General features: G+C 41.2%; 50 protein-coding genes (1 of these 50 running past the window's edge). 17 read left to right on the top strand and 33 right to left on the bottom strand.

Annotated elements, in window-relative coordinates; genetic code table 11:
• Positions 1–100 precede the first annotated feature (100 nt).
• The 5 genes from OQX61_RS06880 to OQX61_RS06860 all read right to left on the bottom strand — a co-directional run bounded on the left by OQX61_RS06880 (position 101) and on the right by OQX61_RS06860 (position 9,022).
• The gene (locus OQX61_RS06880; RefSeq protein ID WP_265840903.1) at positions 101–1,558 is read right to left on the bottom strand and encodes an aminoacyl-histidine dipeptidase; all 1,458 of its coding nucleotides are present in this window, start codon (positions 1,556–1,558) and stop codon (positions 101–103) included.
• Positions 1,559–1,709: 151 nt separating this feature from the next.
• Complete coding sequence (locus tag OQX61_RS06875) at positions 1,710–3,593, bottom strand: RagB/SusD family nutrient uptake outer membrane protein (protein ID WP_265840902.1); 1,884 nt, start codon at positions 3,591–3,593, stop codon at positions 1,710–1,712.
• A 27-nt stretch (positions 3,594–3,620) separates the two neighbouring features.
• Complete coding sequence (locus OQX61_RS06870) at positions 3,621–7,133, bottom strand: TonB-dependent receptor (protein ID WP_265840901.1); 3,513 nt, start codon at positions 7,131–7,133, stop codon at positions 3,621–3,623.
• 105 nt (positions 7,134–7,238) lie between these two features.
• On the bottom strand, positions 7,239–8,360 hold the full coding sequence (locus OQX61_RS06865) for a FecR domain-containing protein (RefSeq protein WP_265840900.1): 1,122 nt from the start codon (positions 8,358–8,360) through the stop codon (positions 7,239–7,241).
• A 95-nt stretch (positions 8,361–8,455) separates the two neighbouring features.
• Entirely contained in the window at positions 8,456–9,022 is a 567-nt protein-coding gene (locus tag OQX61_RS06860; RefSeq protein WP_265840899.1) for an RNA polymerase sigma-70 factor, read from the bottom strand.
• Between the two features lie 149 nt (positions 9,023–9,171).
• Here OQX61_RS06860 and OQX61_RS06855 point away from each other — a divergent pair, with 149 nt between their 5' ends.
• The gene (locus OQX61_RS06855; protein WP_265840898.1) at positions 9,172–9,828 is read left to right on the top strand and encodes a hypothetical protein; all 657 of its coding nucleotides are present in this window, start codon (positions 9,172–9,174) and stop codon (positions 9,826–9,828) included.
• A 165-nt stretch (positions 9,829–9,993) separates the two neighbouring features.
• On the top strand, positions 9,994–10,650 hold the full coding sequence (locus OQX61_RS06850) for a hypothetical protein (protein ID WP_265840897.1): 657 nt from the start codon (positions 9,994–9,996) through the stop codon (positions 10,648–10,650).
• Here OQX61_RS06850 and OQX61_RS06845 read toward each other — a convergent pair.
• Entirely contained in the window at positions 10,615–11,928 is a 1,314-nt protein-coding gene (locus OQX61_RS06845; protein WP_265840896.1) for a gluconate:H+ symporter, read from the bottom strand. The genes OQX61_RS06850 and OQX61_RS06845 overlap by 36 nt on opposite strands.
• A 13-nt stretch (positions 11,929–11,941) precedes the next feature.
• Positions 11,942–14,239 (bottom strand): family 20 glycosylhydrolase, encoded by a 2,298-nt coding sequence (locus OQX61_RS06840; protein WP_265840895.1) that lies wholly within the window; start codon positions 14,237–14,239, stop codon positions 11,942–11,944.
• 230 nt (positions 14,240–14,469) lie between these two features.
• Between OQX61_RS06840 and OQX61_RS06835 the strand changes: the two genes are divergently transcribed.
• Both OQX61_RS06835 and OQX61_RS06830 read left to right on the top strand, forming a co-directional pair.
• The gene (locus OQX61_RS06835) at positions 14,470–17,067 is read left to right on the top strand and encodes a family 20 glycosylhydrolase (RefSeq protein ID WP_265840894.1); all 2,598 of its coding nucleotides are present in this window, start codon (positions 14,470–14,472) and stop codon (positions 17,065–17,067) included.
• Between the two features lie 59 nt (positions 17,068–17,126).
• Complete coding sequence (locus tag OQX61_RS06830; RefSeq protein ID WP_265840893.1) at positions 17,127–17,903, top strand: DeoR/GlpR family DNA-binding transcription regulator; 777 nt, start codon at positions 17,127–17,129, stop codon at positions 17,901–17,903.
• On the opposite strand, the gene OQX61_RS06825 is transcribed toward OQX61_RS06830, so the two are convergent.
• The 4 genes from OQX61_RS06825 to OQX61_RS06810 form a co-directional block, all read right to left on the bottom strand.
• Positions 17,904–19,052, bottom strand: a complete 1,149-nt coding sequence (locus tag OQX61_RS06825; RefSeq protein ID WP_265840892.1) for a D-TA family PLP-dependent enzyme — start codon at positions 19,050–19,052, stop codon at positions 17,904–17,906.
• Between the two features lie 77 nt (positions 19,053–19,129).
• Positions 19,130–20,098 carry a sugar kinase gene (locus OQX61_RS06820; protein ID WP_265840891.1) on the bottom strand — a complete coding sequence of 323 codons (969 nt, stop codon included), beginning with the start codon at positions 20,096–20,098 and terminating at the stop codon, positions 19,130–19,132.
• 15 nt (positions 20,099–20,113) lie between these two features.
• Positions 20,114–20,581: a RidA family protein gene (locus tag OQX61_RS06815; RefSeq protein ID WP_265840890.1), complete on the bottom strand. Its 468-nt coding sequence runs from the start codon at positions 20,579–20,581 to the stop codon at positions 20,114–20,116.
• A gap of 213 nt (positions 20,582–20,794) precedes the next feature.
• Positions 20,795–21,616 carry a universal stress protein gene (locus tag OQX61_RS06810; protein ID WP_265840889.1) on the bottom strand — a complete coding sequence of 274 codons (822 nt, stop codon included), beginning with the start codon at positions 21,614–21,616 and terminating at the stop codon, positions 20,795–20,797.
• A gap of 172 nt (positions 21,617–21,788) precedes the next feature.
• On the opposite strand from OQX61_RS06810, the gene OQX61_RS06805 reads away from it, so the two are divergent.
• The 4 genes from OQX61_RS06805 (at position 21,789) to OQX61_RS06790 (ending at position 24,701) form a co-directional block, all read left to right on the top strand.
• The gene (locus tag OQX61_RS06805) at positions 21,789–22,478 is read left to right on the top strand and encodes an HAD family hydrolase (RefSeq protein ID WP_265840888.1); all 690 of its coding nucleotides are present in this window, start codon (positions 21,789–21,791) and stop codon (positions 22,476–22,478) included.
• A 27-nt stretch (positions 22,479–22,505) separates the two neighbouring features.
• The gene (locus tag OQX61_RS06800) at positions 22,506–23,132 is read left to right on the top strand and encodes a chloramphenicol acetyltransferase (protein WP_265840887.1); all 627 of its coding nucleotides are present in this window, start codon (positions 22,506–22,508) and stop codon (positions 23,130–23,132) included.
• 4 nt (positions 23,133–23,136) lie between these two features.
• Positions 23,137–23,706, top strand: a complete 570-nt coding sequence (locus tag OQX61_RS06795) for a Crp/Fnr family transcriptional regulator (RefSeq protein WP_265840886.1) — start codon at positions 23,137–23,139, stop codon at positions 23,704–23,706.
• Positions 23,707–23,777: 71 nt separating this feature from the next.
• A complete protein-coding gene (locus OQX61_RS06790) occupies positions 23,778–24,701 on the top strand; it encodes a DMT family transporter (RefSeq protein WP_265840884.1) in 924 nt (307 codons plus the stop codon).
• Between the two features lie 16 nt (positions 24,702–24,717).
• On the opposite strand, the gene OQX61_RS06785 is transcribed toward OQX61_RS06790, so the two are convergent.
• On the bottom strand, positions 24,718–25,482 hold the full coding sequence (locus OQX61_RS06785; RefSeq protein ID WP_265840883.1) for a DUF1269 domain-containing protein: 765 nt from the start codon (positions 25,480–25,482) through the stop codon (positions 24,718–24,720).
• A 181-nt stretch (positions 25,483–25,663) separates the two neighbouring features.
• Between OQX61_RS06785 and OQX61_RS06780 the strand changes: the two genes are divergently transcribed.
• Both OQX61_RS06780 and OQX61_RS06775 read left to right on the top strand, forming a co-directional pair.
• The gene (locus OQX61_RS06780) at positions 25,664–25,819 is read left to right on the top strand and encodes a hypothetical protein (protein WP_265840881.1); all 156 of its coding nucleotides are present in this window, start codon (positions 25,664–25,666) and stop codon (positions 25,817–25,819) included.
• Between the two features lie 114 nt (positions 25,820–25,933).
• Positions 25,934–26,131 (top strand): DUF5808 domain-containing protein, encoded by a 198-nt coding sequence (locus OQX61_RS06775; protein WP_265840880.1) that lies wholly within the window; start codon positions 25,934–25,936, stop codon positions 26,129–26,131.
• 44 nt (positions 26,132–26,175) lie between these two features.
• Here the strand turns inward: OQX61_RS06775 and OQX61_RS06770 are convergent, their stop codons facing one another.
• Positions 26,176–26,757, bottom strand: coding sequence for an XRE family transcriptional regulator (locus OQX61_RS06770; RefSeq protein WP_265840879.1), 582 nt, complete (start codon positions 26,755–26,757; stop codon positions 26,176–26,178).
• Positions 26,758–26,815: 58 nt separating this feature from the next.
• A complete protein-coding gene (locus OQX61_RS06765) occupies positions 26,816–28,279 on the bottom strand; it encodes an amino acid permease (protein WP_265840878.1) in 1,464 nt (487 codons plus the stop codon).
• Positions 28,280–28,686: 407 nt separating this feature from the next.
• On the opposite strand from OQX61_RS06765, the gene OQX61_RS06760 reads away from it, so the two are divergent.
• The 3 genes from OQX61_RS06760 (at position 28,687) to OQX61_RS06750 (ending at position 33,522) form a co-directional block, all read left to right on the top strand.
• A complete protein-coding gene (locus OQX61_RS06760; protein WP_265840877.1) occupies positions 28,687–30,987 on the top strand; it encodes a sodium-translocating pyrophosphatase in 2,301 nt (766 codons plus the stop codon).
• A 130-nt stretch (positions 30,988–31,117) separates the two neighbouring features.
• Positions 31,118–32,818 carry an amino acid permease gene (locus OQX61_RS06755; RefSeq protein WP_265840876.1) on the top strand — a complete coding sequence of 567 codons (1,701 nt, stop codon included), beginning with the start codon at positions 31,118–31,120 and terminating at the stop codon, positions 32,816–32,818.
• 137 nt (positions 32,819–32,955) lie between these two features.
• Positions 32,956–33,522, top strand: a complete 567-nt coding sequence (locus OQX61_RS06750; RefSeq protein WP_265840875.1) for a MarC family protein — start codon at positions 32,956–32,958, stop codon at positions 33,520–33,522.
• A gap of 97 nt (positions 33,523–33,619) precedes the next feature.
• Here OQX61_RS06750 and OQX61_RS06745 read toward each other — a convergent pair whose 3' ends face one another.
• Genes OQX61_RS06745 through OQX61_RS06725 form a run of 5 tightly spaced genes read right to left on the bottom strand, consistent with a single transcriptional unit; the run spans position 33,620 to position 39,682 of the window.
• Positions 33,620–34,792, bottom strand: a complete 1,173-nt coding sequence (locus tag OQX61_RS06745) for an RsmB/NOP family class I SAM-dependent RNA methyltransferase (protein WP_265840874.1) — start codon at positions 34,790–34,792, stop codon at positions 33,620–33,622.
• Positions 34,789–36,018 (bottom strand): amino acid ABC transporter substrate-binding protein, encoded by a 1,230-nt coding sequence (locus OQX61_RS06740; RefSeq protein ID WP_265840873.1) that lies wholly within the window; start codon positions 36,016–36,018, stop codon positions 34,789–34,791. The genes OQX61_RS06745 and OQX61_RS06740 overlap by 4 nt, the downstream gene beginning before the upstream one ends.
• Positions 35,975–37,507: a glutamine-hydrolyzing GMP synthase gene (guaA, locus tag OQX61_RS06735; protein ID WP_265840872.1), complete on the bottom strand. Its 1,533-nt coding sequence runs from the start codon at positions 37,505–37,507 to the stop codon at positions 35,975–35,977. The genes OQX61_RS06740 and guaA overlap by 44 nt, the downstream gene beginning before the upstream one ends.
• A gap of 43 nt (positions 37,508–37,550) precedes the next feature.
• Positions 37,551–38,015 (bottom strand): dCMP deaminase family protein, encoded by a 465-nt coding sequence (locus OQX61_RS06730; protein WP_265840871.1) that lies wholly within the window; start codon positions 38,013–38,015, stop codon positions 37,551–37,553.
• A gap of 59 nt (positions 38,016–38,074) precedes the next feature.
• Entirely contained in the window at positions 38,075–39,682 is a 1,608-nt protein-coding gene (locus OQX61_RS06725) for an MFS transporter (RefSeq protein WP_265840870.1), read from the bottom strand.
• Between the two features lie 199 nt (positions 39,683–39,881).
• Here OQX61_RS06725 and OQX61_RS06720 point away from each other — a divergent pair, with 199 nt between their 5' ends.
• Complete coding sequence (locus tag OQX61_RS06720; protein ID WP_265840869.1) at positions 39,882–40,508, top strand: LysE family transporter; 627 nt, start codon at positions 39,882–39,884, stop codon at positions 40,506–40,508.
• A 58-nt stretch (positions 40,509–40,566) separates the two neighbouring features.
• On the opposite strand, the gene OQX61_RS06715 is transcribed toward OQX61_RS06720, so the two are convergent.
• The 14 genes from OQX61_RS06715 to ubiE form a co-directional block, all read right to left on the bottom strand.
• Entirely contained in the window at positions 40,567–42,468 is a 1,902-nt protein-coding gene (locus tag OQX61_RS06715) for a class II glutamine amidotransferase (protein ID WP_265840868.1), read from the bottom strand.
• 157 nt (positions 42,469–42,625) lie between these two features.
• Complete coding sequence (murI, locus tag OQX61_RS06710) at positions 42,626–43,456, bottom strand: glutamate racemase (RefSeq protein WP_265840867.1); 831 nt, start codon at positions 43,454–43,456, stop codon at positions 42,626–42,628.
• A gap of 64 nt (positions 43,457–43,520) precedes the next feature.
• Positions 43,521–44,075 (bottom strand): OmpH family outer membrane protein, encoded by a 555-nt coding sequence (locus OQX61_RS06705; protein WP_265840866.1) that lies wholly within the window; start codon positions 44,073–44,075, stop codon positions 43,521–43,523.
• A 51-nt stretch (positions 44,076–44,126) separates the two neighbouring features.
• Entirely contained in the window at positions 44,127–44,657 is a 531-nt protein-coding gene (locus OQX61_RS06700) for an OmpH family outer membrane protein (protein WP_265840865.1), read from the bottom strand.
• 25 nt (positions 44,658–44,682) lie between these two features.
• Positions 44,683–47,187 carry an outer membrane protein assembly factor BamA gene (bamA, locus tag OQX61_RS06695; RefSeq protein WP_265840964.1) on the bottom strand — a complete coding sequence of 835 codons (2,505 nt, stop codon included), beginning with the start codon at positions 47,185–47,187 and terminating at the stop codon, positions 44,683–44,685.
• Positions 47,188–47,301: 114 nt separating this feature from the next.
• A complete protein-coding gene (locus OQX61_RS06690) occupies positions 47,302–48,042 on the bottom strand; it encodes an isoprenyl transferase (protein ID WP_265840864.1) in 741 nt (246 codons plus the stop codon).
• An 18-nt stretch (positions 48,043–48,060) separates the two neighbouring features.
• Positions 48,061–48,897, bottom strand: a complete 837-nt coding sequence (locus OQX61_RS06685) for a DUF6089 family protein (protein WP_265840863.1) — start codon at positions 48,895–48,897, stop codon at positions 48,061–48,063.
• Position 48,898: 1 nt separating this feature from the next.
• Positions 48,899–49,780 carry an NAD kinase gene (locus OQX61_RS06680; protein ID WP_265840862.1) on the bottom strand — a complete coding sequence of 294 codons (882 nt, stop codon included), beginning with the start codon at positions 49,778–49,780 and terminating at the stop codon, positions 48,899–48,901.
• 9 nt (positions 49,781–49,789) lie between these two features.
• Positions 49,790–50,452, bottom strand: a complete 663-nt coding sequence (locus OQX61_RS06675; protein ID WP_265840861.1) for a CBS domain-containing protein — start codon at positions 50,450–50,452, stop codon at positions 49,790–49,792.
• Complete coding sequence (locus OQX61_RS06670) at positions 50,452–51,216, bottom strand: alpha/beta hydrolase (protein WP_265840860.1); 765 nt, start codon at positions 51,214–51,216, stop codon at positions 50,452–50,454. The genes OQX61_RS06675 and OQX61_RS06670 overlap by 1 nt, the downstream gene beginning before the upstream one ends.
• 111 nt (positions 51,217–51,327) lie before the next feature.
• Positions 51,328–51,774 (bottom strand): GatB/YqeY domain-containing protein, encoded by a 447-nt coding sequence (locus OQX61_RS06665; RefSeq protein ID WP_265840859.1) that lies wholly within the window; start codon positions 51,772–51,774, stop codon positions 51,328–51,330.
• Between the two features lie 18 nt (positions 51,775–51,792).
• Positions 51,793–52,548 carry an SDR family NAD(P)-dependent oxidoreductase gene (locus OQX61_RS06660; RefSeq protein WP_265840858.1) on the bottom strand — a complete coding sequence of 252 codons (756 nt, stop codon included), beginning with the start codon at positions 52,546–52,548 and terminating at the stop codon, positions 51,793–51,795.
• 114 nt (positions 52,549–52,662) lie between these two features.
• Positions 52,663–53,421 carry an outer membrane beta-barrel protein gene (locus tag OQX61_RS06655; RefSeq protein WP_265840857.1) on the bottom strand — a complete coding sequence of 253 codons (759 nt, stop codon included), beginning with the start codon at positions 53,419–53,421 and terminating at the stop codon, positions 52,663–52,665.
• A gap of 87 nt (positions 53,422–53,508) precedes the next feature.
• Positions 53,509–54,240: a bifunctional demethylmenaquinone methyltransferase/2-methoxy-6-polyprenyl-1,4-benzoquinol methylase UbiE gene (gene ubiE, locus OQX61_RS06650; protein ID WP_265840856.1), complete on the bottom strand. Its 732-nt coding sequence runs from the start codon at positions 54,238–54,240 to the stop codon at positions 53,509–53,511.
• Positions 54,241–54,292: 52 nt separating this feature from the next.
• Between ubiE and yihA the strand changes: the two genes are divergently transcribed.
• The 3 genes from yihA to OQX61_RS06635 all read left to right on the top strand — a co-directional run.
• On the top strand, positions 54,293–54,919 hold the full coding sequence (gene yihA / locus OQX61_RS06645) for a ribosome biogenesis GTP-binding protein YihA/YsxC (protein WP_265840855.1): 627 nt from the start codon (positions 54,293–54,295) through the stop codon (positions 54,917–54,919).
• A gap of 15 nt (positions 54,920–54,934) precedes the next feature.
• Positions 54,935–55,804 carry a UbiA-like polyprenyltransferase gene (locus OQX61_RS06640; protein WP_265840854.1) on the top strand — a complete coding sequence of 290 codons (870 nt, stop codon included), beginning with the start codon at positions 54,935–54,937 and terminating at the stop codon, positions 55,802–55,804.
• A gap of 159 nt (positions 55,805–55,963) precedes the next feature.
• Positions 55,964–57,671 carry the 5' portion of a M3 family oligoendopeptidase gene (locus OQX61_RS06635; RefSeq protein WP_265840853.1) on the top strand. The gene runs 8 nt beyond the window's last position, so only the first 1,708 of its 1,716 coding nucleotides appear in the window; its start codon is at positions 55,964–55,966; its stop codon lies beyond the right edge, outside the window.

Here is a 57,671-nt window from a genome sequence, read left to right as displayed (position 1 = left end):
GCAATAATTACAACTCTTAACTCACTAATTATTAATAAAAAAAACTCCCTGATTCCCAATAAAGGAGCACAGGGAGTTTTTCATGATAAGTTGTAAAGAATTACTTCTTTAGCGGAATTTCGGAAAGAACCTGTAATAAATATCCCCAGAACTTCTGTACAGAGGAAATTTTCACACACTCGTCAGGCGAGTGGGCACCATGAATGGTAGGTCCAAAAGAAATCATATCCATACCTGGAAGATGCCCCCCTAAAATACCGCATTCTAACCCTGCATGACAAGCATTTACATTTGGTTCTGCATTAAATGTAGTCTGGTATAATCTGGTCATTAACCTTAAAATATCAGAGTCTGCATTTGGCTTCCATCCCGGGTAATCTCCGCTACGCGAAACATCACAGCCCATGTTTTCCAATGCTGCTCCTACTGCAAAAGCCACATCATCTTTGGTACTTTCCACACTACTGCGTTGCAGTGATTGCGTGATAAATTCTCCGCCTTTGATGATCACTCTTGCCAGGTTTGAAGAGGCTTCTACCAGATCTTTGATGTCAGGGCTCATCCTGAACACGCCATTTGGCAAGGCATAAACCGCATTTACGATTTTCAGGAAGTCAACTTTAGCCATTCCATGTTCCGGAAGTTCAGTTTCTTCTATGCTGATGTTCATCGCCGCTTCAATACTTTTATATTCTTCTTTTAATACCGCAGTGAAATCCGCGATACAAGTAAGGAAAGCTTCTTTTTGTGCTGCCGGAACTGCGACAACCGATTTAGATTCTCGGGGAATTGCATTTCTTAAGCTACCACCATCTACCGTACACAATTGCAGGTCTGCGGCTTTAAGCGCTGCATTAAACACACGGTTCATCAGTTTATTTGCATTTCCTCTACCTTTATGGATATCCATACCAGAGTGGCCGCCCAATAAACCCTTGATCGTGATCTGGTAAGCCAGATGATCTTTAGGTACCGGAAGTTGTTTATAATTATAAATGCTGTTGGTGTCGATACCACCTGCACAGCCAATCGTTAATTCATCATCTTCTTCTGTATCCAGGTTCAATAAAATGGTACCTGTAAAATTCGAAGGATCTAATTCTTTAGCGCCCGTCATACCGGTTTCTTCATCGATGGTAAACATCGCTTCAATAGCCGGATGTACAATGGTTGAAGAAGCAAGGATCGCCATGATCGTCGCTACACCAATCCCATTATCTGCACCTAAGGTTGTTCCGTTCGCACGTACCCAATCGCCATCCACAAACATCTCAATTCCCTGTGTAGCGAAATCAAAGTTGCGGTCGCCATTTTTTTGGTGAACCATGTCCAGGTGTGATTGCATGATGACCGTTTGTCTGTTCTCCATACCTGGAGTAGCCGGTTTCTTAATCACCACATTACCTGTCTTGTCCTGAATGGTCTCCAGCCCTAAGCTGTGGCCATATTGAACCATGAATTCAATCACACGTTCTTCTTTTTTTGAAGCGCGGGGCACTGCATTCAAAGCAGCAAAATTACTCCAAAGTTCCTGAGGTTCTAAATTTTTGACTTCCATTAAATCTCTTTGTTATTTGGAGCAAAGCTAGAAAAACCAGCCCGATATTCCTGCAAAGATCCCAATGAAAAGACAGCTCATAAAAAAAGACCGTACCGGCGTTGAAAACAACCGGCACAGTCTTCAGATATTAAACAAGGTTTGTTTACAATTAATAACCTGGATTTTGCACCAGGGAGGTATTCTTATTCATTTCATCTCTACTGAAAGGTCTGAAATAGATTTTATCCAGCCATATACGATTTTCCTGCGCCGTCTCTACAGTTGGCGTATAGGTATAATCATAAATTGTAGGATCATAATGGTAGGTCGTTGCCAGTGTTTTACCTGGTTTAAATTTACCGGTTACCTTGATATAGTCGGTTTTTCTACCCAAGGTAGCTTTACCGATCAACCAGCGACGCGCATCATGGTAACGTTGTTCTTCGTATACCATTTCAATTCTACGCTCATGACGGTAGGCCGTTCTTAATCCAGCTTGATCTGTTGCAGTTACCGCAGGCATCCCTGATCTGAAACGGATTTTATTTAACCAGTTAATGGCTTCACCCAACTGATTTAGTTCGATACTTGCTTCGATATAGTTCATCACCGCTTCTGTATATCTAAAGAAAGGCCATGGCACAAACTGAGGCATAGAAGCATCTACAATATTCGGATCAGGATCGGTAAATTTCTGTGTATAATAACCTGTCCAGCTGCCATTCCAGCTTTCTATCGGACCAGAACGTGTATCCAAACCTTTATAGGTACTTAATTTACCGTCTACCAGCAGGTCGTATTCGCCGGTTTGAATCTGGTTGGCAGGATCAACATTTCCTACTACCTTATCTCTTGGTTTCCATCCTGAGCCATCATACAATACCGTTGCATAAAAGCGCGGATCACGATTCTGGTAAGGGTTTGATTTTTGAGCGGGGTTTGCCCAGCTGAACTTTGAACCATCAGCCATTTCATAATCATCTACCAACAAGCCTATTGGTGTATTTCCTGCCCAGTTTCGGTAACCATTCGGACCATTAGCCCTACCAAAACGCATGTCACTACGGTCAATAAAATACCTCGCCAGAATTAACTCTGAGGCCGCAGCAGCATCGATTCCAGGTGCTTTACTACCTCCACCCATGGCAATACTTTTATAATTCAGACGACCTTCTTCGGCTGTTGCCGGAGCTGAAAGACCTAACTTATATCCTGTTCCGGCATCCATTACTGCTTTTGCAGCATCCTGAGCAGCTTTCCATCGTTGAGGCTGATTATCGTCCTCATAAGCCAATAATGGCAATACAGCAGGATTAGCAGCCTGAGCACCGATTTCCAATGAGGAAAGCCCTGCCTTAGTGTGTAAATCACTGGCAGCATAGATCAATACTCTTGATTTCAAAGCTAAAGCAGCCAATACACTACTTCTACCTTTCTCCATACTCTTTCCGCTTAATAACCGCTGTGCATCTTCACAATCTTTTACGATAAAGTCGGTACATTCTTTATAAGATGATCTTTTGATTTTAAAGTCATCTGTAAGGGCATAAACGTTAGTAACCAATGGAACACCTCCATAGTATCTTAAAAGCTGATGATAAAAATAAGCACGCATAAAGTGCGCTTCACCCAGCAACCTGTCTTTCAGGCCCTGATCGGTTAAGCCATTATCTGTACCACTTAACCTTTCGATGGTCATGTTACAGGAGCGAATGCGGTTGTACATTTTCAAATACCTCCAGGTATCGTCTACCCAACCCAGCGTTGATGGGTTAATGGTACTGGAATTGATCAGATCAATTCCCCGGTTTGGATGCGTAAACAAAGACTCATCAGACACTGAAGAGAGCATTTGCTCTGAAAAACCACCGTCATTAAAGCCCGCGTAAATATCCGTTACGAAAGCCTGAGCTAAGGCACCATCTTTCCATACCAGTTCAGAAGAAATCTTGTCTGGTGGTTCTACCGTCAGGAAATCCTTCTTGCAACCTGATGTCAGGACTGCCATTACTGCAACTGTGAGTATATATTTATTTCTGATTGTTGATTTCATCGTTCTATATTTTGTGGTCCTGATCCATTAAAAAGTAACTTTAACACCGGCACTGATTACCCTTGCCTGTGGGTAATATTGTGAGCTGGAATTTGTCGATTCCGGATCCCAGATTTTAATCTTATCCAGGGTAGCCAGGTTCAATCCGCTCAGGTAAAACCTGAATGCAGTTAATCCCAGTTTTTTACTGATATTATCCGATAAAGAGTAGCCCAATTCTACGTTTTTCAAGCGCACATAATTATTGCTGCGAATCCAGTAGGTATTGTTGGAGGCATTGTTTGTATCGGTATAATAAGTCTTACCACGGTTAGATAAACGCGGATTTTCCGAACTTGGATTGTCTATGGTCCAGCGGTTTTTATAAGACCATTCCAGGAAATTCCCGATATCTCCGGACTCGGTTAAGCCCACAATCTGAACGCCACCGGTAGCTCCTTGTATCAATACAGAAAGATCGAAGTTTTTATACTGCAGGTTTAAATTTACACCACCGGTAAAGGTTGGGGTACTGGTTTTATCCAACCTCACCTTATCGTCGGCATTGATTAGTCCATCACCATTGATATCTTCGAATTTCATATCCCCGGGTACTAATACCGGCGTAATGCCGCTATAGTCGATCTGATTGGCATTAATTTCGGCCTGATCTCTAAACACACCAGCGAAATTATAGGCCAGTTGTGTTCCTGTTGGACGTCCGGTAGAACGTTGCCATTCCGGAGCACCCGGAGTTTCATCCCAATACACGATTTTGTTTTTCGCATATCCTCCGTTTACACTCACACCATATCCAAATTCACCGACCTGGTCATTATAGCTCAACTTAAACTCAAAACCTCTGTTGTCTACTTTCCCCAGGTTTACTGGTGGCAATTTCTCAGAGATTCCTGAACTTTCAGGCACAGAGTTGCTTCTGTTGATCAGAATTTTGGTTCTTTTATTATAGAAATAATCAAATTCAAAGGCCAGTTTATTGTCCAGGAAGGAAGCATCTAAACCGACATTCAGGTTGTTTGCTACTTCCCAGGTAAAGTCAGGATTTGGCACACTTGCTTCATATAGTGTTGGAGTCAGTTTGTCGTTGATCACATAATTTGAAAAACCAACCGTGCTCAGGTATTGGTACTCGGCCAATGCTGATCCGATATAGGCTTCTGCACCCATTTGTCCCCATGAACCTCTAAATTTCAGGTTGTTTACGAAACTCACATTATCTTTGAAGAAAGGCTCTTCAGACATACGCCAGCCCACAGATACGCCAGGAAAGAATCCAAAACGTTTGTTTGGCGGGAAGATGTAAGAACCATCCACTCTCCAAAGAAATTCTGCAAGGTATTTTTCTTTATAGTTATAGCCAACACGTCCGAAATAGCTTAAACGTGCTCTTTTGAACAGGTTATTAGGTGCATCAGCTGGGTTACCAACAGTCTGTTCCTGATCTCCACCAGCCAATAGTTCTTCTAATGCGGTAGAAAGAAAATATCTCCTTGAAGCATTAAAACCATCATTATCTACCTTTTCACTAGTCACACCAGCCATTAAGCCCAACGTATGTTCGCCGAATTTCTTGTCATAATTTAACATGGAAGTTAAATTGATTGCGAGTTGTCCACCGGCAGTTTCGGATAAGCTTGCATCTTTACGTTCCGAACTTACTGTACCTACTAACAAAGGTGTTACCCCGTCTGCTTCGAAGGAACGTTTATCCCATGAATAAAGCGTCCATGGTGTTTGCCATCTTTTTGCGCGACCGGCAAATTTATCAATAGATGCCATTCCTGTGAATTTTAAACCTTCTACACCAGGGATTCGGATCTCTACCTTACCGGTACTCTGAAAATAATCCCTTTTATCTTTTAAGTATCCGGTTTGATCTGTTGTGGTCACATAAGGGTTATAACCGAACTCAATTGCTGGTCCTGGTAGTCCATTTGGCCAAACTTCCATCTCTGTAGGTTTTCCACGCATGATCATTCTAAAGATATCTCCGGCACCTACCGTAGGGAAATTTCTTACTTCTTCCCTTGCTGTAATACCCAATGTGGTGGTGATATACTTATTCAGCTTGGCTTCGAGGTTCACCCTCATGTCGTATTGTTTGTAGCCGGTAGCGGATTTTTTATAGTAACCATCCTGATCCAGGTAGCCCATAGAAACCAGGAATTTGATATTTTCAGCACCTCCGGTTAATTGCACATTGTGTCTTTGTTGTGGCGACCAGTTTTTAAGGGTGGTACCAAACCAATCTGTATTTGGGTAGCGCAAGGGATCAGATCCATCACGAAAGGCCTGCATTTCTTCCGGGCGATAAGCCGCGGTAAGGGTGCTATTGTTATCTGTTCTCTTGTATTCTCCGGTGTTTTTTATGGCCTGCCATGCAGCATCCCATTGATTAACCGGTAAATCAGAACCAAAGATCTTCAGCTCATTTAAAATTTCTGCATATTGAACGGAATTGGCCATTTTTGGCGTCCGTGTAGGTTGTTGCAAACCATAAGAATAGTCGTATGAAAACTGTGGTTTTCCGGTTTTCCCTTGTTTGGTGGTCACAAGGATTACACCATTTGCTGCTCTGGAACCATAAATAGCGGCAGAAGCATCTTTCAAAACGGAAACACTTTCAATATCATTAGGGTTTAGACGCTCTAATCCTCCTGCCCTGTTTGGCACCCCATCAATTACAATCAATGCTTCATTATTTCCTAAGGAGTTGATCCCACGAATACGGATGGCAGAACCATCATATCCCGGCTCACCGCTGGATTGAGTAGCTGTTACACCCGGCATACGTCCTGCTAAGGAATTGGAAAGATTTGCTGTAGGCGATTTTGCCAGTTCAGAACCTTTCACCGAAGCAATTGCACCAGATACGACTGCTTTCTTTTGCGTACCATAACCTACAACCACAATTTCAGAAAGGTCTTCTGCTTTTTCAGACATCGTCACATTGATAACTGGCCTGTTATTTACCGGAATTTCCTGCGTTACATAACCCATATAGCTAAAAACAAGCGTTCCGTTATCCGGAACCTTAACGCTATACCTTCCGTTTGCATCCGTAGTGGTACCGATAGTTCCGCCTTTGAGTTTGATACTCACCCCCGGAACACCTCCACCTTTTCCATCAGAAACCGTTCCTTTAACGACTACTTCTGCCATTTCCGAATTTTGTGTACGGATCACGACCAATTGATTTTCCAGTGTTTGAAATTTCAATCCAGTGCCCTCTAAAAAGATTTTCAGCGCATCCATCACGAGGATATCGCTTTGAATCAACGTAACATTCTTATTAAAAGGCAGGTCGGCTTCGCTGTATAACAGTCTGAAATTCCCTTTCTTTTGGAGGATGCTCAAGGCATCCTTTAATTTCACTTTTTTCAGGTCGAGATCGACCTTAGTATATTGTGAATAAGTAGACGCCGAAACTTGCAAACACAAGACGAACGACAAAACAAAGCTCCAGTTTAACATCAATAGAATTTTTTTTCGGGAAAATCCGGCACATAGAACTTTATTGCACAGTTCTTTTTTTTTCATAGATTTGTCAATTTCAAAGTTAAAAATCTGATAATGGTAGTTTTAACTACCGCTTGAAGGTTGGGAAAGGGGGAAAATGTTGGCGCATTTACTCCCTTTTTTTTGTTAGTAAATAATTACGTCATCTGCTTTTAGTTTAAAGTGAAATGGTTTGATTAATTGCATGGCGGTTAAAGCCTCTTTAATATTTTCATTTTTCAGTACTCCGGTAAAGCGGTAACCTTTAGGAATGGTTGCTCCGAGTTCAATATGTATATTAAACCAGCGTTCTAACCTTGGTTTTAAGTCTTCCAGTGATTCATTCTGAAACACCAGCATATTGTCTTTCCAGGAAGTTTCTTCTATATATTCTGATCCGGCAATGCGAACAGGTACGATGTGCTCAATGATAAGGTCAGGTAGAATGTTTTTCTGCTGATTTACTTTTTTGTTGAGGTTATTTTTCTGCTGAGTGGCCGTTGCAAATTTTTCTGAAGGTTTCAGGACAATCTTTTGCGCAGGCTGGTTGTTCATAGACAATTCTATAGAGCCTCTCAACAGCGTCGCTTCCGTTCCTTTTTCTTTAGCGTAGGCTTTTACATTGAATGCCGTCCCCAATACTTTTACCGACAGCTCCTTCGTGCGCACAACAAATGGTCTGTTACGGCGGTGTGATACATCGAAAAACGCTTCCCCAACCAGATAAACCAGTCTTTGTTTTTCTTCATCAAGGTGGCTATCATAAGAAAGGCTGCTTTCTGCATTGAGCCATACCAGTGTACCATCAGGAAGTAAAATCTTTTTACGTGTCCCTTTACCACTGAATACCTGGGTATCAAATTCCTTTGCATTATTTTTCAGGAAAAAGAAGGAAGCCATGGCGATGATAAAAATTCCACAGGCAACACCAAGAAGGTTATAATTGGTTTTAAACCAGGAGTTGAGCTTTTTTTGTATTGGGATATGTTGATCTATCGGGCTTTGTGTAACATCAAATCCGGCTTCCGGGGTTTTAAATCCAAGTTCTTTCCTGAATTTCAGCTCATGTGACTGATAAAAAGCATCGAGCTCTTCCTCGTTCATACCCGGCATATCCTCGCGTTGAGCCCAGATTTCGGAGACAACTTCGTCAAAATACTGCGCATCGGGAAAGGAAGTCATGAGTTCTTTTAACTCTTCCAATTCACGCGGCGTAGCCTCATTGGCCTGTTTCCGGGCCAACAGTTCTATGATTCTGTTATTATCCATAAGGATGGTTCGTTCTGAAGTTTATATTGGTTGTAGGTATAGGACAATATTTTTCAGAAAACTCCCTAGTCGATTTGCAAAAAAAATAAAATAAATTAAAGGAGGTAGGTTTCCATCTGTAAAACTACGGCCAGCTTTTTTAGGGCGGTCACCAAATGGGCGTCGACAGTTTTCACGGAAATATTTAAAAGTGTGGCTGTTTCTTTATAGCTGAGGCCATCTTCTTTGATCAGCTTAAACACCATTTTACATTTATCAGGCAGGGATTGGGTGGCCTGTTCCAATCTTTTCTTTAGCTCTCCGTTGATCAGCAACTGTTCCGGATTTAAAGAATCCAGTGCCACTTCAATATCAATATCATCAATAGAAACCACTTCATGTCTGGAATGCTTGTTCAATACGTTCAATGAGAGGTTGCGTGCAATCACCAGTGCATAAACCTTCACATTCTCGACTTCCAATAAGTTCTTCCTGTTTTTCCAAAGGGTAATCATGACATCACTAGCCACCTCTTCCGACAATTCCTTAGATTTCAACAAACAATAACTGAAACGGTACAACACAGGAAATAAGTACTTGAAAAACTGTTTATAAGCGTTTTCACTATCATACAGCGCAATGTGACTAATCAGGTTATTTAAGTCGGATGAATGTTTAGACATTGTGGTTTGGTTTGATTAATTCAAATGTAACATTTTTACGATACCATCCAAATCTTTCTATCTTTACATAAAATAGAACTTTCTGAGTTTAAAACTGTTACTAGTCCTAATCTATAGTGTTATTTGTACATTAACAAGAAAATTATTAAATGTATAAACAAGCCATTTTATTCTATAAAACCAGCTGGCCGGGATTAATATTAATGCTCCTTTTCTGCTTTTGCTTATTTTTTGGCTTCTTCAAAGCCGCCGTCCCCGGTCTCTTTTATGAAAAAGAAACCGGAGTAATTGATACCGCAAAAATTGGTATGGGTTATTATCAAAACAACCATACGGTTTCATTAAGGTTGCGCGAAAAAGAGACCCTGCTGGAACAAGATTACCCGATGTGGTGGTATGCGCCACACCCAACCGCAAATGACTTGAAATCAGGAACATTAATCACTGTTTACAAGAAAAAAGGATCAGATCGTTTTTATGGAATCAGTACTCCGGAAAAGACGATTCAGCCTGCCTGGTTTGATATTTTAACACGCTATTTCAGTACCCGTCTTACTTTATTCTTCATGATCAGTAGTCTGATTCTGATCGCGGTATACCATTACCGGGAACTGATTAAAAACACCTATTTATGGTTTCCTTATGCGACCGGAATTTTGGTACTCCTGACTTTCTGGGGTTATCTGAATGCAATCATCTTCCTGATTGTAGCTGCCATCGTTTTAAAATATATTCTGAAAAAAAGAAAAGACAGCATGATCAGCAGTCCTCCTGCTATAGACAATAGTTCAGCAGAACCTGGTTAGGGTAAAAAAACTCCAGGCCACCTGGTAAAAAAACTACGCAATATCCAGCAAAAAATTACGCGATAACGAACAAGAAAAGCAAGACAAGTAATTGATTTGGAAGTATTTTGCAATTAATGTAATTTTGTATCCTGCTAGGGGATAATCAAAACCAGCAATACTTACATGAGGACGAGGAAAGAGAAAATACCTGTATTAATACAGGTGATGTATGGCACTGTAATCGCCCTGAGCTTTTTCCGGCTGGCACTAGGGATCCCCGTCGACCTGAGACTGGTCAATTCCTATCCTGAATTAGTCCATTTTTTCACAAATCCATCTTTTTTCAGATTGCTCTTCCTACTCCTGACCTTGTTGCTGATCTTACAGGAATGGGTCATGCAAGAACAGTTAAAGCAGTCGAAATCACCAAACCCATGGCAGTATTTCCCTCAACTTCTGGCTTTATTTTGTGTTTCACAGTTATTTGTCGCTTTAGAAACACTAAATCTAAAGTACTGGTACGCTGCTGCACTTGGTTATACCCTCTTCAATGTCCTTTACTTTTACCTGACTAACCGGGAGAAAAACCGCGCCATCAATGCGGTTCACTATGTCAGGTATCTGCTACAAATTTTCCTGCTGGAAATATTCTTCTTTATCATTCCAAATGATTTCATCTGGACATTTTACCTCATTGCTTTATTGCTCAGTGCTTATCTGCTAATATTCTTCTCCTGGCTGAGTAAGGTTCTTATTTTGTACTTCCAATTGCAGGAAAATCCGGCAAGACAGGAGACAGCAGCATTAAGTGAACTGGTTCAAAATCAATACCCCGAATAAACCAATCACAGCGACCAATGTTTCCATGACCGACCATGAGCGGATCGTATCTTTAATGCTCAGGTTAAAATATTCCTTAAACATCCAGAATCCCGGGTCATTCACATGAGAAAACATGAGGCTACCTGCGCCAATGGAAAGCACCATTAATTCAGGATTTACATTAGAATTGATCATCAGCGGGGCAATAATCCCTGCTGCCGTTAAGCCTGCTACAGTAGCTGAGCCCAGACAAACGCGGATCACCGCAGCAATCAACCAGCCCAAAAACAAGGGTTCTATAGACAAGCCAGCCAATACGTTTCCAATTTCCTCACTCATTCCACTATCCGACAGAATTTGTTTTAAGGCCCCTGAACCCGCTATAATCAGCAGAATCATGGCAATATCTTTAACCGCATCACCGTAAATCGCCATCACCTGTTTCATCCTTTTACCCATATTAATTCCCAAAGTAAAAGTGGTTACACAAAGGGTAAGCAACATCACGATCGAAGGTTCTGCTAAAAATCCGGCAAAGCTCGTCAGGCCGGGCGAATCTTTAAACAGCAAGACACATACCGTAGTTACGGCCATTACAATGACAGGTAATAACGCTGAAATGAAACTGTTCCAGGCCCCGGGAAGCTGATCTTCCGGCAAGTCTTCAGATTGAAAAGTTTTTAAAGGGATGGCTACGATATCTTTTAAGGTCCTGGCGTATAATGGTCCCGCAATTACTATTGCAGGGATAGCCAGTACAATTCCGTAAAGCATCGTCATGCCCATATTGGCATGAAACTGCAACACCAATGCTGCCGGAGATGGATGCGGTGGTAAAAAACCATGTGTTACCGACAAAGCGGCCAGCATCGGTAATCCCAGGTAAACCGCAGGCAGTTTATACTTGTACACCACCGAAAAGATCAGGGGTACCATCAGCACAAAACCTACATTATAGAACAAGGGAATTCCGATGATAAAACCAGTGGTCATCAGTCCCCACTGGATGTATTTAGGCCCAAAAACCTTCATCATAACCGAGGCTATTTTTTGTGCTGCCCCACTTGCGGCAACCAACTTACCCAACATTGCGCCAAATACGATCACCATCACCAGTGAACCCAGAATGTCTCCGACCCCTTTTTGCAAAGATTTAGTAATCCCTGACAGGGGTATCCCCAATAATAATCCTGCCAGAATTGACACTAATAGAAAAGCAATGAAAGCGTTCACTTTGCCCCAGGTAGTTAGCAAAACAAGTAACAAAATACAGCCTATAACGATAAATATGGTCATGAATAAACGGATTTTAATTGATTATAATTTCATCTGCCATCAGCCAGGCCTTCTCTCCTTCTCCATATTCTCCTTTCGGAATTATTTCTACATGCTCTCCTACTACCTTCACATACCGAACCTGTTGCATTGGAAATCTGGCCCTTACTTTATTGACCCCATTAATATCGAATTTTTCCTGACTATAAATTTCTTTAAAAGTCAGACCATCCGTTGATACCATGAAGCGTATTCGTTTTGGCGCCCACATCCGCTGCCAATGGTAATTGAGAATATTGATACCAATGGCAGATACCGCTGTTGTTTTTCCCAAATCCACTACTGCATCCAGATCCTTCGCACTAAAGCCCAGCCATTGACTGTCATTGAACCGGTGATGTCCTTCCAGCCCATTCAAGAGCAGGCTTGCCGGAAAATTGTATTTCCCGCTGGCGGAATTCGCGAGTTTTATTTCTTTTTGCAGCCCTTGGTGATGTTGGAATTTCTGATTAAACACCCTGCCTGTAGGCTGGTTTCCAACAAATAGCTGTGCATTTAATTCCATGGACCGGTCCAATTCTGAGGAGATCGGTTGCTGGTAAAGTTTACTCCCGGCTTCCGGTAGACTACCATCAGTGGTGTACCTGATCACTGCATTTGGCAAAGTGCTTTTTAGAGACAGTGATACAGGCTTTCCATTTTCATTTTTCCAATCTGCGGTCAGCTCATCAAAATAAGGATAGTAATTAACGCTTTTCTTTTTGAGCAGGGCTTCCTGATGACGTAATTTCTCTAGAAACCAGGGGTAATTTTTTCTACCTCTTTCCGACCATGCGATTTCCGACACCGCCAATGCACGCGGAAAAACCATGTATTCCAGGTGCTTTTCATCACTCATGTATTCTGTCCAGACCCCTGCCTGAATCCCTTTAATATATCCAGCTTCCTCCACAGTCAGCCCATCAGGAACGGGCTCATACCCATACACCTTTGATAAAGGGGTATAATTACCTGCTGCTACAGGCTCGTTTTTATTTAAACTCTGGTAGTAGTCCAGGTAAAGCAGATTTTCCGGAGTCATGATTACCTCGTAACCGGCTTTTGCCGCAGCGATACCATTTTGTTCTCCTCTCCAGTTCATAATGGTGGTGTTTTTAGAAACCCCACCTTCCAATACTTCATCCCAGCCAATGGTTTTTTTATGTTTACCGGCCAGGTAGCGTTCTATGCGTTTCATAAAATACCCCTGGAGCTCATGCTCATCTTTAAGGCCTTCGGTTTTAATGCGCTGCTGGCATTTCGGACAATGTTCCCATTTCAATTTAGGGCATTCATCGCCACCAATGTGGATATAAGCATAAGGAAACAGGCTGATCACTTCATCCAGCACATCTTCCATAAACTGGTAAACCTGCTCATTACCGGCACAAAAAACATCATCAAATACCCCCCAAAACTGCGCCGTCTGGTAAGGTCCGCCAGTACATCCCAGCTCCGGATAAGCAGTCAGGGCGGCAAGTGCATGCCCCGGCATTTCGATCTCCGGCAATACGTTTACATATCTGGAAGTCGCATAGGCGACCACTTCTTTAATCTGCTCCTGTGTATAATATCCGCCATATTTCTTGCCATCAAAAGTATGTGGCGTTTCTTTTTTATGGCCGATAATTGTTCCTGACCGCCAGGCTGCCACAGATTGTAACTTAGGATATTTCTTTATTTCTATCCGCCATCCCTGGTCTTCCGTGAGGTGCCAGTGAAAAACATTGAATTTATAAAGAGAGAGGAGGTCGATAAATTTTTTCAGGAAATCAATTGAATATAGATGTCTGCCCACATCGAGGTGCATACCTCTATAGTTAAAACGTGGATAATCCCTGATTATTCCCTGAGGCAGGGACAAAACATTGCTTTCGGAGCGGGATAATAACTGGATCAGCGATTGTATTCCATAAAACACACCGGCAGGATCATGACCTGTAATGGAAATCTTATCTTTCTGAATAGAAAGCTCGTAGCCGCTTTTCATTTTTACTTTTACCGAATCCACCGCCAACATCAACTGCTGACCGGTAGTCCGCCCTTTCCCCGGACTGATTGCCAAAGTCTTTTCAGGCAAGGGACTTAAGGGGAGCAGGTAACCGGTATAAGAGCGGATTGCCTCATTGAGCAAGGCTGCATTGGCAGCCAAAGATTCGGGGTAGTAAATAGTGGTTTCCGGATGGATAACCATTTTCAGTCCGGTACTTTTGGCATAAACCGGCTCCGGAATCACCTGAAAAAGGGAATCCTGGGCATATATAGCCGTACCTGAAAAAAGTAACACCAACATCAGGCTCAGCTTAAAGCATAACTTTAAATATCGACCCTTGTTATTTCGTTTGTTTCCGAAAATCATACCTGTACATTTGGTTTGCATATTTTTTGCAACAAAACACGCGTTTCAAACATAAGAATTAAATAATTAACTTTCTGCTCCTCAATTAATTTATTAACAAGAAGTCCTTCTGTTTGCAAATCCATCATGTAAACTCTATATTAGGCTAATTAATAGGTATAAAAATGAGAAGAATACTGTTACAATTGCCATTACTCTTATTGGCTTTCCTGACTACTGCACAAGTTCAAAAAGACGTAGTAAATGCGAAAAACATTGCAATTAATTGGCAGATAATAGAAAATAATCATGCTGGTGCAGGGCAATTCCTGTCGGTACTGAACATTCAAAACACCAGCCCGATTCCTTTAGCGAATAAAAACTGGAAGTTATATTTCAATTTTGCGAGAAGGATTATCGCGAAAACAGTAAGCGGAGAAGTTGACCTCGTGCATGTGAATGGTGATTTGTATTATTTCCACCCGACGGCTAAATTCGTTCCTATTAGTAACGGGGCTTCCGTAAACATTGAATTTGCTTCCAGCGACTGGGCGGTAAACTACACGGATGCTCCTGAAGGTTTTTACCTGATCTATGACAATAATCCAAAAAAACCGATTCCTATAACTAATGTGAAGGCCATACCTTCTACTAGTCCGGCGCAATTTGCCAGAAATAAACAGGATCGTGTTCCTGCTATCACTCCTCAACTCATCTATGAAGAGAACAAAAACATCGTTAATCTTCCGGAAAAAGAACTTCAAAAAGTCTTCCCAACTCCGGTTGCTTATGAGAAAAAATCAGGTGCGTTTATCCTCGATGGGGCCGTAAAAATAACAGCAGATCCTTTGTTTGCCGTTGAAAGCATCTTTTTAAAAGAAAAGTTAGCGCTATTACTGACTCCGAAGAAAACCCTTCCCGCCGGAAAGTCTATCCTGTTAAAGCTGGATAAATCATTGGCAAAAGAAGGTTATGCCATGGAGATCAACCAAAATAACCTGACCATCAACGCTGCTGATCCTACGGGTATATTTTATGGCATACAGTCTTTATTTAGCATGTTACCTCCGCAAAAAAGAGGGATTAAAGTCGCCAGTATCCATATGCAGAACGCAGCAATTGAGGATCATCCCCGTTTCCCATTCAGAGGATTAATGATCGATGTGGCCAGAAACTTCCAGACTAAAGAAGAAATCATCAAACTGCTGGACCTAATGGGCATGTATAAGCTCAATGTTTTACACTTCCATTTAAATGATGATGAGGGTTGGAGACTGGAAATTCAGGGCTTACCTGAGCTTACAGAACTGGGTTCAAAAAGAGGACACCCGCTGGATAGTAACGCCAACCACCTGATTCCGTCATTTGGTTCAGGCCCTTTTGTGAACAATCCGCATGGTACCGGTCATTATAGTACCGCTGATTTCATCGCAATTTTAAAACATGCCAATGCCCGCCACATCAGGGTAATCCCTGAAATTGAAGCACCTGGACATGCCAGAGCAGCGATCCGTTCTATGGAAGCGCGTTACCATAGACTAATGAAAGCTGGTGAACCGAAAGCCGCAACCGAATATCTTTTACAGGACCTGAATGACCGTTCTACGTATCGTTCGGTCCAAAACTGGAACGATAATGTAATTGATCCGGCACTTCCTTCCGCCTATAATTTCATGGAAAAAGTAAGTGACGAGATCATTGCCATGTATAAAGCCGCTAATGCACCTTTACAAACCATACATTTTGGCGGCGATGAGGTTCCTGATGGCGCCTGGGAAGGTTCTCCAACCAGCTTAGCTTTTGTAAAAGCTCATCCGGAATTAAAAGACGTAAACGGCTTATGGGCGTATTTTTACAACCGGCTATACGAGATGCTGAAGCAAAGGAATTTGTATTTATCCGGCTGGGAAGAAGTGGGCATGCAGCCTGTAGTGACCGCTGGCAAGAAATCTTATGTCATCAATCCCGGACTTGCGGATAAAAACATCCACCTGAATGTATGGAATAACATCATCGGATGGGGTGCAGAAGATCTGGCTTACCGCCTGGCTAATGTTGGTTATAAGGTGATTTTGGGTGGCGTTAGTAATTTCTATTTTGATATGGCCTACCAAAAGTCTTTTGACGAACCTGGTTATTACTGGGGCGAATATGCTGATATTGACAAGGCTTTCAACTTTATTCCTTTCAATTCTTTCCTGAATTCCAATAAAGACAAATTCGGCAATACCTTAAAAGAAGGATTTTACGACTCCAAAGAGCGTTTAACTGCTAAAGGGAAGGCGAACATCGTTGGTTTACAAGGCTTATTATGGAGTGAAACCATTAAAGGGGCTAAAGACCTGGAGTATATGATTATGCCTAAACTGCTGGGATTGGCAGAAAGAGCCTGGGCTACCGACCCTGAATGGGCAAATGAGCCAGATTCTATCAAAAGAAAACAGTTGTATAACCGCGCCTGGTCGGAATTTGTAAATGTAGTAGGCAAGAGAGAATTACCGAGAATTGACGCCGCATTTGAAACGTTGAATTACAGGCTCCCTCCTGCTGGCGCAGTGGTTAAAGATGGCCTGGTGCACCTGAATATACAGTTTCCAGGGTTAACAGTTCGTTATACCATAGATCAGACTGAACCTACAAAAGACAGTCCGGTTTATACCAAACCTGTTCCGGCGAAAGGATTGATCAGGTTCCGTACATTCGACAGTAAAGGAAGGGGCGGAAAAAGCAGTTCTATCCTCCCTGACGAGAACTGGACAAGGAGCCCTAAGCAATTGCCATAAGCACAAAATTGTTTATTTTTTTATAATTAAGACGTATTATTGTAATTATACCATCAGTAATGACTACCGACCAACAACCAGCACCATTAACAAAAGCGCAGCGCAAGCAGCTCATTGTTAAAGAAATTAACATCCATACCCGCGCCACATTTGAACACCTGGCATTGATCGTCAATGTCTCTGAAGATACCATCAGAAGAGACATTAATGAGCTGGAAAAAGAAAATCTGGTGATCAAGGTAAAAGGTGGGGCAATGGCCAGTGCTTATCACCATACTTCTGAGCAAAAAGCCTATTCGCAAGACGATAAGATCACCATTGCACAGAAACTGTTGCCATTACTGAAAAAAGATATGTTGCTCTTACTGGGTGGCGGTACCACGATCAGAGAATTCATTAAACTGATTCCGGGAAACCTGAGGATCACAATTGTGACTGCCAGTGTGCTATCTGCGGTAGAATTGCTGGATAAGCCCAATGTCAGGACGATTATGCTTGGCGGGCAGATTTCTACCTATAGCCAGATGTGCTTTAGCGGAGACGTGTTCAATCAGCTATCGCATCTTAAAACTGACCTTTGCATCCTGGGCACCAATGCACTGGATATTGAGGGTGGCTTTTCCGATTCGGACTGGGATACGGTTCAGGTAAAGAAAGCCATGCTGGCTTCTTCTGATAAGGTAGCCATTGTATCTATCTCCGAGAAACTGAATTCTACGATGAAAATCAAAATTGCCAACTTATCAGAAGTGGATTATATTGTGACGGAGCTTCCGCCGGATGCCCCATTGCTGGACCCTTATAAAAGGTCTAATCCTAACCTGACTTTTCTATAGTTAAATAGAGATCTTTTTATCTCTGGCCCTGATTCTCCAGCTTTTTTCAATCTGATGATCATTTACCACCTGTGCTTCTTCGTATAAGGCACAGGAAGGACATACATGGTAAGGGAGACCGTAAATCCGGTCTCCGACCTTATATTCTTTTGGTCCGATATGTTTCAAAGTGAGGTGCTCCTCGGAATGCCCGATTGGCGTCAGGTCTTCGTTCCATGGGAAAACTACCCGTTTCTCTATAGGATTTTCTGAAGAAACCGATTTATAGCCCAGATCTACACATAAAATTCCAGGCGCAGGGAGAGAAATCACACTACATACCAATACTGCTGCATGTTTAAAGTTCAATTCAGGTATTAATCTGGTATAGTTCTCATCCCAAAACACAAAGGTTCCAGGACTACATTCCAGTCTTTCTATCCCCGAATAATAAGAAAAGGTATTGGAACCACCGGCCACAATCTTTAGATCTGCAAATCCTTTTTTGAATAGCTCATCTGCATCGGCAAGCACTTTATCCATCGCTGGTTTTGCCCGCGCTGCACGGACAGCCGGATCAGGATCATGAATATGGCCGTCATAAATATGCAAGCCCATAAATTTTAAGCCATGGATCTCGTTTAATGCGGTCACAAACGCTACCACATTTTCTGTTATCGGGAAACCGGTTCTGTTCATTCCGGTATTAAGATCCAGATACACGGATATTTCCTGACCAGGCTCTACTTCTATTTCCGTCCCTGCAGCATTTCCCTTCCCTTGTGCCACCGCAGCAATTTCTCTTGCGGTTTCCAGATTGTCTACCAGACAAGAAAACTTACAGTCGGGGAAAGCGGCAATCAGAGCCATCATCCTATGGATCTTAAATCCTACCGGCTGATAAGCGATCATCACATCTGTCATGCCATTTAAAGCAGCCAATTCTGCTTCTGCAATCGTGGCACACTTAATTTTATGAATGCCATAGCCGGAGAAAAGCTGTAGCACCTCTCCCATCTTATGGGTCTTGATGTGTGGTCGGAACCTGGATATATCTCCGGAAAGCAATGCTATTGCCATTTCAATATTCTGTTTAACGCGGTCCTCATACACCACAAATAAGGGGGTATCATATTGATCCAGATTAGAGATTTCCTGCCAGTTTTCCATATTTTAATTATTGATAGCTGTTTTACCTATTGATTTTAGTGGAGATTCCACTCTGTATAAACGATTCGATTTCTTCTTTACTGATCAGCGCCCAATCCCCCATGAATACTTTGTTTCATGACGCCACAAGCTGCTGCCCATTCGATCATTTTTTTCGGGCTAAAACCGGAAGAAATACCATAAAGCAAGCCCGCCGTAAATGCATCACCGGTACCAATCTGATCCGTTACGAATGGCAACGTATGAATGGTAGAATAATAAAACTGCCCTTCATGTGCCAGGCCGGCAAAATAAACATGGTTTAATCCCTCTACTACCCTAAAGCTCATTGCAAAAGTATGGAGCAATGGCATTTTATCTTTAAGAACGGAAAAGCAATGTTCAAAGCGATCTCTGTAGGTCAGGCCTTCTTTCGTATCGATCCCAAAATAAATGGCGATGCTGTCCAGATCCGCCACTGCCACCTGACAATAACGGAGTAAGTCCGGCATTACTTCTTTTGCTTCCAGGCCATAGTTCCACAATTTCCTTCGGTAATTAAAGTCTGCGGATATGGTGATTCCCTTTTTACAGGCAAGTTCGATTGCCTCATTACAAACACCGGCCGCTCCGCCAGACAGTGCTGCCGCGATACCCGACCAGTGAAACAAAGTGGTATCTGCCAACTGTTTTTCCCAGTCGATCATTCCTGTTTTCAATTGAGCATAAGCAGAGCCGGAACGGTCATAAATCACTTGCGTTGGCCGTAGATGATTGCCATTTTCCACGTAATAAGTACCCAATCGCTCTCCTCCTTTGGCTATTCCACTGGTATTGACGCCATATTTGCGCAATTCTCCGATGGCCATTTCCGCCAGGTCATTATCAGGAACCCTGCTCACCATCCTACTGTCCAGGCCTAACCTGGCCAATAACACGGCAACATTTGCTTCTGCACCGGCAACATGGATATTTAAGGCCTTAGACTGTACAAACCTCAAACCCTTTTGCGTATTGAAACGCAGTAAAAGTTCGCCAAAACAGGTAATACACGGAGTAGCATTCATGGGTACTAAATTAGCTTAAACCAATTCAAATAAAGCTTCAATTTCTACGGGGATATGGTCAGGTAGAGAACCCATGCCTACTGCACTTCTCACACCGATTCCATTTTCAGAACCCCATACGGATTCAAACAGTTCACTACAACCATTGATCACATAAGGATGACTTCCGAAGTTTGGAGTACAGCCTACCATTCCCAAAACTTTAATCACACGTTTTATAGCATTGAGACTTCCAAGATTGGTTACAATGGTCGAAAGCATGGTCAGGCCAACCTGACGGGCAGCTAATTTCCCCTGGTCTTTGTCCATATCGTCGCCAACACGCCCGATAATTAAAGAACCATCATCCTGAACGGGACCATGACCAGAGAGGTACAAATATTTACCATCAATAAGGTAAGGTTTATAGATTCCCAATGGTTTTGGGGCAGGAGGCAATGTTAAGCCTAACTTTAAAAAGCGGTCTTGAGCAGATGTTGTCATAAGAAATTAATTAGGGTATACTAATTTATCAAATATATCAAACCAATACTAATTTGCATAAATTTTGCAAAAATAAGCGATTTAAATTTCAATTCGCTTAGAAAACTGGCTACACAATAAACCCTCAACCCGCATCATGCAAAATAATTGCAAAAAATACAGATAAAGGGTGTGATTTATGTTATGCTTTAAAACCAGATGGTTTTATAAAAATTAAAGAGGAATGGAGAACAGCGGGATTTCGAGCCCTGAAGCCATCACTCTGGTTTTACTGCGATGGACCAAAGAGGCCCAGAAGCCATATTTATTAGGGATCATGATCAGAAGATCAGCATCGAATGCTTTAATTTCTTTTGCAATCTCCTTAATTACGGCATTAGACTTCACATTCTTATAGTAATAGCTCACTCCGGCAAGGCCGTTTCCAATGGCATCTTTTTCGGTTAATACGCGCTCGCCGGACTGCAATTCTTCAATTGCATTGTTCACATGAAAAACTTCTACTTCTGCATTCAGACTGATCGCTAGCTCCTGAATTCGTTTCAAAATTTGTGCCGGCACTCCCCGAAGCACATCACAGGCAAATAAGATTCTTTTCAACCCTTCAAATTTCGCCCCGACAGGAACTGCGATCACCGGAAATTTCAATTGCTTAATTGCGGCAGTAGTCGTATTTCCGATCAAGTCTTGTTCCAGTGTTTTAGAACCCATTCCAAGAATGAGCAGGTCAGCCTCATACTTTTTAATGACATCGCTCAACTCATCCCCTACAAAAGAAAAGCGGGTTTCAAAACCTACTTCTATGCCATAGTTTTTTGCAATAGCTAATGCACGCTCCTGTAAGTGGTGGTTGTTCTCATCTAGTAACTTCTGGACACTGGAGGCTGGTAAAATCGTATTGGAAGCATGGTGCGGAAGGACGTAAGAATTGAATAAAATCAGTCTTGCCTTACTGTGTTTTGCGGCAGCGGCAGCATAAGCTACGGCATTCTCTGCGACATCGGAAAAATCTGTTGCGACAATGATTGTAATCATAAGATATCAATATATAGGTTATCCGTAAATTAACTAATAGTTTCATTGATCAGCATAGGAACCCCTGCTTAGAAATTAATTTGACATTAATCAAACTATAAACTTAATTCAGCATGACAATCCTGATGTTTTAAGCAAAACACCGATATTTGACCTGTTTTAAATCCATACGATGAAAAATATACAAGTAATTGCTTTCGATGCAGATGATACCCTTTGGGTAAATGAGCCCTACTTTTTAGAAGCAGAGCAGAAATTCTGTGCCTTACTGGAAGATTACCTCCCACACCATAGTGTTTCGCAGGAACTCTTTAAAACTGAAATGCAAAACCTTCCTTTATATGGCTATGGCGTAAAAAGCTTTATGCTTTGCATGATAGAGACGGTGCTCCGGATCACTGACAATACTGCGAATCCTGAAATACTCTATAAAACGATTCAATACGGACAAGATTTGCTGAATAAACCCATTGAATTATTAGATGAGGTGCAGCAAGTGCTGGAGGCCTTAAAAGGAAAATACCGATTGGTGGTAGCCACCAAAGGAGATCTTTTAGACCAGGAAAGAAAACTGGAGAAATCTGGCCTGGCCCCTTATTTCCACCATATTGAGATCATGAGTGACAAAAAAGAAAAAGATTACCTGAAACTTCTGAAACATTTAGATTGCAAGCCTGAAAACTTCCTGATGTTAGGGAATTCTTTAAAATCAGATGTGATCCCTGTTTTGGAGATTGGCGGTCATGCAGTACACATCCCCTACCATACCACCTGGGCGCATGAGCAGATCGACCATACCCTGGAACATGAAAACTTCCATCAGGTTAAATCATTGGCAGAGATTTTACCACAATTACTTTAAGCATTACCATTTTACAATTAAGCGACCATGACACAAATTTTAGACTTAAATACCTGGTCAAGAAAAGACCATTTTCATTTTTTCAGCCAGTTTGAAGAGCCTTTTTTTGGCGTAACTGTCAATGTAGACTGTACCATTGCTTATGCGACTGCGAAAGCAAAAGGCATTTCCTTTTTCCTGCATTACCTCCACAAATCGTTACAAGCGGCAAATTATGTTCCTTCTTTCCGTTACCGCATTGTGGAAGATCAGGTATGGATATATGATCAGGTGAATGCTTCGCCAACTATCGGCAGAGCAGATGGCTCTTTCGGCTTCTCTTATATGGATTATCATGAAGATTTTTCCGAGTTCAAAGTGATCGCTGAAAAGGAAATGGAAACCGTAAGAAACAGCACTTCGCTTTTCCCTGCCGGCTCCGGAGATTGTGTGATTCACTATTCGGCCCTGCCATGGGTAGATTTTACTTCAATGTCCCATGCCAGAAGCTTTACCTTTGCAGACAGTAATCCGAAGATCTCCTTTGGTAAACTAACGGAATCTGAAGGAAAAAGAACAATGCCGGTATCCATCCACGTCCACCATGCTTTAATGGATGGTTTTCATGTTGGTCAGTTTATTGAACGCTTCCAGGAACTGCTAAACGAAGCTTAAACAGATGGAAGAATTCTGGAAATATATCAAAAGCTATGCGACGATTTCCATTGTTGCACAGGAGGCCTGGCAGCAATTGTTAAGTACGCAGCAACTAGCCCGACAGGAATACTTATTGATGGAAGGCAGTACCCCTAATAAGGTTTCTTTTGTTAAAAAAGGACTGCTTTCCTATTTCTATACCGATAAAGACGGCGCTACCGTCATCAAGAAATTCTTCCCTGAACAAACGCTGGTGGCCTCCACCAGCGCCATGCTCTTAAAGGAACCTGGTAAATTTACCATCCAGGCATTGGAAGCCACAGAAATCATCAGCTATCCTTTTGAAGGCTTTCGTCTGCTGACTGAACAGTTTCCGGACATTGCCAGGTTTTATATCCAATACCTGGAACAACATTGGGTGATAGAAAAGGAGATCGGCGAAATCAGTCTGAAGTATGAAACTGCCGGACAACGGTATGCCGGTTTCAAACAAAACCATCCGCAATTACTACAGCGCCTAAAGCTGCACCATATCGCCTCCTATCTTGGGATTACGCCTACACAGCTCAGCAGGATAAGAGCAGAATTGTAAAAGCCTCAACCTATGTAAACAGTTCCTTGTTAAAAAAGCGCTTTCTTTGCAGCAGTTATGATAGGGATCTGATGAAAAACAACTTAATAAAAGGAAGTATTCTGGTGGGGCTGGGCTCAGCGAGTTATGGAATGTTGGCAACATTTGTCAAAATGGCCTATAAGGAAGGTTATACTACCGCGGAAGTCACCATTTCGCAATTTACCATAGGCGTTATCGGTTTATTGCTCATCAGCATGTTTACCAAACGTCAAGGTACAAAGGCCAGCAGCTCCGCAATCGCAGCAGGAAGCAAGCAACCTTCCAACTGGAAAAGCCTGTTAAAGCTAATGGTTGCCGGAACAGCGATGGGACTAACCAGTACTTTCTACTATTTATCGGTTCAATATATTCCCGTGAGTGTGGGTATCGTGTTGTTGATGCAAACGGTATGGATGGGGGTAATCCTGGAAATGATCCTGCACAAAAAACGACCTGGAAACCGGAAGATTATTTCCGTACTGATCATCATAGGAGGAACGATACTGGCAACCAACCTATTACAATCATCGGTTACTATCGACTGGCGTGGCCTGGGCTGGGGAATGTTAGCGGCACTATCTTATACCATTACCGTATATGCCTCCAATGGGATCGCACTTCATTTGCCGGTGGTCAGAAGGAGTCTGTATTTGGTACTGGGTGGATTGATCATCATTATGCTCATTTTCCATGCTTCATTGAACATGAATTTCTCCTTTGACATCTTTTGGCGATGGGGAATCGTCCTTTCTCTTTTCGGAACCATCCTTCCCCCATTACTTTTTACCATGGGGATGCCCCTTACCGGAGTCGGACTGGGTACCATTATCGCGGCCGTAGAAATACCGGTCTCGGTACTGATGGCGCATTTTATTTTAAAAGAACCTGTTAATCTAATGCAGTGGGCAGGAATTGTCCTGATCCTGGCGGCAGTAATATTAATGAATATAGAAAAACCAAAGCGGGCCTCTTAAAGCCCGCTGTTAGCAATTATTTATTTTTTTTTATTGCATCAAGGCGCGTTTTCTGCTCCTTGATTCTATTTTCCAGTCTTGCTTGTTTCTCGGTATCTTCCGTTTGCTGCTCAACAGGAGATTGGTTGATCCATTCTTCGTACTGTTTTTCCTGATGTGCATTATGTGTTTTCAATTTATCCTCCAATGCTGCACGTTTGGCTTTTAAATTGGCCAGAGTACTTTCCCATTCTGCTTTTTCAGATTCCGCTACTTCTTTCAATTTAGCTTCAGCTTCCTCGATATCGGCCTGAAGTTTATCCAATTCCGTTTTTACCGGAACAAAGACTTTCTCATCCAGATTAAAGCGTTTCAGTTCAACACTCAATGGTCCAAGTAAGGCATCCACTGGTGTTTCCCAACTTTCCCATACATGTGCAATCAAAACGGATTTGCCATCAGGGATATTTGTAGCAATTTGATCCAGATAATCTGATACACCTTCTGCTTTCAAAGTTTCTCCCGCGGAACCAGCGATCATACCACCAGCCAGACCAACAATAAATCCAAGCGGCCCCGCCAGCAGACCTATTAAACCACCAATCACACCACCTGTTAGTACTCCATTTCCTGCTGACTCATTTTTCGCCGACCGGATATTTACTTTTCCATCTTCATCACGTGTTAATATATAGGTTTCACCAACTGAAATATCGTTTGTCAGGTTAAGTTCCTGCAACGCTTTTAAACCTTTAAATGCCTCTACTTCTGTATTGAATAAGGCTTGAATCATTTTTTCCATGGAAATGTATTTTGTTCTTAATTAAGTGATATAACTACAAATCAGCAGATAATTTGTTTTAATATTGAGGTCTCTTCCTCCATTCCCCGGTATTGCTCTAAATTCTGCTTACAGGCCATAAATAAACCAAATTATTTTTCAGTTGTTTACCTATAAAGATTTGACACAAAAAAATAGGGTTATGAAAAGTCCAAAACATAAAACCAGGGAGAAAGAAATATCCGAAGTCAGTAGAAAAGCAAAGGTAGCAGAGCCGGAGAACCAAACCTCCGCAAAAGACGCTAAAAATGTGCCTGTAAATAAAACTAAGGCTGGTATCAGGTCGGAGAAGTTATGAAATAAACAGGAGTATATTTATTTAAAAAAATTGTAATTATTTTTTTAACAGAGTTTTATAAATTAACTGAAAACCATATATTTATATAAGCAACTCTTAAAAAACACCCTCAAAATGAATATAGACCCTGTAGACAACATTGTTAATTACAAGATGGGATTCATCTATTGGAATCCTCAAGATTCCCGATTATTTGTGCCTAAGCGCGAAAGATCTATGGGACACACGCTGAACTTTGCGCATAAGATGAATATCCTCATTTTACTGGCCATAAGTATACTGTTTGTCTATACCCTTCTTTATCTCCCATAAGTTTAATTACGGGAGATAAAGAAAGGGCCAGATTTTGCCGGGGATTAAGCTTTCACTTCTTCAAAGAAATAAAGGATCAGCATAATTGCTTTATCCTTCCCAATATTTGTTGGCGTATGGGGTAACCGGCCGTCAAAAAGTAAAGAATCGCCTGCTGACAATTCAATCTCCTGATCTTCAAAATGATATTTCACACTTCCTGCCAGGATGTATTTGTATTCAAAAGCCTCGGTCCTCACCATTGGCCTTGAAGCATTTGGCTCCAGCTCCAGCAACACGATATCTACCGTGGCATTTTTGATAGATTTAGTCAGGATACGCTTGTATAAAAACCCCAGCGCCTGTTCCTTTTCAAATGATTCATATTCAGATTTTCTTTTGACCACTACCGGTGCTTTGTTTGCACTGTCGGAAATGTCTTTAAAAAACTGGTTTAAGTCTACATCAAGGGATTTGATGATATCGATCAATACCATTAAAGAAGGAACCGTACGGTTATTTTCAATCTGAGAAATCAGGCCCTTGCTTACGCCTGCCCGATCTGCCAACTCCTGAATGGTGATGCCTCTTTCTTTTCTTATTTCTTTTATCCGGTAACTGATTTTCAGGATTACATCCTCTTCCATAGTACTTATTATTGTCCAAAAATAATCAAATTATAGCCGTAGCAGTACCATGTAATGGTTAATTTATCGGGTCAAGGTCTTTATCCTTTTGTTTAGTGAGGTAATACACCGGAATTCCGGCCAGCATAATCAGCACCCCCCATCCACAGGTACTCATTTTAGTGACCAGTAAAGACACACAAAAAACGGTAGCGAAGATGATGTATAACATTGGTAATACCGGATAACCGAAAGCACGGTATGGACGTTCTGCGTCTGGCATCTTTCTTCTTAAAATAAAAATGCCCAGAATAGTCAGGATATAAAAGATCATCACGATGATCATTACAAAATCAAGCAGCGCTCCGTATTTTCCGGTCAGGCATAATGCTGATGCCCAAAGACACTGAATCCATAATGCCCAGGCAGGTACGCTTGCCTTATTTAAGGTGGCCGCTTTCTTAAAGAAAAGACCATCCTTAGCCATCGTATAGTATACCCTTGCTCCTGCCATAATCAGCCCGTTGTTACAGGCAAATGTAGAAATCATGATCATCAATGCGATAATGATGGTTCCGGCATTTCCAAAAATATGCTGGGCAGCCACTACGGCTACGCGGTCAGATTTGGCAGTGGCAATATCATTCATAGGAATCACGGCCACATACATCAAATTGGCCAGTACATAAATCACACTGACAATGAAGGTCCCCAGAAACAAGCTGAGTCCGACGTTACGTTTCGGATTTTTGATCTCTCCGGCAATAAAAGTAACCCCATTCCAGGCATCACTGGAAAACAAAGAACCTACTAAAGAAGCAGAAATGGCGGCAAAAAGCACGGAACCACCGATGGTCATCCAGGAGCCTGTTTCTACATTGAGCGACTTCAGACTCCAGGCATCTGCCCAGTTGGCATTCCATATTTCTGCTTTTGCCCCCAGTGTAAAACCAAAAACGATTAAACCGAAAAGTGATAATATTTTAATGATGGTTAGAAATGTTTGCAGGGTTTTGCTGTCTTTTACCCCACGACTATTGAGGTAAGTCAGGAAAACAATGGTGACAATCGAGACCAGCTGAGCGGCACTCAGTGCAAAATACTCCGGAGTTCCGTTAGCAGCGGTTCCTGTCTGCAATTGCCAAAGGATGTTGGTATCACTTAAAGGTTCGTATAAGTAGGCGGAAAACTTGGAAAAAGCCACGCCTACAGCGGCGATAGTTCCCGTCTGTATCACGGCAAAAAAGCTCCATCCATATAGAAAAGCAATCAGTTTATTGTAAGCTTCTTTCAGGTAAACATATTGTCCGCCTGCTTTAGGAAACATGGCACTCAGCTCTCCGTAACTCACCGCAGCGATTACCGTAACCAGGCCAGTCAATACCCAGATCACAATCAGCCAACCCGCAGAACCTACCTGTCTGGCAATATCCGCACTCACAATAAAAATACCGGAGCCGATCATTGATCCTACGACGAGCATGGTACCATCTAATAATCCAAGTTCTCTTTTGAAAGAGCCATCTTGACTTTCTTTTTCCATTTAGTTTGTTTTTAACACCTTCGAAGAATTCATCAGGTTTGGTTGTTGGTTTTCAAAATTTGAGCTGCTTCATGACCTAATTAACCAGGCCAGCAAATATTGACTGAACGTAGGTATTTAAAGGCATACAATTAATTGTGGTTCAATTTGATGCTTTCATTTTGTTTGGTTAGTTTGTGCTAATATATTTAAAAAAATTAAAAACCGGTGACCTGCAAAGGCATTCGAAATATTAAATTATATTTTATAAAAAAAACCTTAACAATCAGTTCATTAAAAATTTGCTTTTTAAAAGAACACTGTTAATTTTACGTAGCTCTATCTGATCTGTGAACGCGCTACTCCATACCGAAGGAGTAATCTATACCCCGTAAAACAAAAAATAACCAAATAAACTTAAACCAAGTATGGAGTTCTTACAAAAAAATCTAATTTACTTTATCCCCTTGCTGGGTTTAATCGGCATTCTCGTAATGGCCATAAAAAGTGCCTGGGTGAACAAACAAGATGCTGGTGATGCGAAAATGCAGGAACTCGCAGGCTATATAGCCGATGGAGCGATGGCCTTTCTGAAAGCAGAATGGAAAGTGCTCAGCATTTTCGTGGCATTTACCGCAGTATTACTCGCCTGGTCCGGAAACATCCATGAAATAAATGGCGTTGTCTTACATTCCAGCTGGATCATTGCGGTTGCATTCGTTATTGGCGCTGTATTTTCTGCCACCGCAGGATATATCGGCATGAAAGCCGCCACGAAAGCCAATGTAAGGACCACGCAGGCTGCCAGAACCAGTTTAGCGAAGGCCTTAAAAGTTTCCTTTACCGGCGGAACAGTCATGGGATTAGGTGTTGCCGGATTGGCAATTTTAGGTTTAGGAGGCTTGTTCATTGTTTTCCTGCAGGTATTTAATGTCATTAATGCCAACAGCACCGAGATGAAAACAGCGATAGAAGTGCTTACCGGCTTCTCTTTAGGAGCTGAGTCTATCGCGTTATTTGCCCGTGTTGGTGGTGGTATTTATACCAAAGCTGCCGATGTAGGTGCGGATTTAGTGGGTAAAGTAGAAGCGGGAATCCCCGAAGATGACGTTAGGAACCCCGCTACGATTGCTGATAACGTAGGCGACAATGTTGGTGATGTAGCCGGAATGGGCGCCGATTTATTCGGTTCTTATGTAGCTACTATCCTGGCCACCATGGTATTGGGACAGGAAATTGTAGTTGATAAGCTAAATGGCGTTGCTGTAGATCAGCTGAATGGCTTTTCGCCGGTATTGTTACCCCTGGTGATCTGCGGTCTGGGCATCCTCTTCTCTATTGTAGGCACCTGGTTTGTGCGGATTAAAGGCGAAGATTCTAATGTACAAACGGCCTTAAATCTGGGCAACTGGAGCTCTATTATCCTGACTGGTATTGCCTGTTACTTTATCGTGATGTTTATGCTGCCTCCTCAGCTGCACCTTCGTGGTGTAAGTTTTACTAAAATGGATGTTTACTGTGCCATATTAGTCGGTCTGGTGGTAGGTACCCTCATGAGTATCATTACGGAATATTATACCGCAATGGGTAAAGGCCCTGTAAAATCAATCATTCAGCAGTCCGGAACAGGACATGCTACCAATATTATTGCAGGATTATCTGTAGGGATGAAATCTACGGTTGCCCCTATTCTGGTACTGGCAGGTGGAATTATCTTCTCCTATGCTTTTGCCGGTTTATATGGTGTGGCGATTGCTGCTGCCGGTATGATGGCCACTACGGCCATGCAACTTGCCATTGATGCTTTTGGTCCGATTGCAGACAATGCCGGTGGAATTGCGGAGATGAGTCAGCTTCCTCCGAAGGTCCGTGAGCGTACAGACAACCTGGACGCCGTAGGAAACACGACCGCAGCAACGGGTAAGGGATTTGCTATTGCTTCCGCTGCGCTAACCTCACTGGCTTTATTTGCCGCTTTTGTGGGGGTTGCGGGGATTGATGCCATAGACATTTACAAAGCACCTGTGCTGGCCGCCTTATTTGTTGGGGCCATGATTCCATTTATCTTCTCTGCCTTGTGTATTGCAGCGGTAGGAAAAGCGGCTATGGAAATGGTTCAGGAGGTTCGTCGTCAGTTCCGCGAAATCCCGGGAATTATGGAATACAAAGCCAAGCCTGAATATGAAAAATGCGTAGCCATTTCGACCAAAGCCTCTATCCGTGAAATGATGTTGCCGGGTGCAATTGCACTATTGGTACCGATCATGGTAGGTTTCGGATTTAAAGACGTATTTCCTGCTGTGAGTTCCGCCGAAATGTTGGGTGGTTTACTGGCAGGTGTTACCGTATCCGGCGTCCTCATGGGAATTTTCCAGAGTAATGCAGGTGGAGCATGGGACAATGCCAAGAAGTCTTTTGAAAAGGGAGTTGAAATTAACGGGGAGATGTTTTATAAAAAATCTGAGCCACATAAAGCCTCAGTTACCGGTGATACCGTAGGCGATCCATTCAAGGACACTTCGGGTCCCTCTATGAACATTCTAATCAAGCTAATGTCTATTGTATCGCTTGTCATTGCCCCTTACATAGCCGTAGGCGTGATGCCGGAGGTTAAACAGCGTCAGGAAATCATTAAAGAAATCCGGGTGATGAAAACGATAGATGCTAATGGAAAAGAGCGGATTGACACCATAAAGAACCTGTTAGACACAATTACTGTCAAACCATAATATTACGATTGTTACTAATAAAAGGGATTTTGAATAAAAATCCCTTTTATTTTTAAACATCTTTATTTAGGTTTGACAATCTGATTACAAAAAAAAAGACTATAGACAACCTTTTACTAAACTTTAAACTATGAATTTTAGAAAGTCAATCGACTTACTTACAAAAGAAGCTTCCGAAAGCGGAGAAGGGGCACTGAAGAGAACCCTGGGCCCCGTAAATCTGGTTGCTTTGGGTATTGGGGCCATTATCGGTGCTGGATTATTTTCCATTACAGGTTCAGCAGCGGCCAATAATGCCGGCCCGGCGATCACCATTTCCTTTGTTATTGCAGCAATAGGTTGCGGTTTTGCAGGTTTATGCTATGCAGAATTTGCTTCGATGATTCCTGTTGCGGGAAGTGCATATACCTATTCTTATGCCACCATGGGCGAATTAGTAGCCTGGATTATTGGTTGGGATTTAGTACTGGAATATGCGGTTGGTGCAGCTACAGTTTCTATTAGCTGGAGCCGATACCTGGTCAAGTTTCTCGAATATTACGACCTTCACCTCCCCGCACAGGTAGTGATGTCGCCATTTGACACAGCTACCCTTGCCGATGGAACGATCGTTAACGGTATGTTTAACTTACCTGCCGTGTTTATCATTGTATTAATGTCAATGGTGTTAATCAGAGGAACTAAAGAATCAGCGATCATCAATGGTGTTATTGTAGCCATTAAGGTGGTTATCGTATTCATCTTTATCTTCTTAGGATGGAAATACATCAATGCAGACAATTACTCTCCATATTTTATCCCTGCGGATAAACCAGGTCATGCCAGTTTCTTTGAAAACGGATGGGGTGGTGTCATCAGAGCAGCGGGTATTGTATTCTTCGCTTATATTGGTTTTGATGCGGTATCTACTGCAGCACAAGAAGCTAAAAACCCGAAGAAAGATATGCCAATCGGTATCCTTGTTTCGCTATTCATCTGTACTATTCTTTATATCTTATTTGCACACGTAATGACAGGTGTAGCCAACTACGACTTATTCAAAGGTCAGGATGGTATTGCTCCGGTTGCTGTTGCGATTGACAATATGGGTGTTAAAAATGCAGCAGGTATAGTAACGCCAGCTTACCCATGGTTAAACAAAGCGATTATCCTTGCGATTTTAGGTGGTTATTCTTCTGTAATCCTGGTGATGTTACTTGGACAGTCGAGAGTATTCTTCTCGATGAGTAGAGATGGTTTATTGCCAGCTGTATTCTCTAAAGTTCACCCTAAATTCAGTACTCCTGCGAAGAGCAATATTTTATTCATGGTATTTGTGAGTTTATTCGCTGCTTTTGTTCCGGCAAGAGTTGTGGGTGAAATGACCAGTATCGGTACCCTGTTTGCCTTTATCCTGGTATGTATTGGTATCATTATCCTGAGAAAACGTATGCCTGATCTTCCAAGAGCATTTAAAGTACCAATGGTACCGCTTATCCCGATCCTGGGTGTTGTGGTATGTTTAGGAATGATGATTTTCCTTCCATTGGATACCTGGGTTCGTCTATTGGTATGGATGATTATCGGTGTAAACGTGTATTTATTCTACGGAATCAAAAACAGTTTATTGTCAGACAATAATCCGGTAACACTTGCCAGGAGTAATAAAGTAGTTTCTTTCATCGGTTTAGCCTTAGCGGTATTGTTGATTATTGTGGCGATTATCCACCACCATACCACCAATGGAACTGATACTGGATTGTACTACTTCTCTCTGGTATTTGCTGTAGTACATATCTTCATCTACGTATATCGTGCTGCCACCTCTAAAAACGTGAAAGCCAAACTATAAGCCTCCTTTACTAAAAGGAAGTACATTTTAAACATAAAAGGCCCTGGTTCATCTCATGAACCAGGGCCTTTTTGTTTTCACATCAGGTCACCATTTTATTACAAAATACTATACCTTTGCAGCATAAATCAGCTGCTATGGAATTTAATTTCAGTCAAATACTCTCTTGTTCAATGATCATGTTCGCGATCATTGATATCCTTGGTGCCATCCCTGTGGTCATCGAACTTAGAAAAAAAGCCGGTCATATTCAATCTGAAAAAGCAACTATTGTGGCTACAGCATTGATGATTATCTTTCTTTTTGCGGGAGAAACCTTATTAAAAGTAATCGGTCTGGATGTAGAATCCTTTGCGATTGCAGGCTCCTTTGTGATCTTTGTGATTGCGATGGAAATGGTGCTCGGACTCACCATTTTCAACGAAGATGTTCCTGAAACGGTGTCTATCGTTCCATTGGCCTTCCCATTAATTGCGGGTGCCGGAACCATGACTACCCTATTGTCATTGAAGACAGAGTATGCCACACAAAACATCATTGCTGGTATCCTGATCAATATGATGTTTGTGTATTTTGTATTAAAGAACACCAATCGTTTAGAGCGACTTCTTGGTAAAGCCGGATTGAACGTCTTAAGAAAGGCATTTGGAATCATCCTACTGGCCATTGCCATTAAGCTATTCAGAAACAACACGGGTTTGTAATCTACAACCCCTCCATACCTAAAAATGGCCCCTGAATTTAAACAATTCAAGGGCCATTCTATTTTTAAATGCGCGGTTAAGCGTCTTTTTTCCAGTCTTAAGCCGTTTCCGTTTTAATCAGACGGGCTACAAACATTGTATCCGCAGCATCTTTATATCCTTTAATCACTTCCATTTTCTCCAGTTTTAGCGGAAGAGTTTCTTCCAGAAAACGAACTACTTCTTCATTTTCCTGCTTAAAAACGGAGCAGGTAATGTAAATCAATGGTTTCCCGACTTTCAGGTATTTGACCACATTGGCTGCAATTCCCTTCTGCAAACGGGTGTACATACTGATTTTGTGCTCATCAAAGTAATACAACATTTCTGGTGTACGTCCCCAGGTACCGGATCCGGAACAAGGGGCATCGAGTACAATCCCATCAAATTCGTAATCATGTAAATCCTGATCGTTGTTTTGCAACAGATCCAGTACTTTCTTTTGATACTTCTTAATCCCAGCTTCATGAAAACGATCATCAAGGTTGTTTAAGCTGTTTTCTCTAACGTCACTTACCACGAGCTGCACAGTAGGCTCCAAATCGTGTAGCAGCAGTGATTTACCCCCTGAAGCAGCACAACAATCCCACCAGCGATCATAAGCTTTAGGTTCAAAAAACAAACCTGTCTTTTGAGAAGAAAGGTCCTGAACCTGATAAAACTTCTGGTTGGGGAATATATTTTCCAGTTTAGTGCCATTTGGCAACATCAGGGTTGTTTCGCTGAGTTCCTTCACCGGCACTTCATGTGCATTCAAAGCGGCCAGTAAATCCTTCAGGTGTCCTTTCGTTATCCTCAGAAATAAATCCGGCTGTATAAAGAAAGATTCAAAGAAATCTTCCTGCTCCACCGCAGCACTTAAATTCTGATGGAAAGAAAAAACATCTGCCAGTTTAAAGGCAGGAAAAGCAGTTTCAATTAAGGCCAGCTTAGCTTTCAGTGGCAATTCGATCTGATCAGCCAGATTTGGCAGATGGGTATCTACCACCAGACTTGGTGTCGTATTGCATAGAAAATCAGCAACAGCCAAACGCAATACCTGCTGTTCTTTCATCAGGGCCTTTCCCAATCTGAAAAAACTATATATATAACGGCTGGACCATCTTCTATCCGAAGAGCCCATCTTTTTATTCTGTTTGAAATAGAGATGTAAAAACCGATGTAAAGGCAAAAGCCCATCGTAGCTTTTAAAAATCTGCTCAAACGCCCGGATCTGATGTTCTATTCTCATTCTACAATATTTATAGCAAAATTCTTATAGCGTAAAAGCATTAAACTGGTATTGATATAACCCAGTTTTTCATCGTGATAAAAATCAAAGGTATTGTGTAGTCCTTCATACTTCTCTCTGGTCAGGTATTTTAAATAATCAGCTCCATGTTCTGCAAATAATTTACCAAAATAAAAACCAATATCAAAGCCTTTAAAAGAATATTCAGAAGGCTCAAATCTGTACGCTGCCCTGTATTTCTTAATGAACTGCAGGGTTGCCGGACTATGGTAATTGACATGATAAGAAGCGGTGATACTGGTATTTAAAGCCTGTAACTTGTCTACATTATAATTCTGTTTGATCCAATCCGGGTGTCCGAATAAATTCAGGTCAAAGCCTTTACTTTTAATCTTCATCAACCTGTCTAAGGTAGGAACCACAAACTTTCGATCAGCAGAAGTAACGATCAGGACATACTTTTTATCCTTCTGCATCTTCGTTTCCAAACTGTACACCGAAGGATATTCCTGTAGCACAAAAGCCTTGTTATTGACTTTAAAATACTCGCGTAAAGGTGCAGCAACCACTTCATCACTAGTTGATTTCGGATTGATCAACACGACGATGGTGTTTTCAGGAGAATAGTTCTTAGCCACATAATTCACAATTTTGGCTGCATGGAGGTCTATATTATTGACCACCGAGATCAGATTTGGATTGTTAAATTCTTTCGGATGTGTAGCTGCGAGTGGTGATATTACCGGAATATTTCTGGCAATAGAATAAGGAGTAATGTGTTTAATGCCCTGAGGAAATACCGGTCCTACCAACAGATTACTGTACGTTAAAGTACCTTTACTGAGCAGTCCGTCAATCTGCGCATTGGTATCACGGGTATCGTAGACATTCAGGTTAAAGTTTAAGCCCAAACTTGCCGCAGAATCTATTCCCAGTTTAAAACCCTGGTAAAAGTCTATGGCCATTGCTGCTTTATCAACCCCGGCTTTGGTAGCCGTCTTCAGGTTAATTTCATTGAGGCGGAAAGGGATCAGCAAAGAAATATTAGCCTGTGTAAACCGCTCTACAGGTTTTTCTACTTCTTTCTCTTTACCCTGGCCGTCGGGTTTTTTATTTGCAGGCTTTCTTATTTTCGGCGAACATGCCGAAAATAAGAAAGCAATACAAATGATCAGCCAATACTTATTCCCACTCAATTGTAGCGGGTGGTTTTGAACTGATATCATATACTACGCGGTTTATTCCTTTTACTTTGTTAATAATTTCATTAGAAATTTTGGCGAGTACGTTATATGGTAAATGACACCAATCGGCAGTCATACCATCTACAGATTCCACTGCACGAAGACAGATGGCATTCTCGTAAGTACGTTCATCACCCATTACGCCTACAGATTGTACCGGAAGGAAGATTGCTCCTGCCTGCCATACTTTATCGTAAAGACCTGCTTCTTTTAAGTTATTAATATAGATCGCATCCGCATCCTGAAGGATAGCTACCTTCTCCGGAGTCACCTCACCAAGAATTCTGATCGCTAATCCCGGACCAGGGAAAGGGTGACGGCCAATGATAAAATGCTCTAAACCTAGTGAAGTACCCACTCTTCTCACTTCATCCTTGAATAAAGTTTTCAATGGCTCTACTACTTTTAGTTTCATGAAATCAGGCAATCCACCAACATTATGGTGAGATTTAATCGTAGCTGACGGACCTCCGTTTACAGAGATCGACTCAATTACGTCAGGGTAAATAGTACCTTGCGCCAACCATTTCACGTCTTCAACCAAATGTGCTTCTGTATCGAAAACTTCGATAAATACACGTCCGATTGCTTTACGTTTCAACTCAGGATCAGTAACACCAGCCAACTGGCTTAAGAAACGTTCCTTAGCATCCACACCTTTGATGTTTAAACCAAGGTGTTTGTATTGTTCTAATACACTTTCATATTCGTCTTTACGAAGTAACCCGTTGTCAACAAAAATACAGTGTAAGTTAGTACCGATTGCTTTGTGCAACAATACCGCAGCAACACTAGAGTCTACACCGCCAGAAAGGCCTAGTACAACTTTATCATTACCAATAGTTTCTTTTAAATCAGCAATAATCGTTTCTACAAAAGCTTCAGAAGTCCATTCCTGATGACATCCACAGATATCTACAAGGAAGTTTTCCAACAATTGCTTTCCGTCAGTACTGTGAGTCACTTCCGGGTGGAACTGAATCGCATACGTTTCGCTATCTTTAATCTGATAAGCCGCAACTTTTACGCTGTCGGTACTTGCAATCAGTTCAAAGTTTTCAGGGATCTTAGTGATGGTATCTCCATGAGACATCCATACCTGAGAATCCAGATTAATGTTCTTAAATAATTTATTACCGCTAGCAACGAAATTCAGGTTAGCCCTGCCGTATTCACGAGTTGATGAAGCCTGAACCTCACCACCAAGTTGTTGCGCCATGTATTGCGCACCATAACAAACGCCCAATACAGGGAATTTAAGGTGGAATTTAGTCAGGTCAATCTGTGGAGCGTCTGCTTGACGAACCGAAAATGGACTACCTGAAAAGATGATACCTTTTACGTCTGATGTGATTTCAGGAATATTATTGAAAGGATGAATTTCGCAATACACATTTAGCTCGCGCACCCTGCGGGCAATTAGCTGCGTGTATTGGGAACCAAAATCGAGAATTATGATTTTTTCTAGCATGGCCAAAGTTAAGAAAACTTACCTGCTGGTACAAGACAGAATGTCAATTAACCGCGATTTGATACTTAATTACCTCTACACCGAACCTTCTTAGAAAATCTACGCCCTCATCACCAGGCAATCCTTTGTATTCTGCATAAGAATCCTGGTATAAAACCTTCTTAATTCCGGAGGATAAAATCAATCTTGCACAGGCGATACATGGTGAAAGTGTGGTATATAAGGTTGCACCTTCTACTTTAGCTCCGTTTTTGGAAGCGTACAAAATTGCATTTTCTTCTGCATGGAGGGCAAGGGAACAACTTCCGCGGGAATCTCTGTCGCAACCAGTCTCCGGCCATTCTTCATCACAATTGTGTGTTTCCGGCGGTGGCCCGTTATAACCGATAGAAATAATCCTGGTATCTTTTGTCAGCACAGCACCAACATGTGCCTTTACACAATGGGAACGGGCAGCAAGATCTACTGCTAAATTCATATAAATATGATCGAAACTCTTTTTACTCATATAGGTATAAATAAAAAGCTTCCCATTTATTCAATGGGAAGCTTTCCTGTTAAATATAATTAGTGACCACCTTCGGCCTCAATATTTTCTACATTAATGCCCTGACTTTTCAGCACAGCGCTCACTCTCCAGGCAAAGAATACCAGGTAAGCAAATCCGATTGCAGGAACGATATAAGAACTGTGGATACCAATAGTATCAGCAAGTTCACCCTGAATTGGCGGGATAATCGCACCACCCAAAATCATCATGATCAGGAATGAAGAACCCTGACTGGTGTATTTGTTTAATCCGGTAATCGATAAGGCGAAGATCGAAGGCCACATGATCGAGCAGCACAATCCACCACTTACGAAAGCAAAGATAGCAACATGACCAGTGGTTAATAAACCAATAGCCATAGAAATAGCCCCTAAGGTACCGAAAATTGCCAGTGTTTTGGCTGGTTTCTCCTGTCCAAGGTAAAAAGCAACAATCATTACAGCGATACAGATACCATATACATATAAGTTACCTACATCTGTTCCGGTAAAGTGGTTTACGAATAAAATCACTCCGAAAGCAACGAAAGGCACCACTACGGTTAATATATTTCTCAATGTTTTAGACATCCTAAAGGCCGATATTGCACCAGTCCAACGACCGATCATCATACTTCCCCAGTATAGCGAGATGTATTGTTTGATCTCAGACTCTGCTAAACCTCCAAATTCTTTCAGGTTTAACAGAGCCCCCAGGTTACTTTGAATGGTTACTTCTGTACCTACATACATGAAGATCGCCAACATTCCCAATACCAATTGCGGGTATTGCATAGCCCCCCATTTCTCAGGGTTATCTTTTTTCACGGTATAAGCAAACAGTAAGGCCCCAAGAATAATGGCCAGTGAAGAGTAAACAAATACGGAAGCAGGAATACCTGTTGCATGAGCTAAAGGTCCGGCAGCGGCAACCATTAAGAAACCGAGAATCATCACTACCAGCGGGCCGTTAGGCTTAGGACTGGCTTCTACTTTCTCATCACTGGTTACTTTTGGTAAATTCGAAAGCGCGAAAAAGATCGCTACTGCGATAAACAAGCCTGCAAGAATATAATACAGGTTATTGATTGAGCTGATTTCTACTTCTTTCGGGATCGCATCATTTGCGGTACCGAATAAAACCACACTCACGATTACAGGCCCCATCAATCCACCAAGGTTATTGATACCACCGGCGAGGTTTAAACGGTGTGTACCACTTTCAGGCGCACCTAAAGCTACCACAAAAGGGTTAGCCGCAGTTTGTTGAAGGGAGAAACCCAGGGCAATCACGAAAAAGGTAAATAATATAAAGATAAAAGATCCGGAATGAACCGCGGGAATCATGATCAATGCACCTACTGCAGAGATGAGTAATCCGGCGATAATCCCTTTTTTGTAACCGATTTTATTCAGAATATCTACTTTACTGGCTTGAGAAGCGAAGTACAACAACAGCGACCCAATAAAGTATCCACCGTAAAATGTAAAGTCAATAAGTTGAGACTCGAATTGAGTCAGATTAAAATGCGCTTTACAGAATGGGATAAAAATACCATTTGAAGCCGCAACAAAGCCCCAGAAAAAGAACACAGTAATAATTGTGTACAAAGCGGTGCCGTAATTTTTTTTAGATTGTTGTTCCATATAATCGTTAGTAACTTATTTTGGTGCGCTAAACTTAAATAAAAAAAACTGTTTGCTAAAGTGTAATGTTTACACACTGGTACTTTCCTGGTCGGCTTTCAGGGGATAGATTGGCGGGGTACGCCAGGGAATCTATTAAATAATAAGGCTGGTTTTATTCATAAAATCGCATATTAGCATAATTTTAGAAGTTAGGTGAATGTTTGAAGCAATATTACAGGGGGTGGGTGCAGGTATATTATTTTCGTTTTTAACGGGTCCTGTATTCTTTTCCATGATTAAAACGAGCATTGAGAAAGGCTTCAAAGCCGGGTTTTCTCTTGCGGTGGGTGTGATTTTTAGTGACATTATTTTTATCACGCTTACCATTTTCAGTGCGCAATTTGTAGACTATAAATCAGAATACTTTCAATATATAGGCATCGTTGGAGGCCTCTTTTTATTTGGGATCGGGTTGTATTACCTTTTCAACAAGGTAAAAGTGAGTTATGATGTGGGTGAAATTGCGAAGATTAAAAAGCGCGGATACATCCTTAAAGGCTTTTTAATGTGCCTCTTATCTCCTACTACGCTAATGTTCTGGATTATGGTGGGCGGTATCATTTCGGTGCAACTCCATTTAACCATGGCCGAGAAAGTGGTTTTCTTTATTGTGGCCATGGCCACACAGCTGACCGTAGATGGCGTAAAAACTTATTATGCGGCAAAGCTCCGGTACCGTATCAAAGAGAAGACCATACAAAACCTCAACAGGATTGCAGGTGCGGTTATCATCATCTTTGCCATCCGCTTATTCATTGAAGTCTTATTCAAACATTATAAATAAAAAAATCCCCGCCAGGCAATAAGCCCGGCGGGGATTTGTATTTTATTAAAGTGCTTAATTAATAAGCTCTCTGGTTGTTTCCTTCTTTCCAGTTCACAAAAGCTTTAATCACAACTTTGTTACCACCAGGCGTCGGGTAGTTTCCAGAGAAATACCAGTCGCCGGTATGATCAGGACAAGCTACATGTAAATTATCCAGAGTCTGATAAATCACTTCTACCTCTGCATTGATGTTTTCAGGGGTAATGATTTTCGTGATTTGTGCAGAAATCTCTTCCTGTGTGAAAGGTCTGTAAATGTCTTTCACATGGTTAACGATCTCTTCTTTTGGCAACAACAGAGAAGCTTTACATTTCTGATAAACCTCTTCGATGATGTGTTCCATACCACGAGCCTTTAACAATTGAATCGCTGCTTCGAAAGCCACAAATTCTCCCATTTTAGACATATCGATACCATAACAATCAGGGTAACGGATTTGTGGAGCAGAAGAAACAATAATGATCTTCTTAGGATGTAACCTGTCGATAATCTTGATGATACTTTGTTTCAGGGTTGTACCTCTAACGATTGAGTCATCAATAGCAACTAAAGTATCTGTACCGTTCTTGATTACGCCATAAGTAGTGTCATAAACATGCGCTACCATATCACCTCTATCGGCATCCTGGGTAATGAACGTTCTTAGTTTTACATCCTTAATTGCCAGTTTTTCCACTCTTGGATTCATGGATAGCAATTCATTCAGTTCCTCATCGCTCAGTTGTTCTTTACGATTCAGTAAGGTATCTTTTTGTACGCCTCTGATATAGCTGTGTAAGCCTTCTACCATTCCGTAGAAAGAAACCTCAGCGGTATTCGGGATAAAAGAGAATACGGTATTTTTAAGGTCTGCACTTACTGATTTCAAAATCTGATCACACAATAATGCACCTAAATGTTTTCTTTCTTTATAGATATCTGCATCAGATCCTCTCGAGAAGTAAATGCGTTCAAATGAACAAGCTCTTTTTTCCTGAGGCTCTCTGAAAACTTCCTGAGTTACGGTACCGTTTTTCTTAACGATAAGCGCATGACCAGGTTCGATTTCTTTCACATCTTTAAACGGAATATTGAATGCAGTTTGAATTGCTGGTCTTTCAGAAGCAGCAACTACAATCTCATCATCTGCATAATAGAATGCCGGACGAATTCCCGAAGGATCACGAAGGATAAAAGCGTCACCATTACCAACGATACCAGAAATTGCGTATCCACCATCCCAGTTCTTTGCAGAACGACGAAGAATTTTAGCAATATCTAAACCTTCAGAGATTTTGTGGGTGATTTCTACGTTGTCTAATCCTTCTTTTTTGTAAGCATCAAAAAGTTCCTGATTTTCATCGTCAAGGAAATGACCGATTTTCTCAAGTACTGTTACCGTATCCGCTTTTTCTTTCGGATGTTGTCCAAGCTCATAAAGTTGCTCTAACAACTCTTCCACATTCGTCATGTTGAAGTTACCTGCAATCACAAGATTACGGGTCATCCAGTTGTTCTGACGTAGGAAAGGGTGACAATTTTCAATACTATTCTGACCATGTGTACCATAGCGAAGATGACCTAATAGAACTTCTCCGATAAAACTAACATTGGTTTTCAACCATTCAGAGTCTTGCATTAGCTCAGGCGTTTCATTCTGAATGTCTACAAATTTACTTTGTACATATCCAAAAATATCTGAAACCGCATTTTGAGCCATAGACCGGTACCTGCTGATGTAGCGGTGTCCTGGTTTAACATCAAGTTTAATGGTTGCAATACCTGCGCCATCTTGTCCACGGTTGTGTTGCTTTTCCATAAGAAGGTAAAGCTTATTAAGGCCGTAAAGAGTGGTACCGTATTTTTCCTGGTAGTATGAGAGAGGTTTTAAAAGGCGGATAAAGGCAATACCGCATTCGTGCTTAATCGAGTCGCTCATTCGTGTGTGATTTGAGCCGCAAATTTACCGTTAATAATTTTCAGAACCTAGAAAGAAATACAATCTTTCATTGAGATTATAATCTCCTTATTAAATACCGCTTAAAGTGTTTAGCAGGCAATAGAAAATGTTCATATTGTCTGCTAAATGCTTTTTATTAAAGTTTAAGGTTCATTTTATCCGACTGGATATCCTCGCCAAAGAAGATGGAAGCATGCTGGTCAAACACAGCGGTATCCCCCGAAGTAAAAAACCTTCTGTTACTTTCCTGAGCGATCTTTGCTGCAATTTCCGGATGCTTTTGCAGGTATAAATCCAGACTATCGGCTACAATATCCGCTTGTCCGAGCAATTCAATTCCTGCCGGCAGGATGGCTTGAATTTTGGGAATCAGCAAAGGATAATGTGTACAGGCAAGAAGGATGCAATCAATATCCGCATCTTTTTGCAGCAGCTCATCCAGGTACTTCTGCACAAAATAATCAGCACCGGGATTGAGGTGTTCATTGTTCTCTATCAGCGGAACCCACATCGGACAGCTTTGCTGCTGAACTTCTATTTCAGGAAAAAACTTATTAATTTCGAGTACATAGGAAAGAGAGTTGACCGTCCCACGGGTGCCCATAACCCCTATCTTTTGATGTGTAGTATAATTGCCTGCCACCTCAGCTGTTGGCCTGATTACACCTAACACCCGGTGATCCGGATACTTTAGGGGAAGCACCTTTTGCTGAATGCTACGTAGCGCCTTCGCAGAAGCCGTATTACAGGCGAGGATCACCAATGGGCATCCTTGCTCAAACAACCATTCTACGCAGTCTAAAGTATACTGGTAAACCGTTTCAAAGGAATGATCTCCATAAGGAGAGCGGGCATTGTCGCCCAGATAAATATAATTGTATTGTGGCAGCTGTCTGGCTATAGATTTAAACACGGTTAAACCACCATACCCAGAATCAAAAACGCCTATAGATTGTCCAGTATTCATGGTAAAAAAAAAGCGGGATGGAGTTTTATCACTCCATCCCGCAATTTATATATTTTAATTCTAATTATTTCTTTGGAGCTGCAGTTGCAGCGATACCCAATTTAGCTTTAACAGCAGCAGTGATATCATCACCACCATCCCAATAAACTAAAGCCTGGTTTGCAGTATCAAATACGTAAGCGAAACCTTTTTCTTTAGAAACAGCTTTGATTGCTGCATCAGCTTTCACTTGAATAGGGTTAAACAATTCAGCATTTTTAGCTTCCATTTCTTGTTGTGCTTTTGCTCTTGCATCTTCGATACGTTTTTGAAGATCCTGCAATTCAGCACCTAAAGCCTGAAGTTCTTTACCAACAGTTTCTTTATTAGCTTCGCTCAACGTTTTTTGTTTTGCTTCAGCTGCAGAAAGTTTAGTTTGATATTCAGTCATCATTTTCTCTAAATCTGCTTGTTTAGCTTTACTTAGAGCTTCTAATTTAGTTCTTGCTTCCTTAACCTCTGGCATAGCTTCAATGATCAATGCCGAGTTCAAGTGCGCTAATTTTTGTTGTGCATTCGCTACGTTAGCAGTAAACAATAACCCCGCTGCGATAAAAAATACGTTAATTGACTTTCTCATTTCTATTTGTCTTAATAAATTGTTTTTACTTGTTTATCTATTTGTGTTTGATTATTTAAGGATAGTTCCCGGTTTGAAACCCAGTAATCTGATGACATCATTACTGACATCATAATTGCTGCTGGCATAGATCATCATGGTTGCTTCGCTGCTTTTATCAAAGATGAAATCCAGTTGTTTACCCTTTGCTACTTCCGTAATCGTCTTCGTTACCTTATCCTGAATCGGGCCTAATAACTTACCACGTTTCTGGAAAAGTTCTCCATCCGGACCGAAGATTCTACGTTGAAAATCTTTAGCTTCTTTTTCCTTTTCAATGATATCATTCTCTCTTCTCTTACGCATATCAGCGGTAAGTAATACCTGATCCGCCTGATAAGCTTTGTACATTTTATCAATCTCCACAAAGTTCTGATCTACCTGTGCCTGCCATTGTTGTGAAGCAACGTTCAGCTCATTCAGGGAAGATTTATACTCCGGAAGGTGCTTTAAAATATATTCGGTATCTACATAAGCGAACTTCTGTGCAAAAGCTCCCATACAGGTAAAGCTTAAGAAGCATATTAAAAGGTATTTTTTCATAGCCTGTTTTTTATTATTCCTAACGTTAATTAAATCCGCCTAACTGTTGAGCGATACTAAAGGTAAACGATTGCTTTCCTCCATTCTCAAGACCAGGAATCTTATCAAAAGGAATACCATAATCAATTCCTAACATTCCAAATATCGGTAAAAATATCTTCGCACCAAAACCTGCTGCACGTCTAACGTTAAAAGGATTGAAATCTGAGAACTTGTTCCAGGTATTACCACCCTCAGCAAACGCGACAAGGAAGGCTGTAGCCGATGGACTCGCAATTACAGGATATCTAACCTCCAACACATATTTAGCGAAGATTGGACTACCTGATTGTTGTGCGATCTGTACATTGGCACCATTAGGAATAACAGCACTGTTTGCATAACCACGCATAGCGATCAGCTCAGATCCTTGTAAGAAGTCAAAGCCTTGCATACCATCACCACCCAGTTTGAAACGCTCGAAAGCAGGATCACCAACTTCTTTATTATACGATCCAAGGAAACCAAATTGTGCCTGTGCTTTCACTACAAATTTACCGGCAAGTCTATGGAACCATTGAGATTCAAATTTCCATTTGTGGTATTCTGTGAATTTATAGAATTCTTTATCAGGAGCAGTCGCATAATTCAATTTATTAATCAATGAATATGGAGGTGTTGCCTGAACCGTGAATTTAAAATAAGACCCTCCTGTAGGGAAGATTGGCGAATCACGTGAATCCCTGCTCAACTCCTGTGCTAAACTGATGTTATAAGAGGTACCGGTGTTGAATTTATAACCTGGATAATTGTTCAGGATATACTGTTGGAAACTCAAAGCATGACTCAACTGGAAATAGTTATCAGGGAAGTTTAACCTTCTACCTAAACTAACTGTTACCCCGTTTAATCTGATTCTTTGTTGCTGCTGACCACTACGGATCTCACCTGCTTTTAATCCGTTAGACTGTAAGGAAGTAAATGCACTCACCCCAAAACTCACTGGTTTTTTACCACCTAACCATGGCTCAGAGAAAGAGAAACTGTAAGACTGGTAGTATTTACCATTCGTCTGTCCACGTAGACTTAATTTCTGACCATCACCTTTTGGTAAAGGTTTGTAAGCACTAGGGTTGAAAAGATTTCTCAGGGAGAAGTTATTGAAGGTAAGTCCTAAAGTACCGATGATGTTACCACCACCAAAACCACCAGACAATTCAATCTGATCAGAAGGTTTCTCTTCTACCGCATATTCAATATCTACTGTTCCATCAGCCGGATTAGGCTTAGGCGTAGGTACTGTTTTAGACTCATCAAAATTACCCAGCTGACCGATCTGACGCACCGTACGGATCAATAAATCTTTAGAGAATTTATCACCTGGTTTGGTGTGCACCTCACGAAGTACTACCCTATCGTTAGTGATTGTATTTCCTTTAACCGTAATACGGTTATTGGTGTACTGAGGACCTTCATAAATACGAACTTCCACATCTACTGTATCTCCGTAGATTTTAGTCTGAATAGGATCAACGTTAAAAGTTAAGTAACCATCGTTCAGATATAAACTGGATACATCATCACTGTTTGCACTACCTCTCAATTTTTTCTCTAATTTCTCTTCAGAAAAAACCTCTCCTTTTTCAATACCTAAAATACGTTCCAGGTCTTTACCTGCATATTTAGCATTTCCTACCCAGGAGATATTTCCGAAATAGTATTTAGGACCTTCAAATAAGTCGATTTTAATCCCGATAGATTTATCATTATACCTGTAAATGCTGTCTTTCAGAATTACCGCATCACGGTATCCTTTATCCTGCATTTTAGCAACCAGTGTTTTCTTGTCTTCGTCGTATTTTTCTTTATTGAATTTACCCGAACCGAATACTTTATAGAAAGCCTGTTGTTTAGTCTTTTTAAGGAACTTACGAAGTTTCGCAGCCGAAAACACTTCATTACCTGTAAAGTTGATCTCATGAACTTTCACCTTACGGCCTTTGTCCACAATCACTTCCAGAATCACATGGTTTTCCTGATTTGGGTCTGGTTTAGTCTTGTAACTTACTGTCGTAAAGAAATAACCTTTTTCCAGCAGGTATTTTTTGATGATACTGGTGGTTGAGTTGTATAAGTTCTCGTTGATAATAGATTTCGTAGACTTCGCATTCAGCTTCTCCAGAATATCCGTTCTCTGAGATTTACTAACCCCCTGAATATCAAAAGAAGACAATCTAGGACGTTCTACGACTTCAATATCAAAGTAAACTGAATCGCCTTCAATTTTAGTAATGTCTAATTGTACATCATCAAATAATCCTTGTTCCCAAAGGATTTTAATTGCGTTTGCTGTTGCTTCACCTGGAAGTACAATGCGTTCCCCTTTAATTAATTTTGAAAGGGTGATGATCACATCTTTGTCTAAGAATTTCGTTCCTGACAGGGTTACATCTGCAATAGTGTACTCCTTGGGGTTAAAATAATCCAGATCCAGGCCATTAACTTTTAATGTAGGAGTTGCAGGATTGGACTGGGGACGGATCTGTGCCATTGTTGGTAAACCAATCAATAACAATAGTATAAGTTGATATATTCTTTTCATTTACAATCTAAAAATCGATGCTAAGTTAATTTAAACACATGTTAAAAAGTGTTAAAAGTAAAATTAGTTCAGTTGTTCACTAATTTTACCGAAGCGGCGTTCACGTTTTTGGTAGTCTACAATTGCTTCAAAAAGATCTTCTCTTCTGAAGTCAGGCCAAAGCGTATCGGTAAAATACAGTTCCGTATAAGCCATCTGCCACAACAGAAAATTACTAACCCTATGTTCTCCACTGGTTCTGATCATCAGCTCGGGATCAGGTATATTAGTGGTCGTTAACTGGGCAGAAAAAAGGTCTTCATTGATTGCATCGATTTCAATCTCCTGATCTTTAGCTTTTTGAGCCAGCTTCTTAGCGGCTTCCAGGATCTCCCATTTCGCACTGTAACTCAAAGCAAGCGTCAGGGTACAACGGGTATTTTTCGCTGTATTGTCCATCGCACTTTTCAAGTCATCAATACATTTTTGAGGAAGGGAAGCAATGTCGCCAATGGCATTTAACCGGATGTTATTTTTATTGAGTGTAGCGGTTTCCTGGTTAATGGTAGAGATCAGTAACTCCATTAAAGCGTTAACTTCTTCAATGGGTCTGTTCCAGTTTTCCGTAGAAAAAGCATATACGGTCAGGTACTTAATACCGATATCGGCACAGCCTTCTACGATATCTTTCACAGATAGCACACCACTTTCATGGCCAAAATGCCTGAATTTACCCTGGTTTTTTGCCCATCTCCCGTTTCCATCCATGATGATTGCGATGTGTTCAGGTAGGCGTGTAATGTCAATTTGTTCTTTAAATCCCATTTATGAATGCAAATATGCTTAAAATGTATAACATTTTTGGGACACAAAGGTATAAGATATGCCAATACCTACAAACATATAAGTATCTCTTTTTCTTAAGTCTCCTCTTTGGGTCCCATATAGATTAGTAACTGGTAATGAAGGGTCATTGCTACGGAAGCCAGATAAGTGCTCACGAATCAAACGCAGGTCTGCAGGATCATTTGCTGCAAAATCAGCGGCAGGATATCTGCCACTCACATCATCCAGGTAATCCGTGTAAGCCGTCCGGTAACCGATCTGGGAGAATAAACCCCAGTTGTCTTTTAGCCTGACCTTAAACCCTATGCCATAAGGCACAGTAAAGGCCGAATTAGGGTAGGTATCCTTTTGTCCTTCGGTCCGGTAAAAGCGAAGCTGATACTCTTTTTCTCCAGGATCTGAAGGAATATCATACTTCCCGATCGGGTTGAACCAAACCCCTCCTATTCCGGCAAATATATAAGGCGTGAAATTCTTAGTTCCACCACCGGCAAAATATTCAAAGAAATTGAAATCTACCTGTAAACTGAATTCATTTAAACTGCTCTTAAAATTAAGGCCTCTTTGTCTGAACTGTTCATTCTCAGATTCCAGGTCGTTTGCTTTAATTTTCCCATGCGTATAATGCAGGCCAACACTCCAATAAGGGTCTAAGTTCAGTTTAACATTGGCACCGGCAGAAATTCCGCTGATTTTCAATGGCTTATTCTGATTCATATCTCCCATATATCCGGCCCCTCCACCGATCAGGCCAAATTCCAGATTCTGGGAAAAGGCAGGAGATCCAATGAAAAACAGGAAAAAAAAACAGAAGAGCTGAATTCTGTAATGCATTTTAATAATTTCGGGTATCGATTCCCCAAAGTAGTTTATTTCTTAATGTCTTCAAATAACTTTCGTCATTTAATCTGATCAGATTGACATGAAAAGCCGCTTTGTTGAGGGTTAATTTCACAGATCGGTCTACCGTTTCCGTTCTGGAATCACAGGATACCAGGAACTTCGCGCTTCTCGCCTCCACTTCAAAAGTTAGCGTCACATCATCAGGAATGATGACTGGTCTAACATTCAGGTTATGCGGGGCAATCGGTGTGATGACAAAATTCTGTGAACTCGGGTAAATAATCGGTCCCCCGCAGCTTAAAGAATAAGCTGTTGAACCTGTAGGTGTGGCGATAATTAAGCCATCTGCCCAGTAAGAATTGACAAACTCGTCGTTCATATAGGCATGGATAATCATCATCGCCGACTTATCTCTTCTATGGATGGTGATGTCGTTTAAGGCGAAATTTTCTTCTCCGAACAAGTCTAATTTAGAATCCAGATTGATCAGGGTTCTTTTGTCTAAAGCATAGGATTTACTGCGTAAAGCTTCAATCGCAATGCGGATTTCGTCTTTATTGATACTGGCTAAAAAGCCCAGTCTGCCAAAATTAATCCCGACTACCGGAATTCCGGAATCACGGATCAGCGACAGGGTATCGAGCAATGTACCATCCCCTCCAAGGCTAATCAACACATCTGTGTGACCTACCAGTTCGGTATGGTGACTAAAAGCAACAATGCCATCTGGCAGCTTTATTTTGTCTTTGATAAAATCAAGGTAGTCTTTGTAAACAAGAATGGGTGTTTTTAACTCCCCCAACACATTGAATACTTCCTGTACGTATGGTAGAACACTATTATTGAACTCTCTACCGTATATTGCAGTTCTCATTTATGGGGTTTATACGTTTAAATAATTCATGAATGAATTATATCTGTCTTCGGTACCACTGTCTGAAATGGTGCTGTTAAACACAGCTTTTACCTGGTATTCATACCGCTCAAAGGAGGCGATAATTCCCGACAATTCAGTTTTATTGATTTTTAAAGTCACCTCTAATCTGGTGGAATCGGGAAAAGATTGCACATAAGAAGAAAGAATCTGCGCATTGTCTGCTTCGACAATCTGTGCCATATGGGAAAGGGAGTTATTACGGTTACTGATTTCCAGCACAATAATCCCCCCCGGCTCTTTCACCGCATAAATATCTGCGGTATAATCCAACAGGTTATTAATAGAAATGAGCCCCAAATAGTTCTTTTTATAGTCCAGTACCGGAATTACCGATAAATGCAGCTGATGGAAAAGTCTGATGATATCGTAGATATGTGCATCTTCATACACAAAAGGGTTTAAAATAGACAAAGGCAAACTTCCGATTGCCTGAGTGGTATCCCTTACTTCTATCAACTCTTCCTCTGCCAGTAAGCCCAGAAACTGTGTTTCATTGACAATAGGTAAATGGTATAGCTTGAACTCAGTCATCCTCTCCAAAGATTTCTGAACTGAATCAGAAGTCTTTAGCGGGGGAATTGAATTAGATATGAGCTCTGCTGCAAACATTATTTTAATAATATTCTATTCAAAAACTTCTCCAGATATTCGTTGAAAACTTCCGGACGCTCCATCATCGGTGCATGTCCACATTTATCAACCCAGTTTAACTCTGAATTAGGCAATAGTTCATGGAACTCTTCTGCCACTTCAGGAGGTGTAATTTTATCCTGTTTTCCCCAGATTAAGGAAACTGGAATCGTGATTCTTGACAGCTCTTTAGACATGTTATGGCGGATAGCAGATTTTGCTAAGGCCAGAATCCTGATTACTCTGGAACGGTCATTTACACTTTTATACACCTCATCTACCAGTTCATCCGTTGCTATTGCAGGATCATAAAAGGTAAATTGTACTTTTTCTTTAATATAATCACGGTTCTCTCTTTTTGGGAAAGATCCGCCAAATGCATTTTCATATAAGCCCGAACTTCCGGTCAATACCAGTGCTTTTACGTTTTCCTGATGAGCAGCAGTAAAGACTAGTCCTATATGCCCTCCCAATGAATTACCGATTAAAACTACCTGATTAAGCTTCTTATATTTTAAAAATTTGTGAATATATTTTGATAAACTTTTTACACCTAAAGTAAGTATAGGAAGCTCATAAAGTGGCAGAATTGGAACGATTACGTGATACTTTTCTTTAAAATGATCTATCGCTGGTTCCCAGTTGCTCAACTCTCCCATTAAACCATGAAGTAATACCAGGGGTTCTCCTTTTCCAGCCTCAATATATTTAAACCCGTCTTCGTCTATTACTTCGTATTTCATATTTTGTGTTAATAAGGTAATGCTACTAAGTTAGTGCAGTAAATTAAATTATATGTAATTTAAGACATTAATTTTGGAAAAAAGTTTAAACACATACAATTCAAGCATATTTTATGCCAATTGCGTTTTAACGATTTCAGCGATCAATTTACCGTCTGCTTTACCCGCAAGTTCTTTGTTGGCAAGGCCGATAACTTTACCCATTTCTTTTACTGAGGTAGCACCTGAATCTTTAATAATCTGTGCAACAATACTTTCAATTTCTGCCTGATCCAATTGCTTAGGTAAGAATTGGCTGATCACTTCGATCTCTTCTTCTTCAATAATGCTCAAATCCTCACGACCTTGCGTTTTGTAAATGTCTGATGATTCTTTACGTTGCTTTACCAGCTTTTGAAGAATCTTAGCTTCTGTTTCTTCAGTAATTTCTTCTGCTGATCCTTTTTCTGTTTTCGCTAGTAATAATGCTGCTTTAATTGCTCTTAAACCTCTTAATGCGGCCTGATCTTTAGCAAGCATCGCTTTTTTAATTTCCTGATCTATAGTATTTGATATCATATCTTTTGAATTGAAATGTTAATCTCTTTTAATAATGGCTCCTGATGCCTGTGCAGTCGGCATAATCAACATATCGTTGATATTGACATGAGCCGGTCTGCTCACTGCAAACCAAATGGCTTCTGCAATGTCATTGGCCACTAAAGGCTCCAGGCCATCGTATACTTTTTTAGCGCGGCTTTCATCTCCTTTAAAACGAACTTTAGAAAACTCCGTTTCTACCATTCCGGGATTGATGGCCGTTACCTTAATACCATGAGGCAATAAGTCAATGCGCATGCCTTTATTCAGGGCATCTACTGCATGTTTTGTGGCACAATATACGTTTCCATTTGGATAAACTTCTTGTCCGGCAATAGAGCCAATGTTAATGATATGTCCGGATTTCCTGACAATCATCCAGTTGGACACAATTTTAGTCACATAAAGTAAGCCTTTTACATTGGTATCAATCATGGTATCCCAATCAGAAATACTCCCTTTATCAATCGGATCTAATCCCTGACTTAATCCTGCATTATTGATCAGCACATCTACGGCTTTCCAGGCAGCAGGTAAACTTTCCAGTGCATTAGAAAGATCGTCATGAATCCTGACATCTGCAACCAGTGTTTTGGTCTCAATTGCATATTTCTCTTCCAGGCCTCTGGCCACCTCTTTCAACAACGCTTCTCTTCTTGCTACAAGAATCAAATTATAACCTTGTGCAGCAAATAAATCAGCACATGCCGCTCCAATTCCTGAAGTTGCTCCTGTAATTAATGCAGTTTTCATTGGTATATATTTTTTTAATGCTAATTATTAAAAATGATTTCTTCCCTTTTTAACAGGAGTAATGTGCGGTTAAGCTGATAATAGTCTGAACAAAACTAAAAAAATTCTAACAAATCACTCAAAAAACAAGCTGAAGGTTACATGGCGTAACATCAACTTATCGATTGGATTGGAAAACACATGTGGTGTTTCCCTTTTCATGACACTATCAAAAGAATAAGATAATTTCAGTTCCGGCGACATCTTGAAGTATTCAAAATACAAATCCATACCTAATCCCGCTTCATAAGAAAGAAAGCTTTTTTTGTTGTTCAGGAACATTTCCATCGGATCCGTTACCTTCGCATTGTCGCTTTTTTTCTTGGAGGAGATATCCGTAGAGTATTTAACCCCGCCAATCATATAGGCCCTGAAATTGTTTCTTCTGTTAGATTTGATTTTCAGTCCGAGGGGAAATTCTACCAGCGTCGATTGCACTTTCTTTTCTACTTCTAAAAAAGGTTGCCCTGCTGTAATCGGAATATTCTCAAAGCGGTAAGTCAGTAACCGATCATTAAACACCAAAACCGGGGTTAAGCGGAGGTCCACATTTTCCAATAGCTTTTGGTTCACCACAAAGCCGATTCCAAATCCGGGAGAAGGTTTCGCCGCAATAGCGCTTAATCCTCTAGGTACAAAATCCGGTAAATCAGGGAAATCCCCCGGACTTTCCTTCCAATTTATTTTCTTTAACAACTTATACTCCGAAGAGATGTATTGAAAAGTGAACCCAAAATGCAGATCTGTATCATCTATTCCTCCACCCCAATTCTGCGCATTTGCGGTACCTCCCACAAGCATCAAAAGAGAGAAAAAGGATAGTTTTACTTTCATACGGATTCTTAAAACTGGAATATCGTGTTCTTTAACTGGAATATCGTGTTTTTTTTACAGCCGAACCCTGGTCCGGCTATCGCATTGTTATTTTATACCCGTGTAAATTGCACAGACACCAAATGTCAATCTGTTATCTTTTGCCTCTTTAAAGCCAACTTTAGTCATCATTTGATTAAAAGCTTCCCCATCCGGGAATGCGGCTACAGATTCCGGTAAATAAGTGTAGGCTTTATTATCCTTAGAAAAAATCTTCCCAAGTAGCGGTGTGATGTGGTTAAAGTAAAAATTATACCCTTGTTTAACCGGGAATTTTCTTGGTTTCGAGAACTCAAGGATCACGATTTTACCACCTGGTTTTAAAACGCGGTACATATCTGCCAATCCTTTTTCCAGGTTTTCATAATTTCTTACCCCAAAGGCAACGGTAACGGCATCAAAATGATTGTCGTCAAAATGTAAACCTTCAGAATCGCCCATCTGAACAGAAAAAACACTACCCAAATTGCGATCTTTTATCTTTTTACGGGCTACTTCCAACATTCCATCAGAAATATCTACACCAATTACCTTTTCCGGGTTAAGAATTTTTATCGCTTCAAAAGCGAAATCTCCGGTACCTGTTGCGACATCAAGGATCAGGCGCGGTTTTAGCGCTTTCAGCTCTACAATCGCCTTTTTACGCCATAGAATATCAATTCCGAGCGACATAAAGTGATTTAAAAAATCATAAGTTTCAGATATGTTATCAAACATAGAGGCTACTTGTTCCTTTTTAGTAGCGGTTGCAGACTGGTATGGTGTGATCTTTTCGTTCATGGTAAGCTGCAAAGATAAGTATTGTTGAAAACTAATTTTCTACCTTTGTCAAATGATTATAAAATCAGCAACATTTATTTGTAGTAATACAAAGGTTTCAGCTTTGCCTGTTGCCAATAAGCCCGAGTATGCATTTATCGGACGTTCCAACGTAGGGAAGTCTTCATTGATCAATATGCTGGTAAATCAGCATGGTTTAGCAAAAACGTCCCAAAGGCCGGGTAAAACCCAGTTAATTAACCATTTTCTCATTAATGACGAATGGTATATTGTAGATTTACCAGGATATGGTTATGCCAAAGTTTCTAAGAACAGCAGAGAAAGCTGGGAGAAATTTATCCGCAACTACATCACCAAAAGAGAAAGCTTACAATGCGTGTTCGTTTTGATCGACAGCAGATTGGAGCCGCAAAAGATCGATCTTGAGTTTTGCTGCTGGATGGGAGAAATCCAGATTCCATTTGTACTGGCTTTCACTAAGGCAGATAAACAATCGGCAGTAAAAACGGATAAGAACGTAGCAGCCTTTAAAAAAGAATTAGGTGGTTGGTTTGAAGAAATCCCTCCATGTTTTGTAACTTCTGCTGAAAAATACGCAGGTAAAGAAGAGATCCTGAAATTTATCGAACAGACAAATCTTGATTTTGCCATGCCGATTTTAACTCCTCAGGAAGACTAAACAGGTATTGGTGATATGAAGAAATATTTTTCACTGGTCTTGTTTGCCCATTCCGTTTTTGCGCTCCCTTTTGCGATGATCGGATTTTTCCTGGGTGTAACAACGACCACCAATCCGTTTAAATGGATGTTATTGGTGATGGTATTGCTGTGTATGGTCTTTGCCCGAAATGCGGCAATGGCCTTTAACAGGTACCTGGATAGAAACATTGATGCCAAAAATCCACGTACACAAATGCGTGATATTCCGGCAGGAAGAGTATCAGCTAATGAGGCTCTGATCTTTGTGATTGTCAACTGTATTTTATTTATAGTGACCACCGCATTCATCAATCCGCTTTGCTTTTACTTATCTCCGGTAGCACTGTTTGTGGTTTTATTTTATAGCTATACCAAAAGATTTACCGCTTTGTGCCACATGGTACTGGGCTTAGGGCTTTCACTGGCTCCTATTGGTGCTTATATCGCTGTTACCGGTGAATTTGCATTGATTCCGGTGCTTTATTCTTTTGCGGTGCTTTTTTGGGTAAGTGGCTTTGACATCATCTACGCGCTTCAGGACGAAGGTTTTGACCGTGATGAAAAGCTACATTCCATTCCCGCAGCATTGGGCATCAAAAACGCTTTGAAACTTTCAGAAGGTCTTCATGTACTTTCTGCAATATGTGTCATTGCACCCATCGCACTGGCTCCGGATGACTTTAGCTGGTTTTATTACCTGGGTGTTGCCTTTTTCTGCTCGATGTTGATCTATCAACATTTATTGGTTAAACCAAATGACATCAGCAAAGTAGACCGGGCTTTTATGACAACTAACGGTTTTGCTTCTGTAATTTTTGCAGCCTGCTTTCTTGCAGATGCCTTAATGAGAACATTGCTATACTAACGCTACACGATATTCAGAAATCCTTCTTCAGGATGATGGAAAAGCCTTTTTCGAGCTCAGCTTGAAAAAGGCTTTTTAATTTTAGCCCGATTTTATTTTAACAAGTATAAGCCTCTGCCCTGCGTTCATTATATTTGCCCTGGTAATTTAAAAATAGCTATGATCAATCTTAATATACCGGTAAAGCAAAGAGCTTATATTCCGCAGCATCTTGAAATGAAATGGGACAATTTAGCCCCTATTCTGGATGAATTGCTGGAACGTCCAATTGCTGATGTTCAGGAACTGGAAAAATGGCTGAAAGATAAGAGTGAACTGGAAGCTGCATTAGAGGAAGATTTTGCCTGGCGTTACATCCGCATGAGTTGTGATACGGCAAATGAAAAGCTGGTTGCAGATTTTCAATACTTCGCTACGGAAATCGAGCCGAAGATCTCCCCTATCGCCAATCAGCTGAACCAAAAGTTCAATGACAGCCCTTTTATCGATGAGCTGGATCAGGAGAAATTTTTTGTTTACATCAGAGCGATCAGAAAAGCAATTGAGATCTATCGGGAAGAGAATGTGGAGCTGCTGACTAAACTACAGGTAGCTCAACAGCGTTACCAGGGGATTACCGGTGCCATGAGTGTAGAAATTAATGGCCAGGAATACACACTTGAACAAGCTTCAAACTTCATTAAAGATACAGACAGAGCGGTTAGACAACAGGCATGGGAGACCATCCAACAACGCCGTTTGGTAGATAAAGACGATTTAAACATCCTGTTTGATGAGCTGTTGGTGATGCGTCATCAGGTGGCTTTGAATGCAGGTTTCGAAAACTACCGCGATTATATGTTCCAGGCATTGGGCAGATTTGACTATACCCCTCAGGATTGTTATCATTTCCATGAGGCGATTGAAAAACAAGTCGTGCCTATCCTGAAAGAACAGGCGCAAAAACGTGCCGATGCTCTAGGTTTAACCACCTTAAAGCCATGGGACATGGAAGTGAGCACCACTGGCAAAGCAGCCCTAAAGCCGTTTAAAAACGGTGCTGAACTCATAGACAAAAGTATTGCCTGTTTTAATGCGATTGATCCGAAGTTGGGACAAATGCTGGCCACTATGAAAGCGAATAACCTATTCGACGTAGAAAGTAGAAAAGGCAAAGCACCGGGAGGTTACAATTATCCATTGGCAGAAACCGGCGCACCTTTCATCTTTATGAATTCTGCAGGCTCGCTGAGAGATCTGACCACTATGGTTCATGAAGGTGGTCACGCGATTCATACTTTTATGACGGCTAACCTGGAGCTGAACGACTTTAAACATTGTCCATCTGAAGTAGCAGAACTGGCTTCCATGAGTATGGAGCTGATTTCTATGGATTACTGGGATGTTTATTTCGACAATGCCGAAGATTTATTACGCGCAAAAAAAGAGCAACTGGCAGATGTACTGAAAACCCTGCCATGGGTGGCGGTGATTGATCAGTTCCAACATTGGATTTATACCAATCCTGGTCATAATGCTGCAGACAGAGAGGAAACCTTCAAACAGATTTATGCGCGTTTTGGTGCAGGCTTTGCCGACTGGGAAGGTCAGAAAGCTGAATTTGGCAACCTATGGCAGAAGCAATTACACTTATTTGAGGTTCCGTTCTATTATATAGAATACGCGATTGCACAATTGGGTGCCATTGCCATCTGGAAAAATTACAAGGAAAATCCACTGCAGGCACTGGAACAATATCTGGCTGCACTTTCTTTGGGTTACACGAAACCGATCAATGAAATTTATGAAACAGCGGGCATTAAATTCGACTTCAGTCTGAGCTATATAGAGGAACTGGCTTCCTTTGTAAAAGACGAATTACAGAAAT

It is taken from the genome of Pedobacter sp. PLR (genome assembly GCF_026239675.1).
Taxonomy (GTDB): Bacteria; Bacteroidota; Bacteroidia; order Sphingobacteriales; family Sphingobacteriaceae; genus Pedobacter.
The sequence above is the reverse complement of the archived record's forward strand: the minus strand, read 5'-3'. Positions and strand labels throughout refer to the sequence as shown.

Excerpts from the sequence above, each read along its gene's own strand:
- OQX61_RS06835 (WP_265840894.1), top strand. The coding sequence starts at position 14,470 with ATGAGAAGAATACTGTTACAATTGCCATTACTCTTATTGGCTTTCCTG.
- OQX61_RS06640 (WP_265840854.1), top strand. The coding sequence starts at position 54,935 with ATGAAGAAATATTTTTCACTGGTCTTGTTTGCCCATTCCGTTTTTGCG.
- OQX61_RS06740 (WP_265840873.1), bottom strand. The coding sequence starts at position 36,018 with ATGATATCAGTTCAAAACCACCCGCTACAATTGAGTGGGAATAAGTAT.
- OQX61_RS06810 (WP_265840889.1), bottom strand. The coding sequence starts at position 21,616 with ATGATTACAATCATTGTCGCAACAGATTTTTCCGATGTCGCAGAGAAT.
- OQX61_RS06880 (WP_265840903.1), bottom strand. The coding sequence starts at position 1,558 with ATGGAAGTCAAAAATTTAGAACCTCAGGAACTTTGGAGTAATTTTGCT.
- OQX61_RS06750 (WP_265840875.1), top strand. The coding sequence starts at position 32,956 with ATGGAATTTAATTTCAGTCAAATACTCTCTTGTTCAATGATCATGTTC.
- OQX61_RS06795 (WP_265840886.1), top strand. The coding sequence starts at position 23,137 with ATGGAAGAATTCTGGAAATATATCAAAAGCTATGCGACGATTTCCATT.
- OQX61_RS06875 (WP_265840902.1), bottom strand. The coding sequence starts at position 3,593 with ATGAAATCAACAATCAGAAATAAATATATACTCACAGTTGCAGTAATG.
- OQX61_RS06865 (WP_265840900.1), bottom strand. The coding sequence starts at position 8,360 with ATGGATAATAACAGAATCATAGAACTGTTGGCCCGGAAACAGGCCAAT.
- OQX61_RS06675 (WP_265840861.1), bottom strand. The coding sequence starts at position 50,452 with ATGTTTGCAGCAGAGCTCATATCTAATTCAATTCCCCCGCTAAAGACT.
- OQX61_RS06715 (WP_265840868.1), bottom strand. The coding sequence starts at position 42,468 with ATGAGCGACTCGATTAAGCACGAATGCGGTATTGCCTTTATCCGCCTT.
- OQX61_RS06680 (WP_265840862.1), bottom strand. The coding sequence starts at position 49,780 with ATGAGAACTGCAATATACGGTAGAGAGTTCAATAATAGTGTTCTACCA.
- OQX61_RS06770 (WP_265840879.1), bottom strand. The coding sequence starts at position 26,757 with ATGGAAGAGGATGTAATCCTGAAAATCAGTTACCGGATAAAAGAAATA.
- OQX61_RS06775 (WP_265840880.1), top strand. The coding sequence starts at position 25,934 with ATGAATATAGACCCTGTAGACAACATTGTTAATTACAAGATGGGATTC.
- OQX61_RS06830 (WP_265840893.1), top strand. The coding sequence starts at position 17,127 with ATGACTACCGACCAACAACCAGCACCATTAACAAAAGCGCAGCGCAAG.
- murI (WP_265840867.1), bottom strand. The coding sequence starts at position 43,456 with ATGAATACTGGACAATCTATAGGCGTTTTTGATTCTGGGTATGGTGGT.
- ubiE (WP_265840856.1), bottom strand. The coding sequence starts at position 54,240 with ATGAACGAAAAGATCACACCATACCAGTCTGCAACCGCTACTAAAAAG.
- OQX61_RS06870 (WP_265840901.1), bottom strand. The coding sequence starts at position 7,133 with ATGAAAAAAAAAGAACTGTGCAATAAAGTTCTATGTGCCGGATTTTCC.
- OQX61_RS06685 (WP_265840863.1), bottom strand. The coding sequence starts at position 48,897 with ATGCATTACAGAATTCAGCTCTTCTGTTTTTTTTTCCTGTTTTTCATT.
- OQX61_RS06725 (WP_265840870.1), bottom strand. The coding sequence starts at position 39,682 with ATGGAACAACAATCTAAAAAAAATTACGGCACCGCTTTGTACACAATT.
- OQX61_RS06815 (WP_265840890.1), bottom strand. The coding sequence starts at position 20,581 with ATGACAACATCTGCTCAAGACCGCTTTTTAAAGTTAGGCTTAACATTG.
- OQX61_RS06745 (WP_265840874.1), bottom strand. The coding sequence starts at position 34,792 with ATGAGAATAGAACATCAGATCCGGGCGTTTGAGCAGATTTTTAAAAGC.
- OQX61_RS06825 (WP_265840892.1), bottom strand. The coding sequence starts at position 19,052 with ATGGAAAACTGGCAGGAAATCTCTAATCTGGATCAATATGATACCCCC.
- OQX61_RS06785 (WP_265840883.1), bottom strand. The coding sequence starts at position 25,482 with ATGGAAAAAATGATTCAAGCCTTATTCAATACAGAAGTAGAGGCATTT.
- OQX61_RS06755 (WP_265840876.1), top strand. The coding sequence starts at position 31,118 with ATGAATTTTAGAAAGTCAATCGACTTACTTACAAAAGAAGCTTCCGAA.
- OQX61_RS06700 (WP_265840865.1), bottom strand. The coding sequence starts at position 44,657 with ATGAAAAAATACCTTTTAATATGCTTCTTAAGCTTTACCTGTATGGGA.
- OQX61_RS06780 (WP_265840881.1), top strand. The coding sequence starts at position 25,664 with ATGAAAAGTCCAAAACATAAAACCAGGGAGAAAGAAATATCCGAAGTC.
- OQX61_RS06800 (WP_265840887.1), top strand. The coding sequence starts at position 22,506 with ATGACACAAATTTTAGACTTAAATACCTGGTCAAGAAAAGACCATTTT.
- OQX61_RS06845 (WP_265840896.1), bottom strand. The coding sequence starts at position 11,928 with ATGACCATATTTATCGTTATAGGCTGTATTTTGTTACTTGTTTTGCTA.
- OQX61_RS06690 (WP_265840864.1), bottom strand. The coding sequence starts at position 48,042 with ATGGGATTTAAAGAACAAATTGACATTACACGCCTACCTGAACACATC.
- OQX61_RS06670 (WP_265840860.1), bottom strand. The coding sequence starts at position 51,216 with ATGAAATACGAAGTAATAGACGAAGACGGGTTTAAATATATTGAGGCT.
- OQX61_RS06760 (WP_265840877.1), top strand. The coding sequence starts at position 28,687 with ATGGAGTTCTTACAAAAAAATCTAATTTACTTTATCCCCTTGCTGGGT.
- OQX61_RS06820 (WP_265840891.1), bottom strand. The coding sequence starts at position 20,098 with ATGAATGCTACTCCGTGTATTACCTGTTTTGGCGAACTTTTACTGCGT.
- OQX61_RS06655 (WP_265840857.1), bottom strand. The coding sequence starts at position 53,421 with ATGAAAGTAAAACTATCCTTTTTCTCTCTTTTGATGCTTGTGGGAGGT.
- OQX61_RS06855 (WP_265840898.1), top strand. The coding sequence starts at position 9,172 with ATGTATAAACAAGCCATTTTATTCTATAAAACCAGCTGGCCGGGATTA.
- OQX61_RS06840 (WP_265840895.1), bottom strand. The coding sequence starts at position 14,239 with ATGTTGGTGTTACTTTTTTCAGGTACGGCTATATATGCCCAGGATTCC.
- OQX61_RS06720 (WP_265840869.1), top strand. The coding sequence starts at position 39,882 with ATGTTTGAAGCAATATTACAGGGGGTGGGTGCAGGTATATTATTTTCG.
- OQX61_RS06665 (WP_265840859.1), bottom strand. The coding sequence starts at position 51,774 with ATGATATCAAATACTATAGATCAGGAAATTAAAAAAGCGATGCTTGCT.
- OQX61_RS06730 (WP_265840871.1), bottom strand. The coding sequence starts at position 38,015 with ATGAGTAAAAAGAGTTTCGATCATATTTATATGAATTTAGCAGTAGAT.
- OQX61_RS06660 (WP_265840858.1), bottom strand. The coding sequence starts at position 52,548 with ATGAAAACTGCATTAATTACAGGAGCAACTTCAGGAATTGGAGCGGCA.
- OQX61_RS06790 (WP_265840884.1), top strand. The coding sequence starts at position 23,778 with ATGAAAAACAACTTAATAAAAGGAAGTATTCTGGTGGGGCTGGGCTCA.
- OQX61_RS06765 (WP_265840878.1), bottom strand. The coding sequence starts at position 28,279 with ATGGAAAAAGAAAGTCAAGATGGCTCTTTCAAAAGAGAACTTGGATTA.
- bamA (WP_265840964.1), bottom strand. The coding sequence starts at position 47,187 with ATGGCACAGATCCGTCCCCAGTCCAATCCTGCAACTCCTACATTAAAA.
- OQX61_RS06850 (WP_265840897.1), top strand. The coding sequence starts at position 9,994 with ATGAGGACGAGGAAAGAGAAAATACCTGTATTAATACAGGTGATGTAT.
- guaA (WP_265840872.1), bottom strand. The coding sequence starts at position 37,507 with ATGCTAGAAAAAATCATAATTCTCGATTTTGGTTCCCAATACACGCAG.
- yihA (WP_265840855.1), top strand. The coding sequence starts at position 54,293 with ATGATTATAAAATCAGCAACATTTATTTGTAGTAATACAAAGGTTTCA.
- OQX61_RS06805 (WP_265840888.1), top strand. The coding sequence starts at position 21,789 with ATGAAAAATATACAAGTAATTGCTTTCGATGCAGATGATACCCTTTGG.
- OQX61_RS06860 (WP_265840899.1), bottom strand. The coding sequence starts at position 9,022 with ATGTCTAAACATTCATCCGACTTAAATAACCTGATTAGTCACATTGCG.
- OQX61_RS06705 (WP_265840866.1), bottom strand. The coding sequence starts at position 44,075 with ATGAGAAAGTCAATTAACGTATTTTTTATCGCAGCGGGGTTATTGTTT.